This window comes from Nocardia elegans NBRC 108235, from assembly GCF_001612845.1.
GTDB lineage: Bacteria > Actinomycetota > Actinomycetes > Mycobacteriales > Mycobacteriaceae > Nocardia > Nocardia nova.
In genome coordinates this window covers 1-41,060 of the sequence record NZ_BDBF01000060.1, presented here as the reverse complement: position 1 = coordinate 41,060, position 41,060 = coordinate 1, and the positions used below count along the sequence as shown (strand labels likewise).

Here is a 41,060-nt window from a genome sequence, read left to right as displayed (position 1 = left end):
CACGCCCGCCTCGACCAGCCGCCGCGCCAACCGGCGCACGCGGGCCCCGAATTCGGCGTAGGTCAGGGTCTCGCCGGCCTCGCGGTCCACCACCGCGACCTCATCCGCGTGGGTGCGGGCGGCCTCGGCGAACAGCTCGGGAAGCAGTGTCGCGGAACCGATCTCGCGCGAGGTGTAGTTCCACTCGCGCAGTTCCCGATCGGCCTCGAGCGCGTCGATCAGCGCGATATCACCGATGGGGCGGTCCGGATCGGCCACCACCGCGGCCAGCACCCGGTCCAGCCGCTTGGCGAATCCGGCGATCGTCGGCTCGTCGAAAAGGTCGAGCGCATAGGAGAACTCGGCGGACATACCCGCCGCCGCCCCCTCGGCGTCCGGCGCCTCCTGCAGGGTGAGCTGCAGGTCGAATTTCGCCAGCCGGGCGTCGTAGTCGATGCCGTTGACCGACAGGCCGGGCAGCTCCAGGCTGGCGTGGCGGATGTTCTGGAAGGCCAGCATCACCTGGAACAGCGGATGCCGGGCCTGTGAACGGGCCGGGTTGAGCACCTCGACCAACCGCTCGAACGGCACGTCGGCATGGGCGAAGGCCTGCAGATCGGTATTGCGGGCCTGGGCCAGCAGTTCGGCGAAGGTCATTGCGCCGTCGACGTTCGTGCGCAACACCAGCGTGTTGACGAACATGCCGATCAGATCGTCGAGCGCGGCCTCACCGCGACCGGCGACCGGGGTGCCGATCGCGATATCGGAGGTGCCCGACAGCCGCGCCAGCAGGATCGCCAGCGCGCCGTGCACCACCATGAACGGCGAGGCGTTGTACCTGCGGCCGAGGTCGGCCAGTCGCCGCTGGGTTTCCGGCGAGATGACGAACGAATAGGTGCCACCGCGATACGTCGCCACCGCCGGGCGCGGCCGGTCGGCGGGCAGCACCAGTTCGTCGGGCAGATCAGCGAGTTCGCGGGTCCAGTACCGAATCTGGTTGGAGATCAACGAATTCGGATCGTCCTCGGAACCCAGCACCTCGCGCTGCCACAGCGCGTAGTCGGCGTACTGCACCGGCAGTTCGGTCCAGGCCGGCTGCTCCCAGTTGGTGCGCGCGGCGTAGGCGACCATCACGTCGCGGGCCAGCGGATGCATCGACCAGCCGTCGGCGGAGATGTGGTGCACCACCATGCCGAGCACGTACTCGGTCTCGCTGATCTCGAAGAGCCGGGCGTGCAACGGCACTTCGTTGGTCACGTCGAACGACATGGAGGCCAGCTCGACCAGGTGGTCGATGAGGTTGTGCTCGGTCACCGGCACCGGGGTCAGGTCCGGCACGATCTGCGCGGCGTCGAGCACCACCTGCACCGGCGCACTGCCGGTCTCCGGGAACACCGTGCGCAGCGATTCGTGGCGGTCGATCACGTCGATGACCGCGACCTGCAACGCGGCCACGTCCAGTTCACCCGACAGCCGCATGGCGACCGGGATGTTGTTGACCGCCGAGGAGGTGTCGTAGCGGTTGAGGAACCACAGCCGCTGCTGTGCGAGCGACAACGGCACCTGTTCGGGGCGTTCCCGTGCCACCAGCGACTTGCGCGCACCGTCGCCCGCATGCGATTCCACTCGCGCGGCCAGCGCGGCCACGGTGCTCGCCTCGAACAGCATGCGCAACGGGACGCGGGTGTCGAGCGCGTTGCCCAAGCGCGAGGCCACCTGGGTGGCGATCAGCGAATTGCCGCCGAGGTCGAAGAAGTCGTCGTCCGCGCCGACCCGGGCCACGCCCAGAACCTCGCCGAAGGTCTGGGCGACGATCTCCTCGATCGGAGTCGCCGGAGTGCGGAATTCGCGCACCTCGAATACCGGCGCGGGCAACGCTTTGCGGTCCAGTTTGCCGGACGGGTTCAGCGGCAGCGCGTCGAGCACCACGATCGCCGAGGGCACCATGTACGCCGGCAGCCGCCGGTGCAGCGAAGCCTTGATGTTGTCGATGTCGACCGGCCCCGCCGGGGTGACCGCGTAACCGACGAGCTGATCACCGGCGACCGTGTCCAGGACGAGGACCACGGCCTGGTTGACCGCCGGATGCTCGGTGAGCGCGGCCTCGATCTCCCCGAGTTCGATGCGCTGACCGCGGAACTTCACCTGGAAGTCGGTGCGGCCGATGTATTCCAGCACGCCCGCGCGGCCGACCTCGGGTGCGTCCGGTTCGGTCCAGCGGACCAGGTCACCGGTGCGGTACAGCCGTGATCCGGGCGGGCCGAACGGGTCGGCTACGAATCGATCGGCGGTCAGGTCGGGGCGGCCGTGATAGCCGCGCGCGACCTGCACCCCGCCGAGGTACAGCTCACCGGGCACCCCGACCGGAACGGGAGACAGACCCTGGTCGAGTACGTAGGCGCGCGTGTTCCACACCGGGCGGCCGATGGGCACCGTGGCGGGGGCGACGGTGTCCAGGTGCCATGCGGTCGCGTGCACGGTGAATTCGGTCGGGCCGTACAGGTTGTGCAGCGCGGCGGTGGAGAACTGCCGGAACGCGGTCACCGTCGCCGGCGGCAGCGCCTCTCCGGCGACGAGAACGGCACGCAGCGAGGCACATTCGGCCGGAACTGCGGCACCGACGAAGACCGACAGCATCGACGGCACGAACGACGTCATCGTGACCCGATGGCGGCCGATGATCTCCGACAGATACATCGGATCGCGATGCCCGTCCGGTGCCGCGATGAGCATCTTCGCACCGACCGCCAGCGTGCCGAACAACTCCCAGACCGACACGTCGAAGGTCACCGGGGTCTTCTGCAGCACCACGTCGGCCGGCCCCATGCGGTATTGCGCGGTGATCCAGGCGATCTGGTTCACCACGGCGGCATGTGCGACCGCGACACCCTTCGGACGTCCGGTGGACCCGGAGGTGTAGAGCACGTATGCGGTATTGCTCGGCCGCAGCGGGGCGAGTCGATCGGCATCGCCGACCGGGGTCGGCGGATAGTCGTCCAGGTCGACGGTGTCGACCGCGATCACCGGGATGTCGCTCGCGCCGACGCCGTCGTCGGTGGTCGTCAGCAGGCAGACCGGGCCCGAGGAGGCCAGCACGTAGTCGGTGCGCTCGGCCGGATGGTCGGGGTCCAGCGGCACATACCCACCACCGGCGGTCATCACCGCGTAGATCGCGACGAGCATATCCACCGAACGCCGGATACCGACGCCGACCAGTGACTCCGGTCCCACGCCGAGGTCGATCAGCTTGCGAGCCAAACGATTGACGCGCGCGTCGAATTCGGCGTAGGTGAGCTCGATCTGCTCCCCGACGTCCTCGCGCATGCCGCCGTCGAACAGCACGGCGAGCTCGTCGGGCCGCTGCCGAACCTGCTCGGCGAACAGATCCAGCACCGTCGGAGCGGAAACTCCGTGCGCGGTCTCGTTCCAGCCCGAGAGCACCGTGACCCGTTCGGCATCGTCGAGCAGATCGATCTCACGCACCGCCGTATCCGGATGCGCGGCAACAGATTTCAGGATCCGCAGATAGCGTTCGGTGAATTCGGCGACGGTCGGCGCATCGAACAGATCGGTGGCGTAGGAGACCTCCGCCACCATCCCGGCGGGCGCACCGGAGCCGGAACGCTCCTCGGTGATGGTCCACTGCAGGTCGAATTTGGCGATGTCGACGTCCAGTTCGTCGGCGGTCACCGACAATCCGGGCAGTTCCAACGTGGCGTGCGACATCTCCTGGAACGACAGCATCACCTGGAACAACGGATGCCGCGCCTGCGAGCGGGTCGGGTTCAGCACCTCGACCAGTCGTTCGAACGGCACGTTGACATGCGCGAATCCGGCGAGGTCGACTTCCCGGGTCTGCGCCAGGAATTCGCTGAACGCGATGCTGCCCTCGACCTCGGAACGCAACACCAGCGTGTTGACGAACATGCCGATCAGGTCGTCGAGCGCCTGTTCACCGCGACCGGCGACCGGCGTGCCGACAGCGATATCGCTGGTGCCCGACAACCGGGCCAGCAGAACGGCCAACGAGGCGTGCATGACCATGAACAGACTGACGCCGTGGGCCCGGGCCAGTTCGACCAATTGCCCATGCAATTCGGCGTCGATGGCGAAATCGACCCGGCGGCCGCGGAAGCTCTGCACCGGCGGCCGCGGGCGATCGGCGGGCAATTCCAGCTGATCCGGCAGACCGGCCAAAGCCTCTCGCCAATACCCGATTTCGCGGGCCGCGATGGAATCCGGATCGGCCTCCGAGCCGAGCAGTTCCCGCTGCCAGAGGCTGTAGTCCTGGTACTGGACCGGCAGCGGTGACCAGGCGGGAGCCGAACCGGCCGCACGCGCCAGATATGCGGCCGCGACGTCGCGCGCCAGGGGACCGAAGGAGAATCCGTCCGCGGCGATGTGGTGAACGACGAAAGCGACCGCGAAGTCCCGTGTTCCATTGCCGCGGCCGGCGGAGATCTCGAATATCCGCACCCGGATCGGCAGTTCCCGAGACACATCGAATCCGGCGGACGCGAAGGCCGCCAGCGCATCGTGCAGATCCGCCGCGTCGATCGGCTCCACCTCGATACCCAGGTCGACCTGTTCGGCCGGAATAACGAACTGATAGCCGCCGGCGCCGGACTCGGGGAAGATGGTGCGCAGCGATTCCTGCCGCTCCACCACGTCGCGCAGCGCGGTCTGCAGCGCGTCGATGTCGACGGTGCCGCTCAGCCGCACCACGAAGGGCAGGTTGTAGGTGGGTGCGGCGGGGTCGAACTGGTTGATGAACCACATCCGCTGCTGTGCCAGCGACAGCGGAACCCGGTCCGGGCGATGCTGCGCGACCAGCGGCGGACGCGCCGCGAATTCGCCGTCGCCGCCGTGTTCGGCCGCGGTGTCGGCCCGGGCCGCGATACCCGCCACGGTGGGCGTCTCGAACAGCGCGCGCACGCCCAGCTGCACGCCGAAGACGGCGGAGATGCGCGCGACGACCTGGGTCGCCACCAGCGAGTTGCCGCCGAGGTCGAAGAAGTTGTCGTCCACGCCGACCCGGGGCTGGCTCAGTACGTCGGCGAAGACGCCGGCGACGATCTCCTCGGCCTGCGTGCGGGGGGCGCGGTAACCGGTCGCATCGGCGCTGAACACGGGTTCGGGCAGCGCTTTGCGATCCAGCTTGCCGGAGGTGTTGAGCGGGAACGCGTCCAGCACCATGATCGCGGCGGGCACCATGTAGCTGGGCAGCTTCTCGGCCACGAACCGGGTGAGATCCGCCGAATCGATCGAATATCCCGGCGCCGGAACAACATACGCGACCAGCTGCTGACCGGTCGCGGTGTCGACCACCAGCACGACGGCCTGGCTGACCGCCGGATGGGCGAGTAGATCGGTTTCGATCTCGCCGAGCTCGATGCGCTGGCCGCGGAACTTGACCTGGAAGTCGGTACGGCCGATGTACTCCAGCACGCCGGTCCCGTCGGCCTGCCGGCCCCAGCGCACCAGGTCACCGGTGCGGTACATGCGCTCGCCGGTGCTCGAGAAGGGATTGGCGACGAACCGATCCGAGGTCAGATCGGGCCGGCCGCGGTAGCCGCGGGCCAGCTGCCGTCCACCCAGATACAGCTCACCCGGGGCGCCGATCGCGGCCGGACGCAACCGCGAATCCAGCACGTAGACATCGACATTCCATTCCGGGATACCGATCGGGACGGTGGTGGTGTCGGCGGCGGTGGCCTCCCAGTAGGTCACCGAGACCGCGGCCTCGGTGGGGCCGTAGAGGTTGTGCAGGCCGGCGTCCGGGTTGATCGCCCGGAACATCGCGGCGGTCCCCGGCGGCAGCGCCTCACCGATGACGAACACCGCACGCAGCGAATCACATTGACCCGCGGTGGCGTGCGAGGCGAAGACCGTCAGCATCGACGGCACGAAGTCGGTGACGGTCACCGCGTGCCGCTCGATCATCTGCGCGACGTAGACCGGATCGCGATGCCCGTCCGGATCGGCGACCACCAGTTTCGCGCCGACCATCAGCGGCAGGAAGTAACCCCACAGCGAGACGTCGAAGGTGGTGGCGGTCTTCTGCAGATAGACGTCGGCCTCGGTCAGGCCGTATTCGTGCAGCATCCACAGCTGCTGATTGACGATGGCGTGGTGGGTGACCGCGACGCCCTTGGGCCGGCCGGTCGAACCGGAGGTGTAGATGACGTAGGCGGTGTTGTCCGCGCGCAGCGGCGCGAGCCGGTCGGCGTCGGTGATCGGCGCATCGGACACACCGGTGGTGTCGAGCGTGTCGATCTGTACCTGCCGCACCGAATCCGGCAGGTCCACCTCGTCGGTGGAACTGGTCAGCACGCACACCGGGCCCGCGCTGTCGAGGATGTAGGCGGTGCGCTCGGCCGGATGGTCCGGATCGATCGGCACGTACGCGCCACCGGCCTTCAGCACCGCGTGCATGCCGACGACCAGGTCCAGCGAACGCCGCATGCCCAGTGCCACCAGCGATTCCGGGCCCACACCGTCGGCGATCAGGGTCCGCGCCAGGCGGTTGACCCGGGCGCCGAATTCGGCGTAGGTCAGCGTCTGCCCCTGGAAGTCGATGGCGGTCCGGTCGGGCGTGCGCGCGATCGCGGCGTCCAGCAGGGCCGGCAGCGTGGTGGTCGGCACCTCGTGGACGGAGCGGTTCCAGCCGGTGACGGTTTCGGCCCGCTCGACGGCCGTGGTGATCGGCAGGCCCCACAGCCGATCCTGCGCATCCGCCTGCAGGAACCGGTCGAAGAATTCGAGGAAGCGCGAATGATGATGGCGCGCTTCGTCTTCGGTGTAGAGGTTCGGGTTGGTCTCGAAGTCGATCCGGGACCGCGCGCCGCCCTCGGTCTGATAGAAGTTGACGCCGAGATCCTCGATGGAACCGGTGGAGAGCACATGCAAGCGGCCCGGCGTGCTGCCGAGTACCAGCTCGTCCTGGAACAACATGATGTTGACCCAGGGGCCGAAGAACTCCTTGGTCACCACTCCGTCGCCGCTGCCCGATTCCCGGCCGGCGGCGGCGCTGTCACGGCGAATGTCCTCGTGCCGGTACCGCTGGTGACGCAGCGCACCCGACACCTCCACCTGCACCGACTTCAGCAGGTCGGTGACGGTGGTGTCGTGGCCGACGTGCAGGCGCAGCGGGACGATGTTCGAGGTGGCGCCGCCGGAACGCCGCATCACCGCGGTGGTGCGCGCGGTGACCGGAAGGCTCAGGATGACGTCCTCGGCGTCGGTCCACTGCGCCAGATAGGCGGCGAAACCCGCGATCAGCAGGGCGGCCGGCGAGGAGTCGTGGCGACGAACGGCTTCGGCGAGCAGGTCGTTGCGATCGTCGGAGAGAGCGGCGCCGACCACGTCGTTCAGCGGGGCCGGGGCGGCATTGCGGCCGGTGAGGCTGGTGCCCTCCTCCAGGCCGGCCACGCGCTCGGCCCAGTACTGCTTATCGCTCTCGAAGCGGGTGCTGTCGCGGTAGGCGAATTCGGATTCGACCAGGTCGCGCAGGTCGGAGGCCTTCAACGCGGCGGGCTCGACGCCGTTGCGATAGGCGGTGTAGCGCTCGGCGATCCGGTTGACCTGGTTCACCGCGCCGAAGCCGTCGAGAACGATGTGATGGGCACGCGAGTACCAGAACCAGCGGTTGTCGGTGAGCTGCAGCGCGGCCGAGCGGACCAGGCGGTCGGTGATGATGTTCAGCGGGCGGCCGTAGTCGGCGCGCATCCACTCGTGCGCGGCCGCTTCCGGATCGGCGGCATCGCGCAGATCGATGTGCTCGACGCCGTCGGTGTCGCCGATGGCGTGATCGACATACTGCAGCGGCTCGCCGTCGCGTTCGACGATGCGTACGAAACCGGAGCCCAGCTCGTGGGACGCATCCAGGCTGGCGCGCGAGAGCACCTCGACGTCGACGTCACCGTCCAGGTCGACGTACTGGGCGATCGTGATCGGCACCTGTGGGTCCAGGTGCTGGGCATACCAGATTCCGAGCTGCGCCGGCGACAGCGGGAACAGTTGATCCCCGGATACTGCCGCGGGCGTTACCTCGCCGCCAGCTTCGCCGTTTCCGCCGAAATCCAGCCGGTCCAACCCGTAACCTCGCTTCCGGAACGCCACGCAGCGCTCCCCGATGGCACACCGATGCCGACGCTCACCTCATCCGAGCGTGGCGTCCGGCATTCGGGGCTCACTTCGATTGCAATCAGACAAAAATGTTCATAGGACCTATCCGTCCGTCGGGCCGATCTTGTTACATGGGCCCGACCCCACCCACCGGCCACGGATCGGCCTCGTTTCGAGATTCGCTGATGAACACCGAACCAATCTACCGCCAGGTACCGACAATCAGCCAAGAAGGGCGATAGCGCTCCGACATCACCACTGCACTCCGTTGTCCCCGCCACCTCGACGGTCGATCCGCTCCTGGGAACCTACCGGGAATCGCCCGTCCCGAGTGACCGAAATCGCGGTGCGCGAGGGGGGTCACGCGCCGGGCCCGGATACCGGGTGCCGCTCCCGTCCGGGGTCGTACAGATGGGACTGCGCACAGTCGAGCGCCGGGGTCAGGGCTCGCCCGACCAGGACCACCGCGGCCTGCCGCAGTCCGGCCGCCTCGACCTGGCCGGCGATATCGGCGAGCGTCCCGCGCAGAATCCGCTGCTGCGGCTGACTGGCCCGGTAGACCACCACGGCCGGGCAATCGGCGCCGTACTCCTGCGCCAGCTCAGCGGCCAGCTCCCCAATCCGCGTGATCGCCAGATGCAGGACCAGACTGGCCCGGGTCCGCGCGAAATTGTCCAGCGCCTCGGACTCGGGCATCGCGGTCGAGCGCGCCTGGGTCCGCGTCAGCACCACCGACTGCGCCACCTCCGGCACCGTCAGCTCGCTGCCCAGGGCCGCGGCCGCCGCCGCATACGCCGGCACCCCGGGCGTCACATCCCAGGAAATGCCCAGCGCGTCGAGCCGGCGCGCCTGCTCGGTCAGCGCCGAATAGATCGACGGATCCCCCGAACACAGCCGGGCCACATCCTTCCCCTCGGCGTCGGCCCGTGCGCAGTGCGCGACGATCTGGTCCAGATCCAGCCCCTGGGTATCGATCAACTCCGACTCCGGCGCGCAATGCGCCAGCACCTCGGGATCCAGATACGTCCCGGCATACAGGCACACCGGAGATTCCCGCAGCAGCGCCACCGCCCGCAGCGTGAGTAGATCGGCCGCCCCGGGACCCGCTCCGATGAAATGCACGGTCATGCCCGGAGTCTAGGTGCCCGCCCGATCCCGCACCCCTCAGCCCAGCCGCCCGAGCTCGATGGTGAGCGGGCAGGGCGACGTGGTCCGGAATGTTCCGGTCGCTTCGCCTTCGTCCACATATCCGAGTTCTTCGGTGAGCCGGAATACCAACAGGCTCAGCGGCTCGTTGAGGTCGATGATCCAGTAGTGCGCTATGCCGGCTTCGGCGTATTCGCTGCGCTTGGTCACCGTATCGGTGCGACGCGAGCCCGGGGAAACGATTTCGACGACGAGCACCGCTTCCGACGTGCGAAGAATGCCGCCGGAGGTACGGACTCGTTCCAGTTCGGCACGCGTCACGACGATCAGATCCGGTCGCCTGACGGTGGCGGGTTCGTCCGGCGGGACCAACCCCAGATCGACGTCGACGTCCGGCACGGCCACCAGATCGTCCGGCAGCTGCGCGAACAACTGCATATACAGTTGCGCGCCGGCGATATTGTGCGCCGGTGTCGGTGACGGCGACACGACGAGTACCCCCTCCTGCAACTCCCAGCGATGCCGGTCGTCTTCGGGGAGCGCCACGAAATCGGAGAGCGTCAGCAGCCGTTGCGGATACGAAAAGGCTGTCACCTCAGCTCCTCACCTCGTCTTCATGGTCGCCCCATTGTCCCACGAGGTGCATTCGGAACGGTGGAAGCAGAGGGTGGGTGGGCCGCGCAGCACAACCTGCCGCAGCGGCGCGGAACGAACCGGTGGGTTGCGTATCGGACGTGTTGCAGCGCAGAGTTTTCGGCTATCCGGTCATGTTCAGCCCACCGAGGATCTTGTCCGGGCGTACCCGCACGACCAGCTCACCGGGGACGGCGTTGCGTGTGCCGAATTCCTCGGCGCGGTCCGGGCCCATGTACCGCGCGGCGATGGCGGTCGCGGTGCGCAGGAGTTCGGCAGGATCCTCGGAGAGGGTGGCGACGCCCTGCACCTGGAAATAGGCGTACGGCGGTTCGTCCAGGTCCACGCAGAGGGCGACGCGGGGGTCGCGAGCCAGCGCCTTGCCCTTGGCGGTGGTTTTGCCGGTGTTGAAGACCAGGTCGTCGCCGTCGAGGATGAACCACACCGGATTGACGATCGGGCGGCCGTCGGAGGCGACCAGAGCCAGTTTGCCGGTACGGGTTCCGGCGGCGAGGAACTCCCGCACTTCGGGATCGGTGATGGAAGACATGAGCACACCCTAGGAAGCGGCGGCGTGGGCGCGGGCCCCGACACGCGCCGAGCGACACTGCCGCGATCGGCGAGCCCTGCACGGTTCAGATGGCCCCGCGCTCGCGCGCTCGCGCCACCGCCGACGTCCGCGATTTCACACCAAGCTTCGAATAGATGTGCACCAGATGGGATTTCACCGTCGTCTCGCTGAGGAACAGGTGTTTGCCGATGTCGCGGTTGGAATGACCGTCGGCGACCAGGCGCAGCACCTCGATCTCGCGGGCGCTCAGGGTGGTGTCCGGTTTGCGCACGCGGGTCATCAGCTTGGAGGCGACCGAGGGCGAGAGCACGCTCTCCCCCGCCGCCGCGGCGCGCACGGCGGCGAGGAGTTCGGGCGGCGGGGTGTCCTTGAGGATGTAACCGCAGGCACCCGCTTCGATGGCGCCGAGGATATCGGCGTCGGTGTCGTAGTTGGTCACAACCAGGACGTTCGGCGGATCGGGCAGGGCGCGCAGGGCCAGGGTCGCGTCCACCCCGGATTTGCCGGGACCGAAGCGCAGATCCATCAGCACCAGATCGACGTGCGTGGTGGCGCAGAAGGCCACGGCCTCCTCGGCGGTGGCGGCCTCCCCGGCCACCGTGATGTCCTCGCCGGAATCCAGCAGGGCCCGCAATCCGGCGCGGACGATGGCGTGGTCGTCGGCCAGCAGGAGACGGATCACGGCAGCTCCTCCCGCGAGATGAGCTCGGCCGCAGCGGTTTCCGAGTCGTGCAGCGGAAAAGACACGGTGACGGCGGTATGCCCCGGCTCGGATTCGACGTCCATGACACCACCCTGCTGTTCGACGCGGCTGCGCATGGCGTTGAGGCCGAAGGTGCCGCCGCCGAAGACCGCCGGATCGATACCGACGCCGTCGTCGACCACATCGAGATGGACGGCGTCGTCACCGTAGGTGAGCGTGATCCGCATCCGGTCGGCGTGCGCGTGCCGGACCACATTCGACACCGCACCCTGCGCCACCCGCACCAGTGCGGCCTCAACGGGCATCGGCAGCCGCATCGGCGTCCCCTCGACCACCGTGCGGGCGCTCAGCCCGGGGCCCTCGGCGCGCCGGGCGATCCGCTCGAGCGCATCACTCAACGATTGCCCCTCGAGCACCGCCGGGGTGAGGTCGCCGATCAGCTGCCGGGTCTCGACCAGATTGTCCGCGGCGGTCTCGCGGGCGAGCCGGATCTGTCGCAACGCGGGATGATCCGGTGCGTCGCGTTCGGCGGCATGCAGCAGCATCTGGATGCTGGACAGCCCCTGGGCGACGGTGTCGTGGATCTCCTGCGCGAGCCGTTCACGTTCGGCGAGTTTGCCGGCCGTGCGTTCGCGTTCGGCGAGAGTGGCACGGGTGGAGAGCAATTCGTCGATCAACTGCTGGCGATCGGCCGCCTCGCGGAACAGCGCCCGATAGCCCAGGCCGATCGCGATCGCCACGATCGCGCCCAGGACCGGTCCGGCGATTCCGGGAACCGTCCACCCCTCGTGCAATCCCCAGCCGACCACCGAGACGATCGTGGCGGCGACGACCGCGGCCAGTCCCCACAGTCGCGGCAGCAGATGCAGATAGAGGAAGAACAGTCCGAACACCAGGTAGACGGCCTCCGGAACCAGCACGATCAACGCCAGCCACAGCACCGTGAGCCCGCCCAGCCACACTCGCGCGGCGACCGGGCGCCCGCGCAACAGCCCACCCGCGAAATAGACGAGCAGGAACAGCGCCGCGAGCACGATCACCGCGACGGTGGGCCGGGGGCCGTCGTCACCGGGCACGGCCGCCCGCACCATCACCACGACCACCAGCGCCGTCATCAACACATGCAGTCCGACCTGCAATGCGGCGAAGACGGGGGTGAGTGGAGAGCGGTGCACGCTGCCAGCTTATGCGCGGTTACCGGGGCGGCATCCATCGAAAGGTGGATTCGGCACCCCATCGTCGGGCGGTCGCGAAGTGTCCGCGCAGGCGATGTCCACCGGCGGATTCATCGCGAAGGTGGAGATATGTTCGTCGCACTGAGAGATCTGCGGGCCGCCCGCGGCCGATTCCTGCTCATCACCCTGGTCGTCACCATGGTGGCCCTGCTGGTGAGCTTTCTGAGCGGACTCACGGCCGGCCTGGCGCATCAGAATATTTCCGCACTCGAGCGGCTGTCCGGCGGCAGCGTCGTATTCGCCGATACCGGCGCCGATCCGTCGTTCGATTCCTCGGCGCTGACCAGCGAACAGGTCGAGCGCTGGCAGCGAGCCGGAGGAAGCGTCGATCCGGTCGGCATCAGCCGTAGCCAGGCCGTCCGGGAGGGGTCCGCACCGGCCCAGGTGGCGATATTCGGCGTCGACGGCAAGGCGTTCGGCAACGAGGTGGCTACCGGACCCGGCACCGTCGTGCTGAGTAAAGCCGCCGCCGAAGACCTCTCGGCCGGCGCCGGTGATCGCGTGTCGATCGGCGGCGGTACCTTCACGGTCGCGGCAGTCGGCGACGACGACTGGTACGCGCACACCCCGGTGATCTGGACGACGCTGTCCGACTGGCAGCAACTCGATCCGCGCGGCGGGGCCGCCACGATTCTGGTCGCCTCCGGAGTGCCCGATACCGGTGCGGTGAACAGCGCCGCGCACACCCGCACGACGAGTGTCGACGGCGCATTGCAGGCCATCGGGTCGTATCGGGCCGAGAACGGTTCGCTCACGCTGATGACCGTGATGCTGTTCGTGATCTCCGCCCTGGTGATCGGTGCCTTCTTCACCGTCTGGACCATCCAGCGCACCGCGGATATCGCGACGCTGAAAGCGCTGGGCGCCACCACGACCGCACTTGTTCGCGACGCCCTGGGCCAGGCGCTGATCGTGCTGCTCCTCGGCGTCGGCGTCGGTGTCGGGGTGACCGCACTGGCCGGGGCCTTCATCGGCGGGGCGGTGCCGTTCGTGCTCAGCGCGGCCACGACCGTGGTGCCCGCACTCGCCCTGATCGGGCTCGGGCTGCTCGGCGCCGTGTTCGCCCTGCGCTTCCTGGCTACCACCGACCCGCTCACCGCGCTCAACCAATCTCGCTGATTCGATTACCGCACAGGAGCTTTCGATGACCACCACCCTGACCGTCTCCGATCTCACCCTCACCTTCCCCGACGGCGCCGACCGCATCACCGCCCTCGACCGGGTGTCATTGACCGTGCGCGGCGGCGAGATCGCGGCCATCACCGGCCCGTCGGGATCGGGCAAATCGAGTCTGCTGGCCACGGTGTCGACATTGGTACGCCCGGATTCGGGCCGGATCCTGCTCGATACCGACGACGGCAGCGTCGACCTCGCCCGAGCGTCCCGGCGCGAGGCCACCACGCTGCGCCGCGAACGCATCGGGATCGTCTTCCAGCAGCCCAACCTCATCCCCGCCCTCACCGCGGTCGAACAATTGGAGGTGATGCAGCACCTGGGTGGCCACACCGTCGTCTCACCGCGCCTGCGACGCCGAACCAGGGACAAGGCGATGGATCTGCTCGACGCGGTGGGGCTGCGCGGCCACGAGAAGAAGCGCCCGGCCCAGCTGTCCGGCGGTCAACGGCAACGCGTCGACATCGCCCGCGCGCTCATGCACGACCCCGCCCTGCTGGTCGTCGACGAGCCCACCAGCGCCCTCGACCAGGAACGCGGGGCCGCCGTCATCGACCTGATTCTCGGGGTCGTCCACACCCACGCCGCCGCCACCCTGCTGGTGACCCACGACCGCACCCACCTGCACCGCATGAACGCGGTCTACCGCATGGTCGACGGCCGGTTGTCGATGGACGAGGCCGGAGAGCTCGCCGCCTGATCACCCGCGGCCCGGATGCGGTGCGCCGCGCGTACTCGGCGGCCACCGAGCGGCAGCGCACCGCTTCCGCGGCTCGGCCTACGTCGCCCGTTTCCGGGCCGGCACCTCGGCGTACCAGGTGAGCAGATCCGCATTGTCGACCGCGCTGCGTTCGACCACCCGATCCGGGTCCGCACCCTGGAACAGTTTCTTGATCGGCACCTCGAGCTTCTTGCCCGTGCGGGTGTGCGGAATGCCCGGGGCGGCGATGATTTCGTCGGGGACGTGGCGCGGCGAGACCTCGGTGCGGATCGTCGCGTTGATGCGCTGTTTCAGCTCGTCGGTCAGTTCGGTGCCCGGGGCGAGGGTGACGAACAGCGGCATCCAGTAACCGCCGTCGGGCTGTTCGGCGCCGATCACCAGGGCCTCGGCGATCTCCGGAAGTTGTTCCACCGCTTGGTAGATATCGGCCGAGCCCATCCGGATGCCGTGCCGGTTCAGCGTCGAATCGGAGCGGCCGTGCACGACGATGCTGCCGTGATCGGTGACGGTGATCCAGTCGCCGTGCCGCCAGACGCCGGGGAACATCTCGAAATACGCCGCGCGATAGCGTGTTCCGTCGGGATCGTTCCAGAACGACACCGGCATGGAGGGCATCGGGGCGGTGATCACCAACTCCCCGACCTCACCGCGCACCGGCCGGCCCGATTCGTCCCAGGCATCCACCGCGGCGCCGAGGAACGGCACCGACAGCTCGCCCGGCCACACCGGCACCGTGCGCACACCGCCGATGAACGCGGACACCACATCGGTGCCGCCGCTGATCGAGTTCACCTGCACCCGCTCACCGACGTTGTCGCGCAACCACAGTGCCGACGACGGCGGCAGCGACGACCCGGTGATGCCGATCGTGCGCAGCGCCGAGAGATCGTGGTCGCGTTGCGGCACCACACCGGCCTTGATGCAGGCGAGCACGTAGCCGGGGCTGGTGCCGAGCACGGTGGTGCCCGTGCGCGCGGCCAGGTCGAACAGCGAATCGGCGTGCGGATAGGTCGGACTGCCGTCGTAACAGACGATCGTCGCACCCACCAGCAGGCCGGCGACCTGGAAGTTCCACATCATCCAGCTGGGGCTGGTGTACCAGAAGAAGACGTCGCCGCGGCCGATATCCGATTGCAGCGCAGCGGCTTTCAGATGTTCGAGCAGGACGCCGCCGTGCCCGTGCACGATCCCCTTCGGCAGCCCCGTGGTGCCGGAGGAGAACAGGATCCACAGTGGATGCGCGAAGCCGACGGGCTCCGTGGACAATTCGGCGCCCTCCGGCGGGGCGACCGCATTCCAGTCCAGAGCGTCGGGCACCGCACCGCCGAGGCGCGCCACCACGACGGTGGCGCGAACGGTCGGCAGCCCGGCCCGCAGGGCGGCGATATCGTCGCGTTTGTCGTGCGTTTTCCCGCCGAAGTGGTAACCGTCGGCGGTGACCAGCACGGCCGGCTCCAACTGCCCCAGCCGATCGAGCGCCGCCTTGGCCGAATAGTCCTGCCCGCAGGCACTCCACACCGCGCCGATACTGGCCGCGCCGAGGAAGGCGATCACGGCCTCGGGGATGTTGGGCAGATAGCCGACGACCCGATCGCCGAGTCCCACCCCGAGTTCGCGGAGCGTCGCCGCGAAGGAGGCGGTGCGGCCCAGCAGTTCCGCCCAGGAGATCTCGGTCAGGCCGCCCTGTTCGCCGGCGTAGACGATGGCGGGCCGGTCGGTGCGGGCATGACGGGCGATCTGATCGACGTAGTTCAGCAGCTGCCCCGGAAACCATTGCGCGCCGGGCATTTCGGTACTCGCCAGCACGGTGGCCGGCGCGCCGCCGAGTTCGAAATATTCCCACAGCGCGCCCCAGAACCCGGGCAGATCGGTGATCGACCATTCCCACAGCGAGTGATAGTCGTCGAATTCTCGTCCGGTCCGGGCCCCGACGAATCGGGCGAAATCGGCGACCCGCGCCGTTTCCAGGTCCCCGGCGTCGGGCTCCCACTGCGGTTGCGTCATGACTCTCCTAGGTCTACCGGGCCCCGGCACGCTGCAGAATGCGCTCGGCGTGCCGGATCACCGGGCCGTCCACCATGCGTCCCTCGAAACTGAACACACCGCGATTGTTGGGCACCTCCGCCAGCACCCGGCGGGCCCAGTCCACTTCCTCGTCCGCCGGCGCGTAGGCGGCCCGGATCACCGCGAGCTGCTTGGGATGGATGGCGACCTTGACGTCGTAGCCCACCGCCACCGCCTCGTCGGATTCCGCGCGCAACCCGTCGAGGTCGGCGATATCGAGGTACACCGAGTCGAGCGCGATCTTGCCGTACGCCTTCGCCGCCAGCAACGCGGTCGAGCGCAGCTGCCGGGCCACATCGCGATAACCGCCGTCGGCGCGGCGGCTGGAATTGCCGCCGAGTCCGGCGACCAGATCCTCCGCCCCGGCCATCGAGGCGATCGCATTCGGCGCGGCCATGACCTCTTCGGTGCGCAGCGCGCCGAGCGGCGATTCGAACAGCGCGAGCACCTCGTAGTCCGACAGCAGTGAGAGCTGTTGTGCTGATTCGCATTTCGGCAACATGACGCGACGGTAGGAGGTCGAGGCCAGCGCGGTCAGGTCCGCGTCGAAATCGTGCGTACCGGCCGCGTTGACCCGGACCACCGTCCGCTCCGGATCGAGCGGCGTGGCCATCAGCACCTCGCGCGCGGCCTCCTTGTCCCCGGCCGCGACGCCGTCCTCCAGATCGATGATCACGACGTCGGCCGCGGCGGCGGCCTTCTCGTAGCGTTCGCCCCGGTCGGCGGGGCAGAACAGCCAGGCCGGGCCCGGGAGTTCCCAGTTCATCCGCTCTCCTACTCGCCGTCCGGGCGCATCCGCATCAGGGTTTTGCGGACCGCGGTGGCCACCACGTCGCCGTGCTGGTTGCGCCCGGTGTGCGCGAAGGTCGCGATCCCTTCGCCCGGACGGCTTTTCGACTCGCGCTTGGCGGTCACCAGGGTTTCGGCGTACAGGGTGTCGCCGTGGAACATCGGCTTCGGGAAGGCGACCTCCGAGAAGCCCAGATTGCCCACGATGGTGCCTTGCGTCAGCTGCGCCACCGACAGGCCGACCAGCGTCGACAGCGTGAGCATCGAATTGACGAGTCGCTGATTGAACGGGGGCAGACCGTCGGCGAAGGCCGCGTCCAGATGCAGCGCCTGGGTATTCATCGTCTGCGTGGTGAACGCGACGTTGTCCGCCTCGGTGATGGTGCGCCCGGGCCGATGTTCGTACAGCACACCGATTTCCAGCTCCTCGAACCACAGCCCGCGCTGCACCACCCGGCGCACCGGCTCCATCGGCTCGCTCACAGTCCCAGCTCCCGTCCGATCAGCATCAACTGCACCTCGGTCGTGCCCTCGCCGATTTCCAGAATCTTGGAATCGCGATAGTGCCGGGCCACAGCATATTCGTTCATGAAGCCGTAGCCGCCGAAAATCTGGGTGGCATCGCGAGCGTTGTCCATCGCGGCCTCGCTGGCGACCAGCTTCGCGATCGCGGCCTGCTTCTTGAACGGCTTGCCCGCCAGCATCAGGGCCGCCGCATCGTAGTAGGCGGTGCGCGCGGCGTGCGCCCGCGCCTCCATCCGGGCGATCTTGAACGCCACCGCCTGGTTGCGGCCGATGGCGCGGCCGAACGCCTCCCGCTCACCGGCGTAGCGCACGCTCTCGTCGACACAGCCCTGTGCCGCGCCGACCGACAGCGCCGCGATCGCGATCCGGCCCTCGTCCAGGATCCGCAGGAAGTTGGCGTAGCCGCGGCCGAGTTCACCGAGCAGATTCGACTGCGGCACCCGGACGTCGGTGAAGCTCAGCGGATGGGTGTCCGAGGCATGCCAGCCGACCTTGTTGTAGGCCGGTTCGGCGACGAAGCCGGGGGTGTCGGTCGGCACCAGGATGGTGGAGATCTCCTTCTTGCCCTCCGACTCACCGGTCACCGCGGTCACGGTCACCAGCCGGGTGATATCGGTGCCCGAATTGGTGATGAACTGCTTGCTGCCGTTGATGATCCAGTCGTCGCCGTCGCGGACGGCGGTGGTCCGGGTGCCGCCGGCATCGCTGCCCGCACCGGGTTCGGTGAGACCGAAACCCGCGAGGGCGCGTCCGGAGGTCAACTGCGGCAACCACTCCTGCTTCTGCGCCTCGTTGCCGAACCGGTAGATCGGCATGGCGCCCAGCGACACCCCGGCCTCGAGCGTGATCGCCACGCTCTGGTCGATCTTGCCGAGTTCCTCGAGCGCCAGGCACAGCGCGAAGTAGTCGCCGCCCATACCGCCGTACTCCTCCGGGAACGGCAGGCCGAACAGACCCATATCCGCCATGCCGGATACGACCTCGTACGGGAAGGTATGGGCCGCATCGTGTTTCGCCGCCACCGGCGCGACGACCTGATTCGCGAAATCGCGAACGGTCAGCGCCAGCTCTCGGTACTCCTCCGGCAGCGTGCCGGTCGACAGGAAATCGCTCATGCCTGTGCCTCTTTCTGCTCGGTGTCCGCCTGCTCGCTGTCCGATTCCTCGCTGTCCGATTCCTCGGTGTCCGATACCTCGGTGTCCACGACGGGCTCGGCGGCGATCCGCGCCAGGACCTGTTCGACCTGCACCTGGTCGCCCGTCGCGACCAGCAGCTCCACCTTTCCGGCGACCGGCGCGGTCAGGGTGTGTTCCATCTTCATCGCCTCGACCACCACCACCGGGGTGCCGGCGGCCACCTCGGCGCCCGGGGCCACGTGCACCGCGATCACCGAACCCGGCATGGGGCTGAGTATTTCGGCATCGGTGAGCTGTTCGTCGCCACCGCGCAAACTCGGTTCGGCCACCTCGCGCACCGCCGCGACGCCGTCGGCGCCGGCCACCCAGATCGGGCCGCCGTGTTCGGCGACCCGGTAGCGCAGCCGGATACCGTCGAGGTCGATCGTCAGCACCGCGTCGTCGCGCGCGGCGGTCAGCGAGCGCGGCTGCCCGGCGTCGACCGCCACCCACGCGTCGGCCGGGGTGCCCGTGATCGCCACGTGCACGACGCGGTCGCCGCCCTCGAGCCGCAACACCGTGGGCGCGGCGGTGCCGACGCGCCAGCCGTTCGGGATGTCCCACGGACCGCGCGGCGCATCCGGCCACGCCCGCAGCCACCGCGCCACCGCCGCCGCGACGAACTGGTCGTCGGTGACCGGTGCGGGGCGGAAGTCCCCGGCGCGCCGGTCCAGCAGCCCGGTGTCGAGATCACCGCGCAGCACATCGGGGTCGGCCAGCAGGAAGCGCAGGAAGTCGGTGTTGGTCCGCACGCCGAGCACCTGGGTGTCGGCCAGTGCCTGGTCGAGCCGGGCGATCGCGGTCGCGCGATCGGGGCCGTGCGCGATCACCTTCGACAGCATCGGGTCGTAGTCGCTGCCGATCACACTGCCGGTGCGCAGCCCGGAATCCACCCGCACGCCCGGCCCCTGCGGCTCGGCCAGCGCCAGCACGGTTCCGCCGGTGGGCAGGAAGTCGCGGCCGGGATCCTCGGCGTAGACGCGAGCCTCGACGGCGTGACCGGTGAGCTGGATATCGTCCTGTTCGGCGACGATCTTCTGCCCGGCCGCCACGCGGACCTGGCATTCCACCAGATCGACCCCGGTCACCAGTTCGGTCACCGGATGTTCGACCTGCAGCCGGGTGTTCATCTCCATGAAGAAGAACTCGTCCGGCCGGTCGGCGGAGACGATGAATTCGACGGTGCCCGCGCCCACGTAGTCGACGCTGCGAGCGGTGTTGCAGGCGGCGGCGCCGATCCGGGCCCGCGTCTGCGGGTCCAGCAACGGCGAGGGCGCCTCCTCGACGACCTTCTGATGTCGGCGCTGCAGGCTGCATTCCCGCTCGCCCAGATGCAGCACGTTGCCGAATTGGTCGGCGAGGATCTGCACCTCGATATGCCGCGGTGTGGCGACGAACCGCTCCAGGAACAACGTGTCGTCGCCGAACGCCGCGGCGGCCTCCCGGCGCGCGCTCACCAGCGCCGCGGGCAGATCGGCGGGATCGTCGACCCGGCGCATCCCCTTGCCGCCGCCGCCCGCCGACGGCTTGACCAGCACCGGATAGCCGATTTCGGTTGCGGCCGAGACCAATTCGTCGTCGGTGAGACCGGGCCGGGCGATTCCGGGCACGACCGGCACCCCGAAGTCGGCGACCGCGGTCTTGGCCGCGATCTTGTCACCCATGATCTCGATCGCCCGCACGGGCGGACCGAGGAAGACGATGCCGGCCTTCTCCAGCGCGGCGGCGAACGCCGAATTCTCCGACAGGAAGCCGTAACCCGGATGGACGGCTTGCGCACCGGAGCGCACGGCCGCGTCGACCACCCGATCGATATCGAGATAGCTCTGCCGCGCCGGGGCCGGACCCAGCCGCACCGCGACATCGGCCTCGGCCACGTGCCGGGCGGCGACATCGGCGTCGCTGTAGACCGCCACCGAGCGAATACCCATGGCGCGCAACGTGCGGATCACACGCACGGCGATCTCGCCGCGGTTGGCGACGAGCACGGTGTCGAAGGGCACCGGGTGAGATTTGTTCAGCATGGTGATCACATCCGGAATACGCCGTAGGAGACAGGTTCGAGAGGCGCCTGCGCACAGACCGACAGCGCCAGGCCGAGCACGGTTCTGGTATCGGCGGGATCGATGACCCCGTCGTCCCACAGCCGGGCGGTGGAGTAGTACGGATTGCCCTGGTGCTCGTACTGTTCCCGGATCGGCGCCTTGAACTGCTCCTCCTGTTCGGCGCTCCAGGAATCACCGAGCTGATCGCCGCGAACGGTGGCCAGCACCGAGGCGGCCTGCTCACCGCCCATCACCGAGATGCGGGCGTTCGGCCACATCCACAGGAAGCGCGGCGAATACGCCCGCCCGCACATCGAATAGTTGCCGGCGCCGTACGAACCGCCGATCACGACCGTCAGCTTCGGCACCCGCGCGCACGCGACCGCGGTCACCATCTTCGCGCCGTGTTTGGCGATACCGCTCGCCTCGTAGTCGCGCCCGACCATGAAACCGGTGATGTTCTGCAGGAACACCAGCGGAATGACCCGCTTGTCGCACAATTCGATGAAATGCGCTCCCTTCTGGGCGGATTCACCGAACAGCACACCGTTGTTGGCGACGATGCCGACCGGATGGCCGTGGATGCGCGCGAAGCCGGTGACCAGGGTGCGGCCGTACTCGGCCTTGAATTCCTGGAATTCACCGCCGTCGACGATCCGCTCGATCACCTCGTGCACGTCGTAGGGCGTGCGCAGGTCCACCGGAACCACGTCGTAGAGCTCCGACTGCGGGGCGATCGCGTCGACCGGCGCGGTGATCTCCCACGGACTCGGCGACTTCGGCGCGAAGGTGCCGACGATGCGGCGCACGATGCGCAGCGCGTCCTCGTCGCTGTCGGCCAGATGGTCGGTGACACCCGAGGTGCGCGAATGTAATTCGCCGCCGCCGAGTTCCTCCGCGGTGACCACCTCACCGGTGGCCGCCTTCACCAGCGGCGGCCCACCGAGGAAGATCGTGCCCTGATTGCGCACGATCACCGCCTCGTCGCTCATCGCGGGAACATAGGCGCCGCCCGCCGTGCAGGAACCCAGGACCGCGGCGATCTGCGGGATTCCCTTGGCGCTCATGGTCGCCTGGTTGTAGAAGATCCGGCCGAAATGTTCGCGGTCGGGGAAGACCTCGTCCTGATGCGGCAGATGCGCGCCGCCGGAGTCCACGAGGTAGATGCACGGCAGATGGTTCTGCAGCGCCACCTCCTGGGCGCGCAGATGTTTCTTGACCGTCATCGGGTAATAGGTGCCGCCCTTGACCGTCGCGTCGTTGGCGACGATCACGCATTCCCGGCCGGACACTCGTCCGATACCGCCGATCACCCCCGCGCCCGGGCAGTCGTCGCCGTACATGCCGTCGGCCGCCAGCGGCGACAGTTCCAGGAACGGACTGCCGGGATCCAGCAGCCGGTCCACCCGCTGGCGCGGCAGCAGTTTGCCGCGCGCCAGATGGCGCTCGCGGGCCCGCTCGGGTCCGCCGAGCGCACTCGCCGCCAGCTTCGCGCGCAGCTCGTCGAGCAGCGCCAGATGTGCGGCACGATTGCCGGCCTGCACGTCCTGCGTCAGGGTCATCACGCCATCCTGCCCATTCGGTTAGTGGCCAATAACTGGAAACTAAGATAATCTTCGTTAACTGAAATGTCCAGGCGTGCCGGAAACCGGACCTGCCGACCGCCGCCGACCTGCGGAGAGGAGCCCGATGAGCAGCAGTGAGGCCCTCGCTCCCACGCGCCGGGAGCAGCTCAAGGCGCAGCGGCGGCAACAATTACTGGAGGCCGGGGCGCGGCTCATCGCCGACCGCGGCTTCCCCGGGGTGCGGCTCGACGACCTCGGCGCGGCGGCCGGTATCAGCGGGCCGGCGGTCTACCGGCACTTCCCCAACAAGGAAGCCGTCCTGGTCGAATTGCTGGTCGGAATCAGCACCCGGTTGTTCGAGGGCGGCAAGGCCGTCGCCGAACAGGCCGAATCCCCGCGCACGGCACTGGCCGGATTGATCGAGTTTCATCTCGACTTCGCCCTCGGCGAGCCCGAACTCATCCGTATTCAGGATCGGGACCTGGAAAGCCTGCCCGAATCCGCGCGGCGGCAGGTGCGCCGCCTGCAGCGGCAGTACGTGGAGATCTGGGTCGGGGTGCTGCGCGGCCTGCACCCGGAACTGGACGAGACCGCCGCGCGGGTCAAGGCGCACGCCACCTTCGGCCTGATCAACTCCACGCCGCACAGCGCCTCCCCCACGCTGGCCGGACGGGCCCGGCCCATTCTGCGCGAGATGGCCTGGGCCGCGCTGAGCTGAGAGCCGCGGCCCGAGCCGGCGCGGCCTAGTCGCGACGGAGTTCGGCCTCGGCGGTCGAGAGGACCGCGCTGACGCCCAGATAGACGGCGGGGATCAGCGCGAGGGTCCAGGCGGCGGCGAAAAGTGGTGTGGCGACCTCGAATTGGGAGTGCCAGCGCACCCGGGTGCCGGACGGATGGTCGTCGAAGGTCACGGTTCCGTCCTGACGACGCAGCGGCGGAAGCGATTTCAATATGCGATAACGAAACAGTCGCGGCGGGTCGTAGTCGACGACCTCCTCGGTCAGCCGCAGCAGCGGCGTCACCAGCAGCCGCACCGCCCCGACCCCGTGTTCGGAGACATTGCCCGGACGGACCGGAGTGACCCGCCGGATCGCCGGAACGCGCTGGTAGTTGGTGGCGTCGGTGATCCAGTCGAAGACGTCGGCGCGGGGTGCCCGGATGATCCGTTCCAGGTCCAGCGTGCGCATCGAGAGTCCCTTCGCTACCGCGGTGTCGGATGAATTCCCGACCGGCGGGGATGCCGGATCGGTGCCGAGTGCCAGCGCAGCGTACGGCGCGGCGGGCACCCGCTGCCAGTGACGAGAGTCGAAACGATGCTATTTCGATACGAGCAAGCGATCTGGTCGTTCGCCCAAGCTGGGTGGTATCCGAGAAAAGATGAATCCGGTCGGTATTTGCTTGCGACAGAATGCTTTTCATTCGCACCGGGACACCCCGGTGGCCCGGGTGCCGGCGGCGATAGGACACAATTGTCGAGACCCGGCCCGGGCTCGGCCTTCGCCACCGCGGCGATCCCCCGCAGGTCTCCCGGAACCGGCGGTAACACCGGGCAGCCGGAAATCATCCGGTGACTACCATGGCATTCATGAGTGCCGAGGAGTGCCGCCGCACCACAGACAGGCCGGAACCGTGAGCGTAGAGCGCGGCACCGCGAGCCCCGCAGAACAGCCGGCAACAAAGCCACAGGAGCGGGTGATTCGCCGTCGCCCGAAGAATCGGCGTGCCCAGATCGCCGCGACCTCGGCGGCGGCGTTCGGCTCGCTGGGCTATCACGGGGTCAGCATGGAGGACATCGCCTCCCGCCTCGGCATTTCCTCGGCGGCCCTGTACCGGCACTATCCCAGCAAGTACGCGCTGTTCCGGGAGGAACTGCTGCGTCTCGGCGCGCTGACGGTGGAATCGACCACGGTGGATCCGGAGGCCGCGGACCTTCCGGCGCGGCAGCGGCTGGCCGGCGTGCTCGACGCCATGATCGCCGCGACCATCGCCAATCGCCCGACCGTGACGCTGGCGCGGTGGGAGGGCCGCTATCTCGACGACACCGATCGCGCGACGCTGGACGAGCAGTTCACCACCTCGATCCGCGCCCTCGCCGACCTGCTCGGTGAATTGCGCCCGGAACTGCCCCGGCGCGACCGGCTGGTGCGCGCGGTGGCGCTGCTCAGCATCGTCAGCAGCATCGGCGACCACCACGCCACGCTTCCGGTGAAATCGCTTACCGCCGTGCTCAATTCGGCCGCATGGGCGATCATCGGCGCGGAGCTACCGGACGCCGCGCCGGCGGTGGCCACACCGCGGTCGGTGGAGATACCGCAGTCGTTCAAACACGAACTGCTGCTGAAGAAATCGGTGGAGCTGTTTCATCAGCGCGGCTATCCCAATGTGAGCGTGGAGGATATCGCCACGGCCGCGGATCTGTCCGCGGCCTCGGCCGTCTACCGGTATTACCGCAGCAAGAGCGATCTGCTCGCGGCCGCGTTCCGGCGGGCGGCGGATCGGGTGTCGGGCGCGATCGGCCCGGCCACGGCCTCGTCGAAATCTCCCGCCGAGGCACTGTCGAAGCTGATCGACCTGTATGTCACCGGGTCGTTCGAAGAACGCGAATTGACCTTCGTCTATTACGCCGAGTTCAGCCACGTTCCGCCCGAGGAACGCACGGTGCTGCGCAATATTCAGCGGCTGATCGTGGCCGAATGGGTGAAACTGCTGGTCGCGGTGCGGCCGGAACTGTCCGAGGCGCAGGCGCGCATTCTGGTGCAGGCCGGATTCGGGCTCGTGGTGGATCTGGGCCGGGTCTTCGGCGACGACGAGAACCTCTGCCCGCCCGAGCGCGTCATGGCCCTGATGGAGGTCGTGCTGTTCGGGTCGCCGCGCCGCGAGTGACCCGTCAGCCGGTCACGCGCGGCCACGGGTAGAGCGCGAGGTGGATGAGCAGGATCGCCAGCAGTCCGAGCAGCAGCGCGGCGACGAACCCCGCGCGATGCTCGAGATAGCCGATCGTGCGAAACAAGGTGGGAAACGGCACTTCCCGCGCGAAGAACATCGACAGCACGCTCGGCAGGATCACCCACATCACCGCGATGGTTCCGTAGAGCACATAGGCGCCGGTGAAGGTCCCCGGATCGACCGCGCGGGCTCCCCCGGCGAAGGCGACCGCGGCGGCCAGCGCCGCGCAGGCCAGCACCAGATAGCCACCCATCCCCTCGGTGCGCACGGCATCGGGGTCGGGGGTGAGCCGGCCGTTGGCCGTGGTCTGCCGGCCCGCGACCGTGGCCGGTTGCTCCGGCGGCATCGCCAGCTGCGGTAGCGAGTAGTAGGCCAGCACCACGATCACGAAGACGACCACGAGCCGCACCCACGAATGCCCGTCCTCGAGGTGGCCGATCGTCGCCGAAATCGTCGGCCAGTCGGCCAGATCGAAAACCGCGGCCAACTCCGGGACCGCGATGACGATGCCCGCGAGCCCCCACATCAAATATCCCCAGAACTCCGCCGAGCGCCCGGCGACCGTCGGCGCGCTCGGGGTTGCGGTTGTGACCTCCGTCATACTCCTGGTGTACCACCGCGCGGGCACGCGGGGGCAACGACGGGGAATCAGCTGGGCCGCAACATCGGCGGGTGCAGAACCTGCGCGGGCCCGGCGCGATAGAGCTTGGCCGGACGACCGCCGTCGCGGGTGGTGGTGGCGCCGGTGGCCAGGACGAAACCCGGTGTGGTGGTGACCTTGCGATGGAAATTGCGCGGATCGATATCGGTGCCCCACATCACCTCGTAGACCCGGCGCAGTTCGGCCACCGTGAATTCGCGGGCGCAGAAGGCGGTGGCCAGCGGTGTGTATTCCAGTTTGGCGCGGGCCCGCTCGACACCGTCGGTGAGAATGCGGCGATGGTCGAAGGCGATGCGGCCGCGCTCGGCGAGCAGTTGCTCCACCGACCAGATGCCGGCCGCCGTGGCCTGCGAACCCGCTTGCGGCGCGGGCAGATTCGGCGCCAGCGCCAGATAGGCGGTACTGATGACCCGGCCGCGCGGATCACGGCCGGGTTCACCGTAGGTCGCCAGCTGCTCCAGATGCATGCGGTCGCCGCGAATTCCGGTCTCCTCGCGCAACTCCCGCACCGCGGCCGCGGAGAGGCTTTCCTCGGGGCGGACGAACCCTCCCGGCAGCGCCCATCTTCCGCGATAGGGTGCGTAGAGGCGCTGGACCAGCAGCGCGCACAGCGTGTCGTTGGCAGTGTGGCGGGCGCCCAGGGTCAGAACCACCAAATCGACCGCGACCGCTGCATTGAGGCGAAAACCACTGCCCATGACGGGCATTGTAATCGTCAGTCTGACGATAAAAACGCGGCGGTGAATTCCTCAGCTCGCGGCGACGAAAGTGAACGGGCCGAATTCCCCGACATGTCCGAGGATCCAGTCCCAATGTGAAACCGGGTCGACGACCACACCGGCCTGCAGCAGTAACCGCCAGCCGAGCTCGTCGTGCTCCCAGACGTCACCGTCGGCGTCGACATAGAGCCCACGGGTGACCGGTTCCGGTTCCGTGACGGAATTCTCGCCCGCGTGCGCGAAGGCGCCGAGCGTCCCCTCGTCCGGGCGGTCCGCATGAATTCCGCCGCCGACCAGGGCGTGATCGGCCAGTTGCGCGACGGCGCGGGCCATGGCCACGAATTGGCCCGCCGGCACCGCGATCACCTCGTCGGTCCGCATGAACAGTTCTCCCGCCTGATCGTCGTCGTGAAAGAGGGCCACGATGTCCGGCACGGTGGGCCGGGGACGGATCCTGTTCTGACTCATGATTTCTCCTGCCCTGCGCCACCGAATTCCGTTACCGCGTTCTGTGACGTTCGAACCATTCGAAACCTCCCCATCCATCAGGTTTGTGAACGTCAGCCTCGTCCATCCCACTTCTGGTTCACTTCCGGTCGAATCGGGCGGCAAGCAATTGACCGATATCGAGAGCAATTCCGAAGTTGCGATGAAATATACGAGCCGAGGATGGTCATCCGACCGCGAAACAGCGTTTCGCCGAAAAAGTCACAATTGCATTACAAGCCGCTCACCTCGCCACTCAGGATCGAACCACGTGTGGCGCAACCTGGAACAGGCAGAACGTGATGCACAACACACGGGCACCGGAAGTACTACACGGAATGGATATAACGATTTGGCAACCATGAAGCTAACGACAGACAGCGCAGAAAATTTATAGTAAAGATTCTAATTTAAATCAGATGTCCAGCGTAATGGCCGTCCGTCGGCTGCTGAACGGGACGGGCCATGGGGAAGGTGTCCGGGATGTCACGGTTGCAGGGGGCATGGCATGGCTGATCGGCGCATCCATGTCCTCGGGCCCATGCACATCGCACTCGACGGAACACCGATCCGCCTCGCGGGCCGGCTCACCCGAGCCCTGCTGGCGCGCTTGGTGATCGCGCAGGGCCGCGCCGTGTCGACCGATCGGCTGGTCGACGAGTTGTGGGACGGGGAACCCCCACCCAAGGCGACGTCGGTGCTGCAGGTGCACATCCACAACCTGCGGCGGGTGTTCGAACCCGAACGTCCCGCCCGCGCGCCGGCGACGGTGGTGGTGTCGGAGGGGCTCGGCTACGCGCTGCGGTTGCGCGACAACGAAGTCGACGCCTGGCAGTTCGAATCGCTCCTGCACGAATATCTGCAGGTGAGCAGCGGCGCCCGTGCCCCCGAGGCGGCCACCCGCACCCGCATGCTGGATATCGCGCTGGCCTGCTGGAACGGACGCGCGCTGGAGAGTTTCGCCGACTGCGGCTGGGCGGCGGCCGAGGCGGCGCGGCTGACCGATCTGTATCTGACCGCCGGTGAATTACGCGCACAGGCCGCGCTGGAACTCGGCCGCACCACCGAGGTGATCAGCGGCTTGCGGCGCACCGTCGAGGACCGGCCCGACCGCGAGGAGAGCGTGCGACTGCTCGCCCTCGCGCAATACCGGCTGGGACAGCAGACCGAAGCGCTGGCGACGCTGCGGCGCACGGCGGAATTCCTCACCCGGGAAATGGGACTGGATCCGGGGCGTCGCATCCAGGAATTGGAGACCGCGATCCTCAACCAGGCGGTGCCGGTGCTCGAGTCCACCCTGCCGACCGCGCCCATCGCGGTGCGCGCCGACCTCGTGCGCGACATCGAGCGATCGCCCGAGCCGAACGAGCGGGCCGACAGCGCGACCGCACTCGGATACCCGGTGCAGCGCAAGGTCGTTCTGGAGGCGGCGTGCGAGGCGATCGAACACGGCGCCCGGGTGGTGTGGATCTGCGGCGGCGCGGGATTCGGCAAATCGGCGCTGGCCGAGGCGGTCGCCACCGAGCTACGCCGCCGCGACTGGGTGGTCGCGCCCGGCCGCTGCCCGGAGGTGGACGGGGCGCCGCAAGCGTGGGTCTGGGCCGAGGTCGCCGCGAGGTTCGGCGCCGATCTGACCTCGCGGCCGGTTCTCGGTGGGGCGTTCGAGATCTCCCGGGTGATCGCCGACCGCTGCCGCAAGGCCGTCGCCGACGGCCCGGTCGCCCTGGTGCTCGAGGACCTGCACCGCGCCGACGAGGCCACCCTGCAGATCCTGCGCCAGGCCGTGGCCTGGCTGCACGACCAGCCGCTGCTGATCATCGCCACACTGCGTGAGGTGGAGGCGCCGCCGTCGGTGCGGGCCGCCGTGGCCGCTCTCGCCGATCCGACCGCCGCGCATATCGAGCTCACCGGTGTCGATCTGGACGGGACGTGTGCCATCGCACGGGCCGCCGGACTCTCCGGTCTGGATACCGATCTGCTCGCGCTGTTGCACGAGCGCACCGGCGGTAATCCGCTGTTCCTGCGTGAGCTCACCGCCGCGATGGCCGTCGGTGGCGATGTCCACGATCTGCCGCCGAGTGTGCGGGGGGTGATCGAACTGCAACTGGCGCGGATGCCGGATGCGGTCCGCGAGGTGCTCGAGTACGCCGCCGTCTGCGGGGAGCGGGTGGAACCGGCGACGCTGGTGGCGCTGACCGAACGGACCGAGGACGAGATCATCGGACTCGTCGGCACCGCCGAATTGGCGCGGCTGGTGATCATCGATCCCGCAGGGCGAATCATGTTCGCGCACGCGCTGATCCGCGACACGGTCTACGCCGGGATTCCGCAGCTGCGACGGACGCGGATGCATCAGGGGGTGCTGACCCTGCTGGGCGGCTGCCGGCCCGACGACGTCCGTGCGGTCGAGGTGCTGGCCCATCACGCGGTGCGGGCGGCCACCGCGAGCACCGCCGACTCCGCGGTCGACTACATCACGGCGGCGGCGAGGCACTGTGTCGAGCGCGGTATGCGCGCGGACGCGGCGCCGCTGTGGCGCACGGTGATCGAACTGCGGCGGCTGGCCGGGCACGAGGATCCCGATGCCTCGCCCGCGGATCGGGTCGCCTGCGTGGACGCCTACTGCGAACTGGTCACCGCCTCCGCGTACGCAGGGCGCATCGCCGCGGCCCGCGACGCCCGGGACCAGGCGCTGCGGCTGGCCACCGAATTGGGCGACGGGGATTTGGTGGTGCGCGCGCTGACCAGTTGGCGCGCCCCGGTGGTGTGGGCGATGCGGGACTGGAGATGGTCGAATCCGCGGCTGCGGCGAGCACTCGCCGTGGCCTCCGCCCGCGACCAGCCGGTGGCCACCCAGGTTCGCCTGCTCACCACCGCCGTCTTCGAATCGAGCCCGGCCGCGCACCGGCTCGCCCACACCCGTGCCCACGCGGCACTCAAACTGGCCCGCAGCACCGGCGACCCCGAATTGCAGTGCCTGGCGCTGAACGCGCTGACCCACCTGGTGCTCGACGGCCATTCGGGCGACGACCTGGGACATCGGGCCGCCGAGCTGGAGCGTCTCGCCACGTCGGCCGATCTGCCCCAATATCGCGCTCTCGCGCACTATCTGCGCCTCCGCACCGCCTGCCAGAACGTCGACCTGGCCGAGGCGGAACGCCAGGCGGCGCTCGCCCTGGAGTTCGCGGGCACGGCACAGGTGCGGCCGTTGGCGACCATTCTCGGATACTTCCGCGCGGCCACCGAGATCCTGCGCGGCGATATCGGCCGGGCGGCGCACTATTTCGACGAATGTAGCTCGGCGGGAAAGGATTCCGGCTTCCCCGAGGGTGATGAGGCGGCCCTGATCGCGCTGCTGCCCCTCGGCTGGGCGCGCCGCGATCTGTCGCCCGCCGTGGACTGCCTCGCCGAAATCGAGGCCGCCCTCCCCGGCATGCTCACCCAGATCTACATCGTCGCGCTCCTCGACGCCGGCGAGCGTGCCGAAGCCGCCGCCCTCTTCCACCACGGCCCCGAGGTCGACGAGCATTTCTATCCGGTCATGATGCGGGCCCACCGCGCCCGTGCGGCGATCGCCCTCGGCTCTACCGCCGACTGCGCCGAACTCTATCGCCGGCTCCTGCCCGCCGCCGGGACCGTCGCCGGCCTCGAAACCGGTTTCACCCCACTGGATCCGGTGGACGAGCTCCTGGCCGAACTGGCGACCGCGTGCGGCGACGGGGTCACCGCGGCCAAACACCGGGCCGCCGCCACGCGGCTGCGCGAACGGATTCGCGGGCAGCTGGCCAAGAACAGCGGACTGTTGTGAATCATCCTGCGGCGTAACCGCTTTCGTGCGCCTCCCGCGGAGCGACGGCGTCTCCCGCGCGCCGCTCGCGTTTGCCGCGGGCGATCTCGGTGGCGAGGGCGTCGAGGGGATTCGCCAGCCGATGCAGCGGGTCGAGCAAGGTGGTCAGCCAGGTTCTGGCGATCTCCACGCCGTCCGCGTCGAGGCGGTAGTACCGGCGGGTGCCCTCGGCGCGGACGGTGACCAATCCGGTGTCGCGCAATATCTTCAGGTGCTGCGACACCGCGGGCTGGGAGATCGTCGTGGTGGTGCGGACCGCCTCGACCAGCGCGCCGGCGGAGTGCTCGCCGGCGGCCAGCAGTTCGAGAATGTGACGGCGCACGGGGTCGCCCAGCGCATCGAAGATGCGGGCGGGTGGGACGGTCATCGAGCTTCCGGGGTGTCCTCTGGTTCGGTGGTGTAGAAGGCGAAGGTCTGTTCGGCGGCGGTCCGGGCCGCGGTGGGGTCGTCGCCGTCGGCGATCGCGGCCTCACCCCACGCCGTGGCGGCGGTGCGGATGAATGTACGGCCTTCCGCGGTGGTGTGCAGCGTGAGCGCCACGGTCGGATCCACCGGCTCACCGCTGTCCACATGCATCCCCAGGCCCAGCAGAGCGAGGTCCCAGCCCACCCCGACCGCACCGGGCCCGAACTGCGTCCACATGGCCGGATCGATCGGCGCCTCGTGCTCGAGCTTCAGTTCGGTACCGTCGCCGGCAGGGCCGAGGGTGACCTCCAGCCAGGAGATCTGCGGGCCCATCTCCCAGGTGACGGCGAAATGCTTCGGCGCGTCACAGCGTTCGACCACGCCGTTGGCGTTGCCCTCGAGCTGATAGCGGCCGCCGACCTCCAGCGATCCGCTGATCGGCAGGAACCAGCGCGGAATGCGTTCGGCGTTGGTCAGCGCGTCCCACAGATCGGCCTGATCGGTGGGATAGCTGCGGCGTGCGACGGCGATCCTGGTGGTCGCGCCGTCGCGAGAGCCGGTGCGGACCTCGCGGGTGACGAGACCGGCGAGGGCGGCGGGATCGGAGAGCAAGGGCATGACATACCTCCTTTTATAAGTTGGAACTTATATTAGCAGGCGGTCCGAGCCGATGCGAGGCAGACGTGAACGCCGCGACGTGCCGGTGCAGGGGGGTTCGGATGGCACGCCGCGGCGCGACGCATTCAGTTGGCTTGTAGGCGCATGGCCTCGATCAGCGACTTCGGGCGCATATCGGTCCAATGCGATTCGACATAGTCGAGGCAGAGCTGACGCAGACAAGGGCCGTGAGCGATCGTCCATCCGCTCGGGACGGCCGCGAACACCGGCCACAACGAGTGCTCGCCTTCATCGTTGATCAGGACGTAGAACTCGGCGTCGTCATCGTCGAATGGGTTGCTCATTCGAATACCTTTCGTGCGGAACTGTTTCCGGATGCGGCGATGACGCCGCCGCACCGGGGGTGGTGCGGGCCCGCGGTGCGCGAGCCCGCACCGCGATCAAGCGCCCGGCTTTACCGACACCGCCGATCCGGTGGAGAGCAGGTTCGCGAGGGCGGTGAAGATGCTGCCGAGGCCGGAGCTTCCGGTATCCATCAGTCGAAAATCCTTTCCGGGGCGGTTTACTTCGGGGTGTAGGCGAGGCTGGAACCGGAGCTGAGGAAGCTCAGGATCTGGGTGAGGATCGCGGTGTAGTCAGTACCTGTCATACTTTCTTTCTTCTTTCTTCTTTCTTTCACGGTCGCGAACCGCGAACGCCGGACCGGCGCCCGAGGGCCGCACGGAACCTGGTCGATTCCGGGCTGATGAGGCGAAAAGCGATGCGGATCAGTCTGTTTCGCCGTTGTTCAGGTGTTCGCTCAGCACCGCGCCGATGCGTCGCAACGGTTCCGCGGACGTCATACGCCAGTGGGTGGTGGGCAGGCGGTGGCGCCGCACCGTGCCGCTCACCGCCGATATCCACCGCTCGGCGGCCGGCTCGCTCGAGGCGTCGTGGACGGCGACGAAGTACGTCAGATCACCTCGGTAGATCCGCGGTCGATAGGCGGCGGCCAGATCGACCGATTCCAGCGCCGCCTCGAGGACGGCGGTGATCCGATCCCGGCCCAGCGACGCGAACGGTTCGGGCAGCATGTCGAGGAGCGCGGCACGATCCTCCGGCAGGGCGTCGCCGAAGTCCTCGATCCGCTCCCCCAGCAACCCGCCCAGTAGTTCCGGCAGCGCGACCGGCTCGGACTCGTCGGCATCGGGCTCGCCGAGCCGGCTGTCCATCACGGCCAGCAGTTCGACCCGCTCACCCTCGTCCTGCAACTGCACCGCGACGGCATGGGCGAGCACGCCGCCGAGCGACCAGCCCAGCAGGTGATACGGACCGTCCGGCTGCACCGAGCGGATCGCATCGACATAGCGCCGCGCCCACTGCTCGACGGTGCCGGGCAGGTCCTCCCCGCTCAGCGCCGGCGATTGCAGACCGTAGAGCGGCCGCTCCACCGAGGCGGCCAGGCCGGCGAACGACCAGGCGACACCACCGACGGGATGCACACAGAACAGCGGCTCGCCGATACCGCTGCGCCGCAACGGAAGCAGCACGTCGAAGGCGACTGCGGTATCGATATCGCCTGCGGCCCGGTCCAGTTCGGCCAGCACGGCCGCAGGCGTCGGCGCGGTGAACAGCGTCAGCACCGGAACCTGTTGCCCGAGTGCGGCAGTCAGCCGCGCGGCGAGCGTGGTCGCCGAGAGCGACGTGCCGCCGAGTTCGAAGAAGTTGTCCTCCAAGCCGAATCGCTGCACACCCAGCACCTGCGCGAAGGTCTCACAGACCAGCGTCTCGGCCGCGGTCCGCGGAGCGCGGAATTCGCGCACTGCGCGCGGCGGCGCCGGGAGGGCACGGCGTTCGAGTTTGCCGGACGCGTTCACCGGAAGTTCGTCGAGCACGAGCACGACCGCCGGAACCATGTACGCGGGCAGATGCCGCGCGAGTCCGGCACGCAACCGATCGGTGTCGACGGTGTGCCCGGCCTCGGCGACCACATAGGCCACCAACTGCTGGTCCATGCCGTCGTCGCCGCGGACCAGTGCGACGGCCTGGGCGACCTCGGGCTGCGCGACCAGCGCCGCCTCGATCTCCCCGGGCTCGATCCGCAGCCCGCGCAGCTTCACCTGGAAGTCCGAGCGGCCGCGGTACTCCAGCTCGCCGTCGGCATTCCACATCACCAGATCGCCGGTGCGGTACATGCGTTGCCCGCCCGCTGCGCCCATGCCCCCCGACCCGCCCGCTGCGCCCATGCCCCCTGACCCGCCCGCTGCGCCCATGCCCCCTGACCCGCCCACGAAGGGGTCGGCCACGAACCGGTCCGCGGTCAGATCGGGACGTGCGAGATATCCGCGCGCCAGCTGGGTCCCGGCCAGGTACAGCTCGCCGGTGACACCCGCCGGCACCGGACGCAATCGCGAATCCAGCACGTAGACACGGGTATTGAAGACCGGGCGGCCGATCGGCACCGTGGCGGTATCGGCATCGGTGACCTCGTGGAAGGTCACGTCCACCGCGGCCTCGGTGGGCCCGTAGAGGTTGTGCAACCGGGCGCCGGTCAGGGTCCGCAACCGCTGCGCGACCGCCGGCGGCAGCGCCTCGCCGGAGGCGAAGACCCGCCGCAGCGAGGTACCCGCACCGGCCCCCGATCCCGCGACGAACGCCGCGAGCATCGACGGCACGAAGTGCGCCGTGGTCACCGATTCGGCCGCCACCAGGCGGGCCAGATATTCCGGATCGCGATGCCCCTGGGGTGCGGCCAGCACCAGCCGGGCACCGATCTGCAACGGCCAGAACAACTCCCACACCGACACGTCGAAGGTGACGGGCGTCTTCTGCAACACCACGTCGTCGGTCTGGAGCCGGTATTCCGACTGCATCCACACCAACCGGTTCACGATCGCCCGGTGGCTCACCGCCACTCCCTTCGGGCGCCCGGTCGACCCGGAGGTGAAGATCACGTAGGCGATGCCGTCCGGCCGCAACGGACACACCCGGTCCGCATCGGTCACCGCGGCGTCGCTGTAGTCCGCGAGGTCCAGCCGATCCAGGGCGATCGCGCCGTCGATAGTCGAATCATGCAATCCCAGCACACATTTCGGTGCCGCGGTGTCGAGGATGTGACGAATCCGCTCGTCCGGCTGATCCGGGTCGATCGGCACATAGGCGGCGCCGGCCTTGATCACCGCGTAGACGGCGACCAGCAGTTCGACCGAGCGCGGCAGTGCCACCGCCACCCGCTGCTCCGGGCCGATCCCCCGGCCGATCAGATACCGGGCCAGCCGGTTGCTCCGCGCATCGAATTCCGCATAGGTCAGAACCCGTTGTGCTACAGCGGTTCCCGCGCGATCCTCGGCGAGCGCCACCGCCTCGGGATGCACGGCCACCGCGGCCGCGAACCGGGCGGTCAGCGTGTGCGGATGGTCGCTGCCGAAGACCGGCGGCAGATCCCGGGCTGTGTCGTTGTAGTCGACCAGCATGCGGGTGCGTTCGGCGTCGTCCAGCAGGTCGATATCGCCGATCGCGACTTCGGCGTCGGCGGCGACCCGGTCGATCACCCGCAGGAACCGCTGCACGAACCGCTGCACCGTGGCCGCGTCGAACAGGTCGGTGGCGTAGGTGACGGCGGCCGAGATGCCCGCCGGGGCGCCCTGCTCATCGTAGGTGTCCGTCAGATACCAGTGCAGATCGAATTGCGATGTGCGCGTGTCGACATCGACTTCGCTCACCGTCACGCCGGGCAACCGCACCTCGGCCCGATTCAGGTTCTGGAACGACAGGCCCACCTGGAACAGCGGATGCCGCGCCGTCGACCGAACCGGGTCGAGCAGTTCCACCAGCCGTTCGAACGGCACATCGCTGTTGGCGAACGCCGCCAGATCCGTCTCGCGAACCTGGTCGAGCAGCTCGGCGAAGGATGCCTGCGGCGCGACCCGGGCGCGCAGCACCAGCGTGTTGACGAACATGCCGACCAGGTCGTCGAGTTCCGCCTCGCCTCGGCCGGCGATCGGCGCGCCGACCGCGACGTCGTCGGTGGCGGCGAGCCGGGCCAGCAGGACCGACAGCGCGGCACGGACCACCATGAACAGCGAGGCCTGGCGAGTGCGGGCCAGCCGGTGCAGGGCCCCGTGCCGCTCGGCGCCGATCTCGAACGTCAGCGCCCGGCCGCGCAGCGACTGCACCTTCGGGCGCGGCCGATCCGCCGGCAGCGCCAGCTGTTCGGGCAGGTCCGCGAGGGCAGTGCGCCAGTGCGCGAGCTGACCCGCGACCAGGGATCGCGGATCGTCCTCCGCGCCGAGCAGCTCGCGCTGCCACAGTGCGTAGTCGGCGTACTGCACCGGCAGCGGGGACCACTGCGGCGCCGCACCGGCCGTGCGCGCGGCGTAGGCGGTCAGCAGATCCCGGACCAGCGGCGCGGCCGAGGCGCCGTCGGCGCAGATGTGGTGCATCGACAGCACCACGATGTGCTCGGACGTATCCGTCACCCGCAGCAGCGCGGCTCGCACCGGAATGTCGGCGGTGACATCGAAGGGGCGCGAAAGCATGTGCGCGACTTCGGCTTCCACCTCGGCGGCGGTCACCGAACCGACCGTGAACTCGGCGTCGGCGCCGGACAGGATCTGCTGGAACGGTCCGTCGTCGCCCTGCGGATAGACGGTCCGCAACACCTCGTGCCGTTCGACCACATCGGCGAAGGCGGCCCCGAGTGCGGCGGCGTCCACCGCACCGGTCAGGCGCACCGCGAACGGCACGTTGTAGGCCGCGGAGGCCGGGTCCATGCGGTTGAGCAACCACATCCGCTGTTGTGCCGGTGACAACGGGATCCGTTGCGGCCGAGGCCGTGCGGTGAGCTCGACCCTCGTCGTACCGGCATGGGCGGCGAGCCGTTCGGCCAGGGCACGCACCGTCGGCGCCTCGAACACCGTACGCACGGGGATCCGGGTCGCGGTCCGGGCGCCCAGGCGAGCGACCACCTGGGTGGCGATGAGCGAGTTGCCGCCGAGTTCGAAGAAGTCGTCATCGGCGCCGACCCGTGGCACCCCGAGCGCCTCGGCCAGGACCGCGGCGACCAGTCGCTGGTGCGGTGTGGCCGGTTCGCGGTAGGGCCGCGCCCGGAACTGCGGCTCCGGCAGCGCCTTCCGATCCAATTTGCCCACCGGGGTGAGCGGCACGCGGTCGAGGACGACGACCGCGGCCGGCACCATATGCGACGGCAGACTGCGCGCGGCATAGGCGGTCAGCTGCTGCGGATCGACCGAACGTCCCTGCACCGCATGCACATACGACACCAGCGCGGTGGCGCCGGCCGGAGTCTCGCGGCCCAGGGTGACCGCGAAATCGATATCGTCGTGGCCGGTGAGCACCGCGTCGATCTCGCCGAGTTCGATGCGGAAGCCGCGCACCTTGACCTGGAAATCGGTGCGGCCCAGATATTCCAGCTCCCACTCGCCCTCGCCGCCGACGATCCAGCGGACCAGGTCGCCGGTGCGATACATCCGGGTGCCCGGCGTCCCCCACGGGCAGGCGACGAAACGTTCGGCGCTCAGCCCCGCCCGGGCGTGGTACCCGCGGGCCAGGGCCTCGCCCACCACGTACAGCTCACCCGCGACACCGGGCGGCACCGGCTGCATCCGCGCGTCGAGGACGAGTGTCGTCGTGCCCGGCACCGGGGTGCCGATGGTGATCGGCACGCCCGCGACCAGGACCGCGTAGGCCGAGGAGATGGTGGCCTCGGTCGGGCCGTAGCTGTTGACGAAGCGGCGGCCGGGCTGCCACTTGGCCAGCAGTTCCGGCGTGGTCGCGTCGCCGCCGGCGCCGACGACCTCGAGGTCCGGCAGTCCGGACGGATCGACGGTGGCCAGCATGGCCGGGGTGATCATGGTGTGGGTGACCCGCTCGGCGCGCAGCAGCTCGGCGAGTTCCTGTCCGCCCAGCACCGACGGCGGCGCGATGACCAGGGTGGCTCCGCTGCCGAAGGTCAGCAGCCACTCCTCCAGCGACTGATCGAAACTCGGCGAGCAGACGTGCAGGAAACGGTGCCGCGGCTCCACCCGGCACAGCCGGGTGGCATGGGCGGCGAGATTGGCGACCCGCCGGTGCGTGACCGTGACGCCCTTGGGCAGGCCGGTCGAACCCGAGGTGTAGATGGTGTAGGCGGCATTGTCCGGGCGCAGCGGACGGATCCGATCGGCATCGGTGATCGGATCCTGGGAACGGCCCGCACAGGCCGCGGCGGTGGTCTCGTCGTCCAGCGCCAGCCAGGTGGTGGCCGCGGGCAGGTCGGCAGCGAATTCCCTTGTGGTGATGCCGATTACAGCAGCGGAGTCGACCACCATATGCCGCACTCGATCCGGCGGGTAGCTCGGATCGACCGGCACGTACGCGCCGCCCGCCTTCGCGACCGCCCAGACCGCGGCGATCATCTCGTAGGAGCGCGGCAGCGCGATCGCCACCGCCCGCTCCGGCCCGACTCCCGCGCCGATGAGCATCCGGGCCAGCTGCGAGGACTGCCGATCCAGCTCTCCGTAGGTCACCGATCGCCCGTCGATGCGCACCGCGATCCGATCGGCGCCGTGCCGCAGGCCGCGCGTGAAGATCTCCGGCAGCAGGCCGTCCGCGAGCACCGGGCCGCCGTCCATCCGGGTGAACTGCTCGTATTCGGGCGCCGACAGCAGCGGCAGGCTGCCGACGGGCCGCTCCGGGGTGGCGGCCACGGCCGCGAGCAGTCCGGTGAAGCGACGGGCGAACGATTCGACCGTGGTGTGGTCGAACAGATCACGCGCGTACGACAGGTCGGCGAGCAGTCCCTCTCCGGTCTCCTGCACGGTCAGCGACAGATCGAATTGTTCGGCGTCGAAATCGAAATCGACGGCCTCGACCCGCAGTCCGGGCAGTTCGAAATCGCGCTGCGGCAGGTTCTGGAAGGTCAGCATCACCTGGAACAGCGGATGGCGGGCCGTGGAGCGCTCCGGATTCACCAGCTCGACCAGTCGCTCGAAGGGCAGATCGGCGTGTCCGAATGCCTGCACATCGGTATCGCGTGCGCTGCGGAGCAGTTCGGTGAAGGTCGCCTCGCCCGGTACCCGGGTGCGCAGCACCAGGGTGTTGACGAACATGCCGACCACATCGTCGAGTTCGGCCTCGCCGCGGCCCGCGATCGGGGTGCCGACCGCGACGTCGTCGGTGCCGGCCATGCGTGCCACGAACAGCGCCCACGCGGCATGGACCACCATGAACAACGTCGCATTGTGGGCGCGGCCCAGCTCGGCCAGATCCGCGCGCAGCTGCTCCGAGATGGGGAACACCACCCGTCCGCCGCGTGCGGACTGCACCGCCGGACGCGGGCGATCGGCGGGCAGATTCACCTCGTCCGGCAGGCCGGCCAGGGCCTCGCGCCAGTAGCGCGCCTGCGTCGAGATCAGGCTCCGCGCATCGTCTTCCGAGCCCAGCACCTGCCGCTGCCACAGCGCGTAATCCGCGTACTGCACCGGTAGCGGCGTCCAGTGCGGAGCCTGGCCGGCGCTGCGGGCGGCGTAGGCGAGCATGACATCGCGGGTCAGTGGCCGCATGGACCAGCCGTCGGCGGCGATATGATGCACCACGAACACCAGCACGTGCTCGTCTGCCGAAAGGCGCAGCAGCGCAATGCGAATCGGCACCTCGGTGCTCACGTCGAAGCCGGCCGAGGCCAGTTCGACGATGCACGCCGCGACCTCCTCGGCGCCGACCGGCCGCGGGGTGAGGTCTGCGCCCGCCTGCGCGGCGGGCAGGATGTGCTGCACGACACCGTGGGCCGTCTGCGGATAGACGGTGCGCAACACCTCGTGCCGGCCCAGGACGTCGAGCACCGCCTGCTGCAACGCGTCGACCCGCAGCTCACCGCGCAGCCGCACGGCGGCGGGGACGTTGTAGGCCGCGGATTCGGGTTCGAACTGGTTGAGGAACCACATCCGCTGCTGTGCCAGCGACAACGGCAGCGCCTCGGGCCGCGGTCCGGCGGTCAGCGCCGTGCGACCACCGGAGCCGATGTGGCCGTCAACGCGCACCGCGAGCGCGGCCACCGTCGAGGCCTCGAACAGCAGCCGCACCGGAATCCGGGCGTCCAGGGCCGCGCCGAGGCGGGCGGATACCTGGGTGGCCAGCAGCGAGTTGCCACCGAGGGCGAAGAAGTCGTCGTCGGCGCCGACCCGGGGCGCCCCCAGCACGTCGGCGTAGATATCGGCGATCGTCTGTTCCACCGGGCCGGCGGGAGCGCGGTAGGCCGTCGCCTCGAAGACGGGGCGGGGCAGCGCGGCCCGGTCCAGTTTGCCGTTCACCGTCAGCGGCAGCGCCTCGAGGACGACGAACGCCTCGGGCACCATGTAGGACGGAAGTGTCCGGGCCAGAGCCGTTTTCACCTCGGCGATATCGACATCACCGGCGGACGGGACGAGGTAGGCGACCAGTCGATCGGCGGTGCGCCGATCCGATACCGCCAGCACGGCGGCCTGCGCGAGCGCCGGCAGCGCGAGCAGCGCCGCCTCGATTTCCCCGAGTTCGATGCGGAAGCCTCGCACCTTCACCTGGAAATCGGTGCGGCCCCGATATTCGAGTTCGCCGGCCGCGTTCCAGGCCACCACGTCGCCGGTGCGATACATGCGGGCTCCGGATTCGAACGGGTCGGCCACGAACCGTTCCGCGGTCAGATCGGCGCGTCCGTCGTAGCCGCGCGCCAGCTGCGCACCGTCCAGATACAGCTCACCGGGCACGCCCACCGGCACCGGCAGCAGCCGCGAATCCAGCACGTACACCCTGCTGTTGGCCTCCGGACGACCGATCGGAACGGTCACCGTATCGGTGTCGTCGACCGTGTGGGCGGTGATCGAGACCGCGGCCTCGGTCGGGCCGTAGAGGTTGTACAGGCGGGCGGAACCGGCGCGGCGCACGCGCTGCGCGGTGGCCGCGGGCAGGGCCTC

25 protein-coding genes are annotated in these 41,060 nt (G+C 69.0%); 5 read left to right on the top strand and 20 right to left on the bottom strand.

The features are described 5' to 3' along the window. From NE2_RS30920 to NE2_RS30895, 6 genes are all read right to left on the bottom strand, one after another. The coding region (locus NE2_RS30920) for a non-ribosomal peptide synthetase (protein ID WP_233429934.1) at positions 1-8,100 on the bottom strand (8,100 nt) is incomplete at its 3' end. A gap of 366 nt (positions 8,101-8,466) precedes the next feature. Then, positions 8,467-9,234, bottom strand: coding sequence for a precorrin-4 C(11)-methyltransferase (cobM, locus tag NE2_RS30915; protein WP_063031826.1), 768 nt, complete (start codon positions 9,232-9,234; stop codon positions 8,467-8,469). Between the two features lie 36 nt (positions 9,235-9,270). Then, positions 9,271-9,846: a Uma2 family endonuclease gene (locus NE2_RS30910; RefSeq protein WP_063031825.1), complete on the bottom strand. Its 576-nt coding sequence runs from the start codon at positions 9,844-9,846 to the stop codon at positions 9,271-9,273. Between the two features lie 163 nt (positions 9,847-10,009). Further along, positions 10,010-10,435: a PPOX class F420-dependent oxidoreductase gene (locus NE2_RS30905; RefSeq protein WP_063031835.1), complete on the bottom strand. Its 426-nt coding sequence runs from the start codon at positions 10,433-10,435 to the stop codon at positions 10,010-10,012. An 85-nt stretch (positions 10,436-10,520) separates the two neighbouring features. Then, complete coding sequence (locus NE2_RS30900; protein ID WP_063031823.1) at positions 10,521-11,138, bottom strand: response regulator transcription factor; 618 nt, start codon at positions 11,136-11,138, stop codon at positions 10,521-10,523. Next, complete coding sequence (locus NE2_RS30895; protein ID WP_063031821.1) at positions 11,135-12,334, bottom strand: sensor histidine kinase; 1,200 nt, start codon at positions 12,332-12,334, stop codon at positions 11,135-11,137. The genes NE2_RS30900 and NE2_RS30895 overlap by 4 nt, the downstream gene beginning before the upstream one ends. 129 nt (positions 12,335-12,463) lie before the next feature. Here NE2_RS30895 and NE2_RS30890 point away from each other — a divergent pair, with 129 nt between their 5' ends. Both NE2_RS30890 and NE2_RS30885 read left to right on the top strand, forming a co-directional pair. After that, the gene (locus NE2_RS30890) at positions 12,464-13,513 is read left to right on the top strand and encodes an ABC transporter permease (protein WP_063031819.1); all 1,050 of its coding nucleotides are present in this window, start codon (positions 12,464-12,466) and stop codon (positions 13,511-13,513) included. A gap of 25 nt (positions 13,514-13,538) precedes the next feature. Next, positions 13,539-14,267: an ABC transporter ATP-binding protein gene (locus NE2_RS30885; protein WP_063031817.1), complete on the top strand. Its 729-nt coding sequence runs from the start codon at positions 13,539-13,541 to the stop codon at positions 14,265-14,267. A gap of 78 nt (positions 14,268-14,345) precedes the next feature. Here the strand turns inward: NE2_RS30885 and NE2_RS30880 are convergent, their stop codons facing one another. The 6 genes from NE2_RS30880 to NE2_RS30855 are packed head-to-tail and all read right to left on the bottom strand — an operon-like array spanning position 14,346 to position 22,448. After that, positions 14,346-16,292 (bottom strand): acetoacetate--CoA ligase, encoded by a 1,947-nt coding sequence (locus NE2_RS30880; RefSeq protein WP_063031815.1) that lies wholly within the window; start codon positions 16,290-16,292, stop codon positions 14,346-14,348. A gap of 13 nt (positions 16,293-16,305) precedes the next feature. After that, positions 16,306-17,118, bottom strand: a complete 813-nt coding sequence (locus tag NE2_RS30875; protein ID WP_063031813.1) for an HpcH/HpaI aldolase/citrate lyase family protein — start codon at positions 17,116-17,118, stop codon at positions 16,306-16,308. Between the two features lie 8 nt (positions 17,119-17,126). Continuing rightward, positions 17,127-17,612 (bottom strand): MaoC family dehydratase, encoded by a 486-nt coding sequence (locus NE2_RS30870; protein WP_063031832.1) that lies wholly within the window; start codon positions 17,610-17,612, stop codon positions 17,127-17,129. An 8-nt stretch (positions 17,613-17,620) separates the two neighbouring features. Next, a complete protein-coding gene (locus NE2_RS30865; RefSeq protein ID WP_063031811.1) occupies positions 17,621-18,781 on the bottom strand; it encodes an acyl-CoA dehydrogenase family protein in 1,161 nt (386 codons plus the stop codon). Further along, complete coding sequence (locus NE2_RS30860; protein WP_063031830.1) at positions 18,778-20,865, bottom strand: acetyl-CoA carboxylase biotin carboxylase subunit; 2,088 nt, start codon at positions 20,863-20,865, stop codon at positions 18,778-18,780. Before NE2_RS30860 ends, NE2_RS30865 begins: the two co-directional genes overlap by 4 nt. 5 nt (positions 20,866-20,870) lie before the next feature. Further along, positions 20,871-22,448, bottom strand: a complete 1,578-nt coding sequence (locus NE2_RS30855) for a carboxyl transferase domain-containing protein (protein ID WP_030517146.1) — start codon at positions 22,446-22,448, stop codon at positions 20,871-20,873. A gap of 127 nt (positions 22,449-22,575) precedes the next feature. Here NE2_RS30855 and NE2_RS30850 point away from each other — a divergent pair, with 127 nt between their 5' ends. Further along, positions 22,576-23,169, top strand: coding sequence for an SACE_7040 family transcriptional regulator (locus tag NE2_RS30850; protein ID WP_063031810.1), 594 nt, complete (start codon positions 22,576-22,578; stop codon positions 23,167-23,169). Positions 23,170-23,194: 25 nt separating this feature from the next. On the opposite strand, the gene NE2_RS30845 is transcribed toward NE2_RS30850, so the two are convergent. Next, the gene (locus NE2_RS30845; RefSeq protein WP_030517144.1) at positions 23,195-23,638 is read right to left on the bottom strand and encodes an SRPBCC family protein; all 444 of its coding nucleotides are present in this window, start codon (positions 23,636-23,638) and stop codon (positions 23,195-23,197) included. 442 nt (positions 23,639-24,080) lie between these two features. Here NE2_RS30845 and NE2_RS30840 point away from each other — a divergent pair, with 442 nt between their 5' ends. Beyond that, entirely contained in the window at positions 24,081-25,334 is a 1,254-nt protein-coding gene (locus NE2_RS30840; protein ID WP_063031828.1) for a TetR/AcrR family transcriptional regulator, read from the top strand. 4 nt (positions 25,335-25,338) lie between these two features. Here the strand turns inward: NE2_RS30840 and NE2_RS30835 are convergent, their stop codons facing one another. The 3 genes from NE2_RS30835 to NE2_RS30825 are packed head-to-tail and all read right to left on the bottom strand — an operon-like array spanning position 25,339 to position 27,245. After that, the gene (locus tag NE2_RS30835) at positions 25,339-25,998 is read right to left on the bottom strand and encodes a hypothetical protein (RefSeq protein ID WP_063031808.1); all 660 of its coding nucleotides are present in this window, start codon (positions 25,996-25,998) and stop codon (positions 25,339-25,341) included. A gap of 47 nt (positions 25,999-26,045) precedes the next feature. Then, positions 26,046-26,756, bottom strand: a complete 711-nt coding sequence (locus NE2_RS30830) for an NUDIX hydrolase (protein WP_036505725.1) — start codon at positions 26,754-26,756, stop codon at positions 26,046-26,048. A gap of 51 nt (positions 26,757-26,807) precedes the next feature. Further along, positions 26,808-27,245: a hypothetical protein gene (locus NE2_RS30825; protein ID WP_030517140.1), complete on the bottom strand. Its 438-nt coding sequence runs from the start codon at positions 27,243-27,245 to the stop codon at positions 26,808-26,810. Positions 27,246-27,771: 526 nt separating this feature from the next. Between NE2_RS30825 and NE2_RS30820 the strand changes: the two genes are divergently transcribed. Continuing rightward, the gene (locus NE2_RS30820) at positions 27,772-31,071 is read left to right on the top strand and encodes an ATP-binding protein (RefSeq protein ID WP_084494447.1); all 3,300 of its coding nucleotides are present in this window, start codon (positions 27,772-27,774) and stop codon (positions 31,069-31,071) included. A gap of 1 nt (position 31,072) precedes the next feature. On the opposite strand, the gene NE2_RS30815 is transcribed toward NE2_RS30820, so the two are convergent. The 4 genes from NE2_RS30815 to NE2_RS30800 all read right to left on the bottom strand — a co-directional run. Further along, a complete protein-coding gene (locus NE2_RS30815) occupies positions 31,073-31,477 on the bottom strand; it encodes an ArsR/SmtB family transcription factor (protein WP_063031804.1) in 405 nt (134 codons plus the stop codon). Next, positions 31,474-32,133, bottom strand: coding sequence for an SRPBCC family protein (locus NE2_RS30810; protein WP_063031802.1), 660 nt, complete (start codon positions 32,131-32,133; stop codon positions 31,474-31,476). The genes NE2_RS30815 and NE2_RS30810 overlap by 4 nt, the downstream gene beginning before the upstream one ends. 125 nt (positions 32,134-32,258) lie before the next feature. Continuing rightward, complete coding sequence (locus tag NE2_RS30805) at positions 32,259-32,477, bottom strand: MbtH family protein (RefSeq protein ID WP_063031800.1); 219 nt, start codon at positions 32,475-32,477, stop codon at positions 32,259-32,261. Between the two features lie 423 nt (positions 32,478-32,900). Beyond that, positions 32,901-41,060, bottom strand: an 8,160-nt coding sequence (locus NE2_RS30800) for a non-ribosomal peptide synthetase (RefSeq protein ID WP_063031798.1), incomplete at its 5' end; no start/stop codon positions are given.

Coding starts and splice junctions, on each gene's coding strand:
- NE2_RS30825 (WP_030517140.1), bottom strand. CDS start 27,245: ATGAGTCAGAACAGGATCCGTCCCCGGCCCACCGTGCCGGACATCGTG.
- NE2_RS30845 (WP_030517144.1), bottom strand. CDS start 23,638: ATGCGCACGCTGGACCTGGAACGGATCATCCGGGCACCCCGCGCCGAC.
- NE2_RS30805 (WP_063031800.1), bottom strand. CDS start 32,477: ATGAGCAACCCATTCGACGATGACGACGCCGAGTTCTACGTCCTGATC.
- NE2_RS30885 (WP_063031817.1), top strand. CDS start 13,539: ATGACCACCACCCTGACCGTCTCCGATCTCACCCTCACCTTCCCCGAC.
- NE2_RS30890 (WP_063031819.1), top strand. CDS start 12,464: ATGTTCGTCGCACTGAGAGATCTGCGGGCCGCCCGCGGCCGATTCCTG.
- NE2_RS30820 (WP_084494447.1), top strand. CDS start 27,772: ATGGCTGATCGGCGCATCCATGTCCTCGGGCCCATGCACATCGCACTC.
- NE2_RS30870 (WP_063031832.1), bottom strand. CDS start 17,612: ATGGAGCCGGTGCGCCGGGTGGTGCAGCGCGGGCTGTGGTTCGAGGAG.
- NE2_RS30810 (WP_063031802.1), bottom strand. CDS start 32,133: ATGCCCTTGCTCTCCGATCCCGCCGCCCTCGCCGGTCTCGTCACCCGC.
- NE2_RS30835 (WP_063031808.1), bottom strand. CDS start 25,998: ATGACGGAGGTCACAACCGCAACCCCGAGCGCGCCGACGGTCGCCGGG.
- NE2_RS30860 (WP_063031830.1), bottom strand. CDS start 20,865: ATGCTGAACAAATCTCACCCGGTGCCCTTCGACACCGTGCTCGTCGCC.
- NE2_RS30875 (WP_063031813.1), bottom strand. CDS start 17,118: ATGAACTGGGAACTCCCGGGCCCGGCCTGGCTGTTCTGCCCCGCCGAC.
- NE2_RS30830 (WP_036505725.1), bottom strand. CDS start 26,756: ATGGGCAGTGGTTTTCGCCTCAATGCAGCGGTCGCGGTCGATTTGGTG.
- NE2_RS30855 (WP_030517146.1), bottom strand. CDS start 22,448: ATGACCCTGACGCAGGACGTGCAGGCCGGCAATCGTGCCGCACATCTG.
- NE2_RS30815 (WP_063031804.1), bottom strand. CDS start 31,477: ATGACCGTCCCACCCGCCCGCATCTTCGATGCGCTGGGCGACCCCGTG.
- NE2_RS30850 (WP_063031810.1), top strand. CDS start 22,576: ATGAGCAGCAGTGAGGCCCTCGCTCCCACGCGCCGGGAGCAGCTCAAG.
- NE2_RS30905 (WP_063031835.1), bottom strand. CDS start 10,435: ATGTCTTCCATCACCGATCCCGAAGTGCGGGAGTTCCTCGCCGCCGGA.
- NE2_RS30880 (WP_063031815.1), bottom strand. CDS start 16,292: ATGACGCAACCGCAGTGGGAGCCCGACGCCGGGGACCTGGAAACGGCG.
- cobM (WP_063031826.1), bottom strand. CDS start 9,234: ATGACCGTGCATTTCATCGGAGCGGGTCCCGGGGCGGCCGATCTACTC.
- NE2_RS30865 (WP_063031811.1), bottom strand. CDS start 18,781: ATGAGCGATTTCCTGTCGACCGGCACGCTGCCGGAGGAGTACCGAGAG.